This is a genomic window from Veillonellales bacterium, assembly GCA_039680175.1.
Lineage (GTDB): Bacteria > Bacillota > Negativicutes > JAAYSF01 > JAAYSF01 > JBDKTO01.
Genome location: JBDKTO010000016.1, coordinates 1 through 57,671, shown reverse-complemented (window position 1 = coordinate 57,671; position 57,671 = coordinate 1). Strand labels below are relative to the sequence as shown.

General features: G+C 46.8%; 57 protein-coding genes and 3 riboswitches (1 of these 60 running past the window's edge). Of the genes, 15 read left to right on the top strand and 42 right to left on the bottom strand.

Annotation, left to right across the window (positions count from 1 at the left end; genetic code table 11):
• Positions 1-350: the beginning of an ATP phosphoribosyltransferase regulatory subunit gene (gene hisZ, locus ABFC84_02750; GenBank protein ID MEN6411667.1), read on the bottom strand. 835 nt of this gene lie to the left of the window's left edge; only the first 350 of its 1,185 coding nucleotides appear in the window; the start codon lies at positions 348-350; the stop codon falls past the left edge of the window.
• A gap of 27 nt (positions 351-377) precedes the next feature.
• Complete coding sequence (locus tag ABFC84_02745; protein ID MEN6411666.1) at positions 378-704, bottom strand: YerC/YecD family TrpR-related protein; 327 nt, start codon at positions 702-704, stop codon at positions 378-380.
• Between the two features lie 193 nt (positions 705-897).
• Positions 898-1,004: riboswitch (SAM riboswitch) on the top strand.
• 81 nt (positions 1,005-1,085) lie between these two features.
• On the opposite strand from ABFC84_02745, the gene ABFC84_02740 reads away from it, so the two are divergent.
• The 4 genes from ABFC84_02740 to ABFC84_02725 are packed head-to-tail and all read left to right on the top strand — an operon-like array spanning position 1,086 to position 4,789.
• The gene (locus ABFC84_02740) at positions 1,086-2,144 is read left to right on the top strand and encodes a methionine ABC transporter ATP-binding protein (protein ID MEN6411665.1); all 1,059 of its coding nucleotides are present in this window, start codon (positions 1,086-1,088) and stop codon (positions 2,142-2,144) included.
• Positions 2,113-2,766 (top strand): methionine ABC transporter permease, encoded by a 654-nt coding sequence (locus tag ABFC84_02735; GenBank protein MEN6411664.1) that lies wholly within the window; start codon positions 2,113-2,115, stop codon positions 2,764-2,766. The genes ABFC84_02740 and ABFC84_02735 overlap by 32 nt, the downstream gene beginning before the upstream one ends.
• Before the next feature lie 23 nt (positions 2,767-2,789).
• The gene (locus ABFC84_02730; protein ID MEN6411663.1) at positions 2,790-3,953 is read left to right on the top strand and encodes an aminotransferase class I/II-fold pyridoxal phosphate-dependent enzyme; all 1,164 of its coding nucleotides are present in this window, start codon (positions 2,790-2,792) and stop codon (positions 3,951-3,953) included.
• 20 nt (positions 3,954-3,973) lie between these two features.
• Positions 3,974-4,789, top strand: a complete 816-nt coding sequence (locus ABFC84_02725) for a MetQ/NlpA family ABC transporter substrate-binding protein (GenBank protein MEN6411662.1) — start codon at positions 3,974-3,976, stop codon at positions 4,787-4,789.
• A gap of 148 nt (positions 4,790-4,937) precedes the next feature.
• Here ABFC84_02725 and ABFC84_02720 read toward each other — a convergent pair whose 3' ends face one another.
• The 3 genes from ABFC84_02720 to ABFC84_02710 form a co-directional block, all read right to left on the bottom strand.
• Positions 4,938-5,561 (bottom strand): TetR/AcrR family transcriptional regulator, encoded by a 624-nt coding sequence (locus ABFC84_02720; protein MEN6411661.1) that lies wholly within the window; start codon positions 5,559-5,561, stop codon positions 4,938-4,940.
• A 38-nt stretch (positions 5,562-5,599) separates the two neighbouring features.
• Positions 5,600-6,538, bottom strand: a complete 939-nt coding sequence (locus ABFC84_02715; GenBank protein ID MEN6411660.1) for a dipeptidase — start codon at positions 6,536-6,538, stop codon at positions 5,600-5,602.
• Positions 6,539-6,666: 128 nt separating this feature from the next.
• On the bottom strand, positions 6,667-7,848 hold the full coding sequence (locus ABFC84_02710; GenBank protein MEN6411659.1) for an anaerobic nitric oxide reductase flavorubredoxin: 1,182 nt from the start codon (positions 7,846-7,848) through the stop codon (positions 6,667-6,669).
• A 238-nt stretch (positions 7,849-8,086) separates the two neighbouring features.
• Here ABFC84_02710 and ABFC84_02705 point away from each other — a divergent pair, with 238 nt between their 5' ends.
• Positions 8,087-9,274, top strand: coding sequence for a pyridoxal phosphate-dependent aminotransferase (locus ABFC84_02705; protein ID MEN6411658.1), 1,188 nt, complete (start codon positions 8,087-8,089; stop codon positions 9,272-9,274).
• Between the two features lie 46 nt (positions 9,275-9,320).
• Here the strand turns inward: ABFC84_02705 and ABFC84_02700 are convergent, their stop codons facing one another.
• Both ABFC84_02700 and ABFC84_02695 read right to left on the bottom strand, forming a co-directional pair.
• Positions 9,321-12,413, bottom strand: coding sequence for an efflux RND transporter permease subunit (locus ABFC84_02700; GenBank protein MEN6411657.1), 3,093 nt, complete (start codon positions 12,411-12,413; stop codon positions 9,321-9,323).
• Entirely contained in the window at positions 12,413-13,537 is a 1,125-nt protein-coding gene (locus ABFC84_02695) for an efflux RND transporter periplasmic adaptor subunit (protein ID MEN6411656.1), read from the bottom strand. Before ABFC84_02695 ends, ABFC84_02700 begins: the two co-directional genes overlap by 1 nt.
• 252 nt (positions 13,538-13,789) lie before the next feature.
• On the opposite strand from ABFC84_02695, the gene lepB reads away from it, so the two are divergent.
• A complete protein-coding gene (lepB, locus tag ABFC84_02690) occupies positions 13,790-14,311 on the top strand; it encodes a signal peptidase I (GenBank protein ID MEN6411655.1) in 522 nt (173 codons plus the stop codon).
• A gap of 64 nt (positions 14,312-14,375) precedes the next feature.
• On the opposite strand, the gene purD is transcribed toward lepB, so the two are convergent.
• The 8 genes from purD to ABFC84_02650 form a co-directional block, all read right to left on the bottom strand.
• Positions 14,376-15,641: a phosphoribosylamine--glycine ligase gene (purD, locus tag ABFC84_02685; GenBank protein MEN6411654.1), complete on the bottom strand. Its 1,266-nt coding sequence runs from the start codon at positions 15,639-15,641 to the stop codon at positions 14,376-14,378.
• A 36-nt stretch (positions 15,642-15,677) separates the two neighbouring features.
• Positions 15,678-17,219, bottom strand: a complete 1,542-nt coding sequence (gene purH, locus ABFC84_02680) for a bifunctional phosphoribosylaminoimidazolecarboxamide formyltransferase/IMP cyclohydrolase (protein MEN6411653.1) — start codon at positions 17,217-17,219, stop codon at positions 15,678-15,680.
• Positions 17,216-17,854 (bottom strand): phosphoribosylglycinamide formyltransferase, encoded by a 639-nt coding sequence (purN, locus tag ABFC84_02675; protein MEN6411652.1) that lies wholly within the window; start codon positions 17,852-17,854, stop codon positions 17,216-17,218. Before purN ends, purH begins: the two co-directional genes overlap by 4 nt.
• Positions 17,835-18,905, bottom strand: coding sequence for a phosphoribosylformylglycinamidine cyclo-ligase (gene purM, locus ABFC84_02670; GenBank protein ID MEN6411651.1), 1,071 nt, complete (start codon positions 18,903-18,905; stop codon positions 17,835-17,837). Before purM ends, purN begins: the two co-directional genes overlap by 20 nt.
• Before the next feature lie 30 nt (positions 18,906-18,935).
• Positions 18,936-20,375, bottom strand: coding sequence for an amidophosphoribosyltransferase (purF, locus tag ABFC84_02665; GenBank protein MEN6411650.1), 1,440 nt, complete (start codon positions 20,373-20,375; stop codon positions 18,936-18,938).
• A complete protein-coding gene (gene purC, locus ABFC84_02660; GenBank protein ID MEN6411649.1) occupies positions 20,372-21,082 on the bottom strand; it encodes a phosphoribosylaminoimidazolesuccinocarboxamide synthase in 711 nt (236 codons plus the stop codon). The genes purF and purC overlap by 4 nt, the downstream gene beginning before the upstream one ends.
• A gap of 59 nt (positions 21,083-21,141) precedes the next feature.
• Complete coding sequence (gene purE, locus ABFC84_02655) at positions 21,142-21,627, bottom strand: 5-(carboxyamino)imidazole ribonucleotide mutase (protein MEN6411648.1); 486 nt, start codon at positions 21,625-21,627, stop codon at positions 21,142-21,144.
• 111 nt (positions 21,628-21,738) lie between these two features.
• Positions 21,739-23,112 carry an NCS2 family permease gene (locus ABFC84_02650; protein MEN6411647.1) on the bottom strand — a complete coding sequence of 458 codons (1,374 nt, stop codon included), beginning with the start codon at positions 23,110-23,112 and terminating at the stop codon, positions 21,739-21,741.
• Positions 23,113-23,342: 230 nt separating this feature from the next.
• Positions 23,343-23,444: riboswitch (purine riboswitch) on the bottom strand.
• A 204-nt stretch (positions 23,445-23,648) separates the two neighbouring features.
• Positions 23,649-23,736, top strand: a riboswitch (glycine riboswitch).
• 189 nt (positions 23,737-23,925) lie between these two features.
• On the opposite strand from ABFC84_02650, the gene ABFC84_02645 reads away from it, so the two are divergent.
• The 7 genes from ABFC84_02645 to grdC all read left to right on the top strand — a co-directional run bounded on the left by ABFC84_02645 (position 23,926) and on the right by grdC (position 31,479).
• Positions 23,926-24,330, top strand: a complete 405-nt coding sequence (locus ABFC84_02645; protein MEN6411646.1) for a GrdX family protein — start codon at positions 23,926-23,928, stop codon at positions 24,328-24,330.
• 18 nt (positions 24,331-24,348) lie between these two features.
• A complete protein-coding gene (gene trxB, locus ABFC84_02640; GenBank protein ID MEN6411645.1) occupies positions 24,349-25,275 on the top strand; it encodes a thioredoxin-disulfide reductase in 927 nt (308 codons plus the stop codon).
• 37 nt (positions 25,276-25,312) lie between these two features.
• The gene (locus tag ABFC84_02635) at positions 25,313-25,654 is read left to right on the top strand and encodes a thioredoxin family protein (protein MEN6411644.1); all 342 of its coding nucleotides are present in this window, start codon (positions 25,313-25,315) and stop codon (positions 25,652-25,654) included.
• A 12-nt stretch (positions 25,655-25,666) separates the two neighbouring features.
• Positions 25,667-26,953, top strand: a complete 1,287-nt coding sequence (locus ABFC84_02630) for a glycine/sarcosine/betaine reductase component B subunit (GenBank protein ID MEN6411643.1) — start codon at positions 25,667-25,669, stop codon at positions 26,951-26,953.
• A gap of 42 nt (positions 26,954-26,995) precedes the next feature.
• A complete protein-coding gene (grdA, locus tag ABFC84_02625; protein ID MEN6411642.1) occupies positions 26,996-27,466 on the top strand; it encodes a glycine/sarcosine/betaine reductase complex selenoprotein A in 471 nt (156 codons plus the stop codon).
• Between the two features lie 24 nt (positions 27,467-27,490).
• Positions 27,491-28,798 carry a glycine reductase complex selenoprotein B gene (grdB, locus tag ABFC84_02620; protein ID MEN6411641.1) on the top strand — a complete coding sequence of 436 codons (1,308 nt, stop codon included), beginning with the start codon at positions 27,491-27,493 and terminating at the stop codon, positions 28,796-28,798.
• A 122-nt stretch (positions 28,799-28,920) separates the two neighbouring features.
• Positions 28,921-31,479 (top strand): glycine/sarcosine/betaine reductase complex component C subunit beta, encoded by a 2,559-nt coding sequence (grdC, locus tag ABFC84_02615; protein MEN6411640.1) that lies wholly within the window; start codon positions 28,921-28,923, stop codon positions 31,477-31,479.
• 68 nt (positions 31,480-31,547) lie between these two features.
• Here the strand turns inward: grdC and ABFC84_02610 are convergent, their stop codons facing one another.
• From ABFC84_02610 to ABFC84_02570, 9 genes are all read right to left on the bottom strand, one after another.
• Positions 31,548-33,017, bottom strand: a complete 1,470-nt coding sequence (locus tag ABFC84_02610) for a long-chain-fatty-acid--CoA ligase (protein ID MEN6411639.1) — start codon at positions 33,015-33,017, stop codon at positions 31,548-31,550.
• Between the two features lie 133 nt (positions 33,018-33,150).
• Positions 33,151-34,671 carry a glutamine-hydrolyzing GMP synthase gene (gene guaA, locus ABFC84_02605; GenBank protein ID MEN6411638.1) on the bottom strand — a complete coding sequence of 507 codons (1,521 nt, stop codon included), beginning with the start codon at positions 34,669-34,671 and terminating at the stop codon, positions 33,151-33,153.
• A gap of 85 nt (positions 34,672-34,756) precedes the next feature.
• On the bottom strand, positions 34,757-35,581 hold the full coding sequence (locus tag ABFC84_02600) for an MTAP family purine nucleoside phosphorylase (GenBank protein ID MEN6411637.1): 825 nt from the start codon (positions 35,579-35,581) through the stop codon (positions 34,757-34,759).
• Between the two features lie 10 nt (positions 35,582-35,591).
• A complete protein-coding gene (gene mqnC, locus ABFC84_02595) occupies positions 35,592-36,626 on the bottom strand; it encodes a cyclic dehypoxanthinyl futalosine synthase (protein MEN6411636.1) in 1,035 nt (344 codons plus the stop codon).
• A complete protein-coding gene (locus tag ABFC84_02590; GenBank protein MEN6411635.1) occupies positions 36,623-37,462 on the bottom strand; it encodes a menaquinone biosynthesis protein in 840 nt (279 codons plus the stop codon). Before ABFC84_02590 ends, mqnC begins: the two co-directional genes overlap by 4 nt.
• A gap of 2 nt (positions 37,463-37,464) precedes the next feature.
• The gene (gene mqnE, locus ABFC84_02585) at positions 37,465-38,559 is read right to left on the bottom strand and encodes an aminofutalosine synthase MqnE (GenBank protein MEN6411634.1); all 1,095 of its coding nucleotides are present in this window, start codon (positions 38,557-38,559) and stop codon (positions 37,465-37,467) included.
• A 281-nt stretch (positions 38,560-38,840) separates the two neighbouring features.
• Positions 38,841-39,581 (bottom strand): polysaccharide deacetylase family sporulation protein PdaB, encoded by a 741-nt coding sequence (gene pdaB, locus ABFC84_02580; protein ID MEN6411633.1) that lies wholly within the window; start codon positions 39,579-39,581, stop codon positions 38,841-38,843.
• Positions 39,582-39,635: 54 nt separating this feature from the next.
• Positions 39,636-40,280 carry a hypothetical protein gene (locus ABFC84_02575; GenBank protein MEN6411632.1) on the bottom strand — a complete coding sequence of 215 codons (645 nt, stop codon included), beginning with the start codon at positions 40,278-40,280 and terminating at the stop codon, positions 39,636-39,638.
• A gap of 216 nt (positions 40,281-40,496) precedes the next feature.
• Entirely contained in the window at positions 40,497-40,757 is a 261-nt protein-coding gene (locus ABFC84_02570; GenBank protein MEN6411631.1) for a GlsB/YeaQ/YmgE family stress response membrane protein, read from the bottom strand.
• 215 nt (positions 40,758-40,972) lie between these two features.
• Between ABFC84_02570 and ABFC84_02565 the strand changes: the two genes are divergently transcribed.
• Positions 40,973-41,401: a hypothetical protein gene (locus tag ABFC84_02565; protein MEN6411630.1), complete on the top strand. Its 429-nt coding sequence runs from the start codon at positions 40,973-40,975 to the stop codon at positions 41,399-41,401.
• Between the two features lie 152 nt (positions 41,402-41,553).
• On the opposite strand, the gene ABFC84_02560 is transcribed toward ABFC84_02565, so the two are convergent.
• From ABFC84_02560 to ABFC84_02485, 16 genes are all read right to left on the bottom strand, one after another.
• A complete protein-coding gene (locus ABFC84_02560; protein ID MEN6411629.1) occupies positions 41,554-42,009 on the bottom strand; it encodes a hypothetical protein in 456 nt (151 codons plus the stop codon).
• Positions 42,010-42,042: 33 nt separating this feature from the next.
• Positions 42,043-42,348: a hypothetical protein gene (locus tag ABFC84_02555; protein MEN6411628.1), complete on the bottom strand. Its 306-nt coding sequence runs from the start codon at positions 42,346-42,348 to the stop codon at positions 42,043-42,045.
• Between the two features lie 85 nt (positions 42,349-42,433).
• Positions 42,434-42,979, bottom strand: a complete 546-nt coding sequence (locus tag ABFC84_02550) for an N-acetylmuramoyl-L-alanine amidase (protein ID MEN6411627.1) — start codon at positions 42,977-42,979, stop codon at positions 42,434-42,436.
• Positions 42,976-43,227 carry a hypothetical protein gene (locus ABFC84_02545; GenBank protein ID MEN6411626.1) on the bottom strand — a complete coding sequence of 84 codons (252 nt, stop codon included), beginning with the start codon at positions 43,225-43,227 and terminating at the stop codon, positions 42,976-42,978. The genes ABFC84_02550 and ABFC84_02545 overlap by 4 nt, the downstream gene beginning before the upstream one ends.
• Positions 43,227-43,571: a hypothetical protein gene (locus tag ABFC84_02540; GenBank protein ID MEN6411625.1), complete on the bottom strand. Its 345-nt coding sequence runs from the start codon at positions 43,569-43,571 to the stop codon at positions 43,227-43,229. Before ABFC84_02540 ends, ABFC84_02545 begins: the two co-directional genes overlap by 1 nt.
• 41 nt (positions 43,572-43,612) lie before the next feature.
• Positions 43,613-45,232 carry a hypothetical protein gene (locus tag ABFC84_02535; GenBank protein ID MEN6411624.1) on the bottom strand — a complete coding sequence of 540 codons (1,620 nt, stop codon included), beginning with the start codon at positions 45,230-45,232 and terminating at the stop codon, positions 43,613-43,615.
• Positions 45,233-45,634: 402 nt separating this feature from the next.
• A complete protein-coding gene (locus tag ABFC84_02530) occupies positions 45,635-45,886 on the bottom strand; it encodes a hypothetical protein (GenBank protein MEN6411623.1) in 252 nt (83 codons plus the stop codon).
• A gap of 16 nt (positions 45,887-45,902) precedes the next feature.
• Positions 45,903-46,640, bottom strand: coding sequence for a hypothetical protein (locus tag ABFC84_02525; protein MEN6411622.1), 738 nt, complete (start codon positions 46,638-46,640; stop codon positions 45,903-45,905).
• Positions 46,641-46,681: 41 nt separating this feature from the next.
• On the bottom strand, positions 46,682-47,125 hold the full coding sequence (locus ABFC84_02520) for a hypothetical protein (protein ID MEN6411621.1): 444 nt from the start codon (positions 47,123-47,125) through the stop codon (positions 46,682-46,684).
• A gap of 367 nt (positions 47,126-47,492) precedes the next feature.
• Positions 47,493-47,633, bottom strand: coding sequence for a hypothetical protein (locus ABFC84_02515; protein MEN6411620.1), 141 nt, complete (start codon positions 47,631-47,633; stop codon positions 47,493-47,495).
• Positions 47,633-48,169, bottom strand: a complete 537-nt coding sequence (locus ABFC84_02510; GenBank protein MEN6411619.1) for a hypothetical protein — start codon at positions 48,167-48,169, stop codon at positions 47,633-47,635. Before ABFC84_02510 ends, ABFC84_02515 begins: the two co-directional genes overlap by 1 nt.
• Before the next feature lie 2 nt (positions 48,170-48,171).
• On the bottom strand, positions 48,172-49,611 hold the full coding sequence (locus ABFC84_02505; GenBank protein MEN6411618.1) for a hypothetical protein: 1,440 nt from the start codon (positions 49,609-49,611) through the stop codon (positions 48,172-48,174).
• Positions 49,612-49,633: 22 nt separating this feature from the next.
• Positions 49,634-54,568 (bottom strand): host specificity factor TipJ family phage tail protein, encoded by a 4,935-nt coding sequence (locus ABFC84_02500; GenBank protein ID MEN6411617.1) that lies wholly within the window; start codon positions 54,566-54,568, stop codon positions 49,634-49,636.
• Positions 54,556-54,960, bottom strand: a complete 405-nt coding sequence (locus ABFC84_02495) for an NlpC/P60 family protein (GenBank protein MEN6411616.1) — start codon at positions 54,958-54,960, stop codon at positions 54,556-54,558. The genes ABFC84_02500 and ABFC84_02495 overlap by 13 nt, the downstream gene beginning before the upstream one ends.
• Positions 54,960-55,577 carry a hypothetical protein gene (locus tag ABFC84_02490; GenBank protein MEN6411615.1) on the bottom strand — a complete coding sequence of 206 codons (618 nt, stop codon included), beginning with the start codon at positions 55,575-55,577 and terminating at the stop codon, positions 54,960-54,962. The genes ABFC84_02495 and ABFC84_02490 overlap by 1 nt, the downstream gene beginning before the upstream one ends.
• Before the next feature lies 1 nt (position 55,578).
• On the bottom strand, positions 55,579-55,941 hold the full coding sequence (locus ABFC84_02485; protein MEN6411614.1) for a hypothetical protein: 363 nt from the start codon (positions 55,939-55,941) through the stop codon (positions 55,579-55,581).
• Between the two features lie 173 nt (positions 55,942-56,114).
• Here ABFC84_02485 and ABFC84_02480 point away from each other — a divergent pair, with 173 nt between their 5' ends.
• Complete coding sequence (locus ABFC84_02480; GenBank protein ID MEN6411613.1) at positions 56,115-56,315, top strand: hypothetical protein; 201 nt, start codon at positions 56,115-56,117, stop codon at positions 56,313-56,315.
• 89 nt (positions 56,316-56,404) lie between these two features.
• On the opposite strand, the gene ABFC84_02475 is transcribed toward ABFC84_02480, so the two are convergent.
• On the bottom strand, positions 56,405-56,743 hold the full coding sequence (locus ABFC84_02475) for a hypothetical protein (protein MEN6411612.1): 339 nt from the start codon (positions 56,741-56,743) through the stop codon (positions 56,405-56,407).
• Positions 56,733-57,671, bottom strand: a 939-nt coding sequence (locus ABFC84_02470; GenBank protein ID MEN6411611.1) for a hypothetical protein, incomplete at its 5' end; no start/stop codon positions are given. The genes ABFC84_02470 and ABFC84_02475, both read right to left, overlap by 11 nt.

Below are 57,671 nucleotides of genomic sequence, written 5' to 3'. Positions count from 1 at the left end.
TGGGCCTGTTCATAACGAAATACATTGGTTAAATAGAACAATTTAAGCGGCAAAGCGCTTTCCCTCAGCCGCGTCGCCGCAACCCGGGCAATGGGGGTAGTCATGTCCGGACGCAGGGCTAATATTCGATTGTTCTTATCAAAAAATTTGAACATACTGGCTTGGGCGTCCGGCCCGGCTCCTACTGTCAGCGTTTCCAAATATTCAATCGTCGGTGTAATGACCTCGTCATAGCCCCAGCGGGAAAAAAGGCTGCCTAAGGAGCCCTCAATCGCCCGCTTGCGGCTGGACTCGCGGGGCAAAAAATCTCTCATTCCATAGGGAATCTTGGGTACAAATACGTTACTCATAAATTATATCCTCGCTTTTCTTTTTCATTAAACAGGAGTGCCGGCTGGTGCAGCTTTTTCCTGGCTGTCGATTCGTTCCAGAATAATTTTATAGCCGTCGGCGCCATAATTCAAGCAGCGCTTCACCCGGCTGATTGTGGCTGTACTGGCTCCGGTTCTGTCGACAATATCATCATAGGTGTGACCGTGTTTCAGCATCCTGGCTACCTCCAGCCGCTGAGCCATTGCTTTCAGTTCGCTGATTGTGCAAATATCTTCAAAGAATTGATAGCATTCCTCCTGATTCCCGAGCAGCAGCATGGCTTCAAATAATTGATCCGTAAGAGGATCCTTCAATTTAGGGTTGACAGACATTGTCATCCGCTCCTTATCTACAATAATAACTGCTAATTTTTTATTCGTCTTTGCCACTAATTTTTCCTGCTTTATTTCTTTTATTCTTTACTTAGTGAAAATACAAAGGTATTCTATTTTTTTGCTGAGTTTACTATTTTTAACTTGACACGCTGCAAACAGCATGTTAAACTTTCTGATATCAACTGAATATATTTCATCAAGAGTTGGCTGAGGGACTGGCCCGATGACGCCGCGGCAACCATTCGTTTCGGCGAAACGGTGCCAATTCCTACAGGAGAATATCCTGGCAGATGAAGAATACCAGCCTGATGATGCGGTCTCTTCATTCTGTGAAGAGACTTTTTTATTATTATCAAACCGAAGAAAGGAGCATGGCTCATGATTAAGCTCAAAGAAATCAAAAAAGTTTATTCCGGTTCCAACGGACAAGTAAATGCCCTCAACGGCGTTACTTTAAATATTAACCAGGGTGAAATATTTGGCGTTATCGGTAAAAGCGGCGCCGGTAAAAGTACGCTGATTCGCTGCATTAACATGCTGGAATGCCCCACTGCCGGCAAAGTGTTTGTCGATGGTCAGGACTTGACTGCTATGCCGGAACGGGAATTACGGGAGGCACGCAAAAAAATCGGCATGATCTTCCAGCATTTTAATCTGCTGTCATCCCGCACTGTTTATGAAAACATTGCTTTTCCCCTGGAATTAGCGAAACGCCGCAAAGGGGAAATCGACCGGGAAGTAATGCATTTACTGGAGTTGGTCGAGCTCACTGACAAACGAGATCAATATCCGGCACAACTGAGCGGCGGTCAAAAGCAAAGAGTCGGCATTGCCCGGGCACTGGCCAATCAGCCTAAAGTACTGCTTTGCGACGAAGCCACCTCCGCCCTTGATCCTCAGACTACGAAAGCCATATTAAAGCTTTTAAAAGATATTAATCTCAAGCTTAAGCTGACTATTGTCATGATCACTCACGAAATGCAGGTCATCAAAGAAATCTGCGATCATGTGGCTGTCATTGAAAATGGCCGGATTATTGAACAGGGGCCGGTACTGGATATCTTCACCAAACCCCAGGCAGCGACGACCCGGGATTTTATCAGCGGTATCATCAATCATGATTTACCGGCAGTCCTGGCGGACATTGATTTTTCCCCGCTTCCTTTTGCCGGCAGCACCCTGGTGCTTCGTCTTTCCTTCATCGGCCATTCGGCCGAAGAACCGGTTATTGCCAATATGATACGGCACTTCAATGTGGATGCCAGCATTTTGTACGGCAATATTGACAACATCCAAAGTACACCTTTTGGTACTTTAATCATTGAGCTTGCCGGTGAGCAAAACAATATTCAAAACGCCTTAGAATATTTAAAAAGCCGCGAGTTAGGAATTGAGGTGATTGGTTATGTCGCCAGACGTACTAGCGCTGCTAGCTAACGGACTGTTGGAAACCACCTATATGGTTGCTGTTTCCGCCATTATATCCACCATAGTGGGAATCCCCCTGGGAGTCATTCTTGTTACCACGGCCAAAGATCACATCTTAGAACATCTTGTCCTTAACCGCATTTTAGGGGCAATCGTGAACGCTACCCGGTCTACTCCGTTCATCATTCTAATGGTAGCCATTATCCCTTTAACCAGACTGATCGTCGGCACTTCCATCGGCACCAATGCGGCCATCGTACCTTTAACCCTTGCCGCTATTCCTTTCATCGGCCGGGTCGTGGAATCCGCATTAAAAGAAGTGGACTACGGTCTAATTGAGGCTGCTCAGGCTATGGGAGCCTCCCCCCGGCAAATCATTACGAAAGTATTGATCCCCGAAGCGCTGCCTGCCATAATTATGGGGCTTACATTAGCAATCATCGGCCTCATCGGCTATTCCGCCATGGCCGGAGCGATCGGCGGCGGCGGGCTGGGCGACTTGGCCATCCGCTATGGGTATCAAAGATTTCGCGGCGATATCATGCTGCTTACCGTAATAATTTTGATTGCCCAAGTCCAGATTGTTCAAACCTGCGGCGACTATTTTGCCCGTCGGCTGAATAAAAGATAAAAGTTGAGGAGGATTATAACACAATGACTACTGCCTTAAAGTATGCTTCGGCAAAAGCCAGCCGGTTTACGGAGTCGGTTATCCGGGAAATGTCCCGGATTGCCGCCGCTCACAAAGCCGTTAATCTGGCTCAGGGTTTCCCGGATTTTCCTGCTCCGCAGAAAATTAAAGAAGCAGCCGTCCGGGCGGTAATGGCAGACCATAACCAGTATGCTATCACCTGGGGAACGAAAGAACTGAGAAATTCCATTGCCTGGAAAGTGCAGCGGGATTATGGTGTGGAATTGGACCCGGAGCGGCAAATTACTGTTTGCTGCGGCGCCACCGAATGTATGGTTTCTTCCCTGCTGGCTACCGTTAATCCCGGCGATGAAGTGATCATCTTTGAACCCTTTTATGAAAATTACGGACCGGATGTTATTCTTTGCGGCGCTTCCCCGAAATATATCAGTCTGCGTCCGCCGGAATTTAATTTTGACCCGGAAGAGTTAAAAGCCGCTTTCTCCGAGCGCACCCGGGCCATTATCATGAACTCCCCTAACAATCCCACCGGCAAAGTGTTTAGCCGGGATGAACTGAATCTAATTGCTCAGCTCTGCATTCAGTATGATGTCCTGGCCATCACGGATGAAATATACGAGCACATTCTGTATGACGGTATTGAGCACATTCCCCTCTGGACCCTGCCCGGTATGGCTGAACGAACTTTAGCAATCAACAGCGCCTCAAAGACCTACAGTGTAACCGGCTGGCGCATCGGCTATGTAATCGCCTCACCGGAAATTACCCAATCGGTACGAAAAGTTCACGATTTTCTCACTGTCGGCGCTGCTGCTCCCCTGCAAGCTGCTATTGCCGAAGCACTGCATTTTGGTCCGGAATACTACCGGGAACTATCTTCTTTTTACAAAAAGCGCCGCGACTTTATGCTGAAAGAATTAACGGCAGTCGGCTTTGACTGTATCCGTCCCGGCGGGGCCTACTATATTATGACTGACATTCTCGACTGGAACAGCGATGTGGATTTTGCCCGCTACCTGGCCGAAAAGATAGGCGTCGCCGTTGTCCCCGGATCCAGTTTTTATCGGGAAGATAATCCGGACCGGCATCGTTTTGTCCGCTTCTGCTTCTGTAAAGAATTAGCCACGCTGGAAACAGCAGTGGAACGCTTGCAAAAATTGAAATAATACTATTGGGAGGTATACCAATGAAAAAATGGACCAAACTCACCGCTGTCTTGCTGACACTGACCTTCATTGCCTTCTTAGCCGGCGGCTGCAGCAAACAAAACAGCACCCCGGCCGATAAGCCATTAAAAGTCGGCGTAACCGCCGGCCCGCATGCTGAAGTGATGGATGTAGTAAAAAAAGTTGCTGAAAAGAACGGTCTTAAAATTGAAGTCATTGAATTTAATGACTATATTCAACCGAATGTGGCTCTCTTCCAGGGCGATATTGATGTAAACAGTTTTCAGCATCAACCCTATTTGGACAACATCATCAAAGACCGCAATTATGATCTTGTTTCTGTTGCAAAAACCATTATTTTCCCCATGGGAATCTATTCGAAAAAACTTAAATCCATTGACGAACTTCCAGCCGGTGCTGTCATAGCCATCCCCAATGATCCTACCAACGGCGGGAGAGGTCTCTTATTACTGGAGAAGGCAGGCTTGATCAAACTTCGTCCTGATGCCGGAGTTAAAGCTGCCGTAACCGACATTATTGAAAATCCGAAAAACCTGAAGATTAAAGAATTGGAAGCCGCACAAATCCCCCGTTCACTGGATGATGTAGATCTTGCCGCCATTAACACCAATTATGCCATGACTGCCGGATTAACTCCGAATAAAGATGCTATTTTACTGGAAGATGCAAACTCGCCCTACGCCAACATACTCGCTGTAAAGGCAGGAAATAAGGATAATCCCAATATACAAAAATTGATCAAGGCTTACCAGTCCGATGAAGTAAAACAATTTGCCCAAGAGCATTTTAAAGGTTCCGTTACCGTTGCTTGGTAATTCAACCGTCTTGGGACAGCGAAAAGGGCAGATGCGGCATCTGCCCTTTTCGCTTGTCCCGTTTATTAATTGCCCCTGCTGCTAAATAAGCCTTCTGTTTATCGCCGGAGACGTGACTAAACAGTCAGGCATCCGGACAAAAAGATCACTAGCGTTTTGCTATTCCATACAAAAAATGGTCGGCGACGACATGTGCCGTCCCATCGATATCCTCATCGACCCATTTCTTAAAAGCCATCATGACAATTACACTGAAGAGAGCATGAGCCGCCTTTTTTTCATTGCATTGCCGGATTACTCCGGCTTCGACACCCTCAATAATGACTTTCTCAATCATGCCGATGGTTCCGTCCAGCAGCTGCCGATATTTTTCCCGCTGCTCCTGCGGAACCCGGGAATAGCTGTCACTTCCCAAACCGCGGATTTCATGCATCAAAACCCGGTAAATATCAGCATTAATAACATAAAATCCTAAAAATGATTTAATAATCCGCTCAACCTTGGCTAACGGATCCAAGGGAGATTCAATAATTTTAGCCAGTTCCACCTCAAACGGAGCCGTCCGTTCCTTCACTAATGTATAAAACAACTGCTCTTTATTGACAAAATAATTATATACAGTCCCTTTTCCTGTATCAGCTAAGGTAATAATTTCATCAACAGTTGCCTGGTGATATCCTTTATGTGAAAAAATTTCATACGCGGCATCCAGTATCTGCTGCCGTTTTGAGCGCGAATCAGTAAATTTTTCCGTTTCTCGCGAATAATTCATATTGCGCCTCCCTTAATTTCATACCAATAAACTAAATATCACAAGCAGTCCTGAATCAGCCGCCGGGCATTTTGATAGCAAATTTTTTCAATCTCGCCTTCACTAAAGCCGTTTTGCGACAGTCCCCGGATCAGTTTATCGATTTCGCCAATATGGTGGATTTCCAATTCCCGGCTGATGCCGTCAAAATCCGAACCTAACGCCAATACCTCAATACCGCCGACATTGCGGATATGACGAATGTGCCGGATCATATCCGCCACTCTGCTTATATCTGTACCGCCTAAAAAATCCTTCGCAAAATTAATTCCCATGATACCGCCTTTCTGCGCCAGCAAACGAATCATATCATCCGTTAGATTCCGGGGATGGTCGGTTATAGCACGAGAATTGGAATGGGATGCCACAAACGGTTTTTGGGACAACCGGGCGACATCATAAAAACCCTGATCCGATAAATGGGATACGTCAATCAGCATTCCCAGCCGGTTCATTTCACCAACAACGGCTCGGCCAAAGGCTGTCAGCCCTTTACTGCGAAACTGTTCCTGGCAGTTGGGAAAACCAATTTCATTGGGATAATTCCAGGTCAAGGTAATGAGCCGTACGCCCAGCCGGTAAAAATTGCGCAGATTGGCAAGTTCTCCTTTCAGCGCTCCCCCCTCTTCAATCGTTAAAAAAGCGGATATTTTCCCTTGGGCCATATTGCTGCATAAATCCCCATAACCGGCAGCCGGCCGGATATCCGTCTGATTAGCTTCCATCTCCTGATAAAATCGATCTGCCATTTTCAGGCCATGTTCCAGGGGATTTTCCACCTGGCCCAAATCAAGATACAGGGCAAAAAATTGAGCCAGAGAATTCGCCGCTTTCAATTTCCGAATATCAATACTCAAATCGTTTTCATACAAACCGGCCTGTGGACCAAGTTCAGTGAGACACATGATGGTGTCACAATGCAGATCAATAATTTTCATTTTCTACTCCTTTTAAGATTTCCGGCAAAATAATATTAAATATTCTTTCTAGCTTATATAAAGCTTTTCCTTCTGCCAAATAAAAAGAAACAGCATCAGCACTCTGGCTGACGCCGTTTCTTCATGAGTTAACCGGCAATTTGTTTTCCTAATTGAATGCAAGCTTCCATACCCTGAGCATCAGGATTCCACAGCTGCTTCAGTCCGTCGTTGATAACTTCAAAGCCGGATTCTTTCAATTTTTCATTGATTAATTTTACCGATTCACCGCTCCAGCCATAAGTACCGAAAGCTGCCGCCTTTTTATTAACAAAGCGCAATCCCTGGATTTCTTCCAGAATACCGGCAATGGAGAACAATATTCCTTTATTAATCGTCGGTGAACCGACAGCAATCGCCTTGGATTTGAACACCTCGGTAACAATATCATTTTTACTCCGCCGGGCGGTATTAAACAATTTCACATTGACCGAAGGATCCGCCAGCCGAATCCCTTGGGCAATACCCTCTGCCATCTTCCTGGTGCCGTCCCACATGGTATCATACAGAATCGTAATCTGATTTTCCTGATACTGGTTAGCCCATTCTAGATATTGCTTGACAATTTGCAGCGGATTGTCCCGCCAGATCACGCCGTGGCTGGGGCAGATCATATTCAGCGGCAGATTTAAGCCAACGAATTCCTTAATTTTTCTATCCACAAGCTTGCTGAAGGGGTTAAGAATATTAGCATAATACTTCATGCCTTCGGCATACAGTTCCGATTGATCTACCAGGTCATTAAACATATACTCAGAGGCCAAATGCTCACCAAAAGCATCATTGCTAAACAAAATATTATCTCCGGTCAGATAGCTGAACATAGTATCCGGCCAATGGAGCAGCGGCGCTTCAATAAAGATAAATTCTTGGGAACCGATACTGAGTTTATCGCCGGTTTTTACTACTTTAAAATTCCAGTCCTCATGATACTGTCCCTGCAGAGACTTAACAGCATTCGCCGTGCAATAAATCGGCGTATCGGGTATATGACGCATCAATTCCGGCAAAGCACCGCTATGATCCACTTCCCCATGATTGGCGATAATGTAATCAATCTGCTGCAAATCAACCTCCTGCTGCAGCTTTTCCACGAACTCTTTAGCATAAGGCATCCAGACCGTATCGATCAAGACTGTCTTTTCGTCCCGCACCAAATATGAATTATAGGTGGAACCCTTGTGGGTGGAATACTCTTCCCCATGAAATTTAACCAATTCCCAATCTACCTTGCCAACCCATGAAATACTGTCCTTAATTTTAAAACTCATTCTTATACCTCCCATCATTCGATGTGTTATTTAAACTAGAACAACTCTCCAGAAAAAGTTGTTATGATTAACTCGTTCGCCCTATAAAGAATAAATCCTTCCTTTATCACAAAAAAAAATAAATTTTCCTGCCGAAAAGAAAGATATATTGGAATAATCCAGTATGGGGAAGGAACTCGCCCTGCTTTCGTAAAATATATAATATGTACTTACCATTTTATACTCACAGGAGGAATTTATGAATCTGGCACATCGGTTAAGTCAATTAGGCTCAGAGAACGCCTTTGAAGTTCTGGCAGAGGTAAACAAATTAACAGCAGCCGGCCGCGACATCATTAGTTTTGCTATCGGCGAACCGGATTTTGACACTCCCTCCAATATTAAGCAGGCTTGTATCCGGGCTCTTGCGGAAAATCAAACTCATTATGGTCCCTCAGCCGGTATTATGCCGCTGCGGGAGACAATTGCCCGCCACATTAGCGAAACCAGAGGAATTCCCGTCAGCCCAAATGAAGTTGTCGTTACTCCCGGCGGAAAGCCGATCATCTATTATACGATTCATGCCCTGGTGAATCCCGGCGACGAAGTGATTTATCCCAACCCCGGTTTTTCCATTTATGAATCAGTCATCAAATTCGTCGGCGGCGTTCCTGTTCCTGCACCATTGCTGGAAGAAAAAGGATTTTCCTTTGATACGGAGCAGTTAAAGCAGTTGGTCACCCCAAAAACAAAATTGATCATCCTTAACAGTCCGCAGAATCCTACCGGCGGGATGCTAACCGATAAAGACCTGGCAGCGATTGCCCAGTTGGCCAGCGAACATGACTTATGGATACTTTCTGACGAGATTTACAGCCGCATCATCTACTCCGGAAAATTCTCCAGTATCAGTTCGCTGCCTGGTATGAAAGAACGCACTATTATTTTGGACGGATTTTCTAAAACCTATGCAATGACCGGTTGGCGGCTGGGGTATGGTGTGATGAATGAAGAACTGGCCACCCAGATTACCCGTCTGGAGACTAACTGCGAGTCCTGTACGAATACCTTTATTCAATATGCCGCAATCGAAGCATTAACCGGTCCCCAGGATTCGGTAACGAATATAGTCAATGAATTCAGAGCCAGAAGGGATTTAATTGTCGACGGATTAAATCAGATTGCCGGTTTTACCTGTAAAAAACCGAATGGAGCCTTTTATGTATTCCCCAATGTTACGGAAGCCTGCAAAAATCTCGGTCTCAAAACTTCTAAAGAGCTGCAGCACTATATCCTGTACCAGGGAAATGTTGCCGTTCTCCCCCGCACGGCCTTTGGCGCCCGAAACATCGGTGAGACTGATGAATACCTGCGTTTTTCCTATGCTGCCTCCCGGGAAAACATCATAAAAGGACTGCAGCAGATCAAAGCAGCTGTCGAAAAATAATTGTTGGCTGAATAATGCAAAGAGGCACCGTGGGTGCCTCTTTGCATTATTCAGCTATTTGATGCGCTCTTTTGTTATAACGGTTTTTTAATCGGTCGATCAACAGGTAAACCAGCGGAACGATAACCAGAGTCAGCACTGTAGAAGTGATTAAGCCGCCTACCAGTACCACCCCCATAGACTGCCGCAATTCGGCACCGGAGCCAATACCCAGCGCCACCGGCAGCATACCGAATATCATGGCGGCCGTAGTCATGAGAATTGGACGCAGACGGACTGTGCCTGCCTCGACCAAAGCCTCGGAAACACCCATTCCCTTTTTCCGTAGCTGATTCGTGTAATCAACCAGCAGGATCGCATTTTTCGTAACCAGCCCCATCAGCATAATAAAGCCGATGAGCGACATGATATTCAGCGTCTGCCCCGCAATCAGCAAGCCGAGAATCGCACCAATCAATGAGAATGGCAGCGACAGCATAATTGTCAACGGGTGGATAAAGCTTTCAAACTGGGCGGCAAGCACCATATAGATCAAAACAACAGCCAAAATCAGCGACCTTGCAAGTTCGGCAAAAGAATCCTGCATCGTTTGAGCCTGGCCGACAAATTGATAGGAGTAACCGAGCGGCAGGTTCATCGTCGTCACAATATTTTTCACCTGGGTAATCACATCCCCGGCCGAAACGCCGACTACGTTCGCATAGACAATGACTTCACGCTGACGCGATTCACGATCGATTTCGGTCGGACCGGAAGATAGGGAAACATTAGCAATATCACCCAAGCGGACAGCGCTTCCCGTTTTTGTAGTAATGAGGAGGTTAGCCACATCGTCGATATTCGTTCGGCTTTGGGACTGGAGCTGAAGCCGGATATTATAATCGTTATTACCGACATTGAATCTATTTCTGGTAGTAACCCCCAGGAAAGCTGTCTGTACCGTAGTAGAAGCCACAGCCGCGTCCAATCCGGCATCACTCATGCGTACTGGATCCAGTTTAACCTGAATCTCCGGAGCCGATTGTTCGCTGGAAATATCTACATCCGCCGTACCGGGGAGCTGTTTGATTTTTTCCGCTAAATCCAAGGCTGTATGGGTTAACGTAACCAGATCCGGTCCGCGAAGAGCAAGCTGCACCGGACGGGAATCACCGCGACCAACGCCTTGATTATTTTGGACCGCAATCTTTAAATTGCCGACATTATTGAAATTTTTCCGTAGTTCGTCCATAATCTGTGTCATCGATCGCTTGCGGCTGCTGGCTGGAACAAGGCGGACACCAATCGTAGCCTTATTCGTCAAACCGTTCGAACCTACTAAGGTGTAGGATGTATCTCTTTCGGGAATTGCCAGAACCGTTTGTTCAATGGGTGCTGCCAGTTGCTGCATTTTCTCCAGTGAAGTTCCTGCCGGTGCAGTCATCGCAATACTAAATTCACCGGAGTCATAGGTTGGCTGGAACTCAGTTCCCAGGAACGGCAGCAATAAACCATTAGCAAAAAGCGATAATACAGCAAAAGCAACCAATTTTTTCGGACGTTTTAGCGCCCAGCTTAAAATATTTTTATATGTTGCCTGCAGGCTCAAAAAGCCTTTTTCCCAGCGATCCAAAAAGTCTTGTAACCATTTGCGCGGTCCATGAGGTAATTCAGCCTTACCATGTTCTTGCTTGAGCCAGTATGCCGACAATGTCGGCGTTAAGGTAAAGGCTACGAATAAGGAGAAAGCCACGGCGAAAGCAACGGTCAAGCCAAACTGCTTAAAAAACTGACCGATAATTTGCCCCATGCTGCCAACCGGCACAAATACCGCCAGAATGGAAAAGGTTGTCGCCATGACCGCAAGAGCAATTTCGGCAGTGCCTTCCCGGGCTGCCGCAAAGGCCGATTTTCCCTGTTCCATATGCCGGTAAATATTCTCGATAATAACAATTGCATCATCAATCAGAATACCTACCGCCAGACTAAGCCCCATCAAAGACATATTATTTAGCGTAAAATTCATTGCCTTCATGAGAAAAAATGTTGCAATAACCGATGTCGGAATGGCGATAGCCCCGATCATCGTCGCCCGGGTATTCTGTAAGAACAAGAAGGTAATAATAATCGCCAGCAAGCCCCCAAATACCAGCGATGTCATTACATCATCCACACTGCTGCGAATATAGGTAGAGCTGTCGCGAGTATTGGCAACTTTTACGTCAGACGGTAAAACGTTTTGCAACTTACCCATGGCTGTTTTCACTTTATCGGCAACGTCAACCGTATTCGTCCCGGATTGTTTCTGAATCGAAATCAATACACTAGGCTGGCCGTTAGTGCGAGCTAGTGTAGTTGCTTCTTGCCAACTGTCATTTACCGTAGCCACATCACTCAATTTAATCAAATGACCATCCTGATTGGCAACAATGATCCCCTTGATATCATCCACACTTTGGTATTTACCGATGGTTCGCACCAGTAGATCAGTTCCTTTTTCGGTCACACGCCCTCCAGGGGCGTTAAGGTTCTGATTGTCTACAGTGTTAAGAATTTGCTGCATGGAAATTGTATAGGCATCTAATTTTTTCGAATCAAGTTGAATCTGAATCTCCCGGTCGGACGCGCCGTATACGTTAACACTGGCTACACCATCAATTCGCTGCAGTTCATCCTTTACAACATCGGTTGCCAGCTTTTGAATCTCGCCAGTGCTGCGGCTGTTCGACGATAAACTATAGGTTGCAATAGCCTGAGCGCTGATATCAAAACGCTGAACTACCGGTTCATCAATTTGATCAGGTAGCCGTTTCCGGGCTCCTGCCACCTTTTCTCTCACTTCATTCGCTGCTAACTTAGGATCGGTTCCGAACTCAAATTCAATGGTAGTCTGAGAACTTCCTGCTTTCGTAACGGAAGACAAATTCTTAATGCCGGATAGCGAGCTGACAGCATCCTCAATTGGTTTGGTAACTAAACTTTCCATCTCTTCCGGTGAGGTGCCGGCATAACTTACAGAAACGCTAACGATAGGAAAGTCTACGTCCGGATTTAAATCGATTCCCAACGTCGGGTAAGCTTTAAGTCCGAATACTACCAGCAGCATGACCAGCATAGTAGTAAAGACAGGACGCTTAATAAATGTTCCGATACCTCCCATTATGAAGCACCTTCCTTAGCAGGAGAAACCTCGATCCCATCCTTTACTTTATTCTGACCGGCAATAACGATGGTGTCCCCTTCAATTACGCCCTCTAAAACTTCGGCCCAGCCATCACCAACATAGCCTAGTTTTAAAATACGCTGTTGGATTTTATTATCAGCATCAACTACAAATACAGTTTTCTGATCCTCGCGCATAACCAAAGCACTTTCCGGAATGGCAAGAACATTTTGATGCACGCGAGTAGGAATTTCCACTTTCGCAAACATACCGGCTTTCAGTGCACCGCTACCGTTAGAAATAGTTACTTCAGCGGTAAAAGTCCGAGCCGGCAATTGGGCTGCCGGAGAAATATGGGTAATTATTCCGGTAAATTCCTGACCGCTTAAAGCGTCAAGCTTTACTTTAACAGTCGTACCCACCTGCAGTTCACCAATCTGTGCCTCACCGATAGTCGCCTTTGCCAATAGCGTAGAAACATCAGCCACGGTAACAATCGGCGAACCGGCTCTGGTAAAGGTGCCGGATTGTACATAGCGTTTAGTTACCACACCGTCCTGAGGGACGACAATCCTGGCATTATTTAATTTTTCCTCCATCAAAGCCAACCCGCCTTCGGCCGCTTTAACCTGACCCGCTGCCAAATCCCGCTTTGTTCGGGCGTTATCCAGCATTTGGGCTGATATCGCTCCTTGTCCGGCCAATACTGAATAGCGCTGATAATCCATTTCAGCCTGTTCCAAGTTTGATTGAGCCGCCATTAGATTACCCTGTCCCTGTATAACCTGAGCGGATAAATCGGCAGTATCCAAAGTGGCAATTACCGCCCCGGCCTTAACTGCGTCACCCTCCGTAACGGTTAAGGTATTAATCCGGCCGTCAACCTTGGCCGAAACATCTGCACTCCAAACCGGTTCAAGACCGGCAGAAAAGGTCATGTTCGGCTGGATATCATGCCGGCCGACCTGTGCCACCTGAACAACGACTTTATTTCCCTGAGACATTTGCCCGGCCCTCGCTTTGCTTGCGGCGACATTGGCATAAACACGATAGCCAATGATGCCGGTCAACACAAAGATTACCGCCGCAGCTATAGCAATCTTTTTATTTTTAAAAATCACTCATCTCATCCTTTCTATTGGCAGGTATATAAAATCAAAGTTGACTAGTCAGTCAGCCAGTCAGATATGATTATATCAAGATATCCGCAATAATGATATACGTTTAATAAAAAAACCGCTATACTTTGTAGCGGTTTTTTATGGAAATTTTCCAATTTCAGTTTTACTAAATAGACTTATCCTTAACCTTTCAGGCATAAGTTGTCTCTTTTGGAATATACTATTTTTATTGACTGCGGGAGGAGTACAAATTTGAATAAACACAGCGTAATGAATGAAGTTAAAGACTGGGTAAAATCCATCGCACTTGCAATCGCCCTTGCTTTTCTGATTCATTACTTTATAATTGAGCCCTATAAAGTAGAAGGTCCTTCGATGCTTCCCACTTTGGTGCAGGACGACCGGGTAATGGTGAATAAATTTGTCTATCGCCTTCATCCACCCCAGCGAGGGGACATTATTGTCTTTCAATATCCACTGGATCCCGACCGGGATTTTATTAAGCGCGTGATTGCGGTAGGCGGCGATACCATTCAAGTAAACAACGGACAGGTACTTGTAAACGGACAACAGTTAACGGAACCTTATATTTTAGAACCGACAAACGGGTCCTATCCCTTAAAAGCCGTGCCTGAAGGCCATTATTTCGTTATGGGAGATGACCGCAATAATTCTGAAGACAGCCGCTTCAGCGTTGGTTTTTTGCCCTCTCAATTTGTGAAGGGCAAAGCCATGGCTATTTTTTGGCCCCTGCAAAAAATAGCCAATTTATGACGTTTATTTAAGTCAAATTCATCTGAAAAAAAGGCAGCCAGGATTATTTCCTGACTGCCCTTTTTTATTTCATAGCGCGATAGGCAATATCGGTACGGTACTGCATACCTTCAAACTTTATTTCCTTAACCGCGGCATATGCCTTTTCTACGGCGCCGCGAATATCGGCTGCAGTAGCGGTAACACCCAATACCCGCCCGCCGTTGGTTATTACCTGATCATGCCGCACCGCCGTCCCGGCATGAAATACATAAGCCTGCTGCTTTTCAGCGCTATCAATACCATCAATCACATCTCCCTTATGGGAAGATGCCGGATAGCCTTTTGAAGCAAGAACAACGCACACGGCTGTTTCCTGACGCCACTCAATATCCACATTGGCAAGCTGACCATCAATGCAAGCTTCCATAATGACTGTCAAATCAGTCGCCAGCAGCGGCAGCACCACCTGCGTCTCCGGATCACCAAAGCGGGCATTAAACTCAATCACCTTCGGGCCCTCATCGGTAATAATCAAGCCGGCATATAAACAACCGCAATAAGGACAGCCTTCCTGCCGCATCGCGTCAATGGCAGGCTGTAAAATATCCCGTACAACCTGCTCACGAATTTCCGCAGTAACTACCGGAGCCGGAGCATACGCTCCCATTCCGCCGGTATTGGGACCCTGATCGCCATTAAAAATTCGTTTGTGATCCTGGGCCGCTATCATCGGCACAATCGTTGTTCCATCGGTAAATGCCAGCAAAGATGCTTCCTCACCGGTTAAAAAATCTTCAATAACCACCTGGCTCCCGGCGGCACCAAAGGCGTGATCGCACATGATCATATCCACAGCTGCCAGCGCTTCTGCCAGCGTCATAGCAACTACCACGCCTTTACCGGCCGCCAGCCCATCGGCTTTGACCACTACCGGCGCACCATGCTGCCTGACATACTTTTTTGCTTCTTCGGCAACGGTAAATACCCGAAATCCGGCAGTAGGAATCTGATATTTTTCCATCAGTTCTTTGGCAAAAGACTTGGATCCCTCAATCCGGGCTGCCTGCCGGTCGGGTCCGAAAATTCGCAGGTTATGAGCCGCAAATACATCCACTATACCATTAGCAAGGGGGAGCTCCGGACCCACAACAGTAAGATCTATCCGCTCGTTCTGCGCAAACCGGACAAGGGCGTCATTATCACCGATATCAAGATTCACGCATTCGGCAATCTGACCGATTCCCGGATTTCCCGGCACACAATATATTTTTTCCACCCGTGGGCTGTCCGCCAGTTTCCAAACCAGTGTATGTTCACGTCCGCCGCCGCCAATAACTAAAATTCGCACAATTACACCCCTTTAACTCTTCTGCGATGCGCTATTTTAATGTTTGAAATGCCGCATTCCGGTAAATACCATGGCAATACCATGTTCATTAGCTGCCTGAATCGATTCTTCATCTCTTATTGACCCGCCGGGTTGGATAATTGCTTTAATACCGGCTTTAGCAGCAGCATCTATCGTATCACGGAAAGGGAAGAAAGCATCGGATGACAAAACCGCTCCCTGAGCTTTTTCGCCTGCCTGAGTCAGGGCAATATCGGCAGATCCGACACGGTTCATCTGACCGGCGCCAACGCCAAATGTCTGATTATTCCCGGCGACCACAATTGCATTGGATTTGACATGTTTTACAACCTTCCAGGCAAAAAGCAGCTGTTCCCACTCTGCCGCCGTAGGCTGACGGTCAGTAACCACTTTCATAGCCGCCCGCGGAGCGTCCTTACTGTCGGTTTCCTGAATCAACAGCCCGCCGGAAACTTTTTTACAGTCCAGCTGCGCCGCTGAATGATCCGGCATTTCAGCCAACAATATGCGGACATTCTTTTTTTGCGTGAGAACATCAAGGGCTTGCTGGCTGTACGCCGGAGCGATCACCGCTTCAACGAAGATAGTCTTTATTTCTTCAGCAGTAGCCTGATCCACTTCCCGGTTCAGGGCGACAATACCGCCGTAAGCCGACAGCGGATCAGCCTGATAGGCCTTTTGGTAGGCAGCTGCCAGATTATCGCCAATGCCGGTACCGCAGGGATTGGTATGTTTGATAATGGCTGCCGCCGGCTTGTCAAATTCGGCAACAAGCTTATAAGCTGCTTCTACATCCACAATATTGTTAAAGGATAATTCCTTGCCATGGAGTTGACGGGCATTGGCAATCCCAGCGCCGGTATAATATTTTTCCCGATAAAAAGCCGCCTGCTGGTGTGGATTCTCGCCATAACGCAAAGCCTGCACCCGTTCCCAGACCATGTGGAGGTTAGGAGGGAATTTCCCTTCTCCCAGTTGTTTACTTAGATACTGAGCAATATATGCATCGTACTCAGCCGTATGTTCGAAAGCTTCATGGGCCAGCTGCATGCGGGTTTCTTCCGAAATACCGTTTTTGTCGCCAATTTGCTGCAGCACCGAATCATAGTGTTCCGGATTCACCACTACCGTAACATAACGATAATTTTTAGCGGCAGCACGAATCATGGACGGCCCGCCGATATCAATATTTTCAATAGCCTCTTCTAAGGTAACATCCGGCTTGGCCACAGTTTGCCGAAAGGGATATAAATTTACAACCACCAGATCAATCCCGCGAATGTTATGCTGTTTCATGGCTTTCACATGGTCGGGGTTGTCGCGAATGGCCAAAATACCGCCATGAATATAAGGATTCAAGGTCTTTACCCGTCCATCCATGATTTCAGGAAAGCCGGTTACATCGCTCACATACGTAACCGGAATGCCTGCTTTACGCAGCGCATTCATCGTACCGCCGGTGGAAATAATCTCTACGCCATAGCTATTAAGCTTACGGGCAAAATCAACAATTCCTGTTTTATCGGAAACACTAATTAATGCACGTGAAATATTCATAAACGCATCCCCTTTTCCACAATTCTCACTTTACGTCCTTCAACCCGCAGCCGTCCTTCGCAATATAAGGCAACAGCCTTAGGATAAAGCTTATGTTCTACCTGAAGAATCCGGTCCGCTAATGTTTCGGGGGTGTCGCCATCCAATACGGGAACTGCCTCTTGCAATATAATGGGGCCGGTATCCATTCCTTCGTCAACAAAATGAATGGTACACCCGGAAACTTTTACGCCATAATTAACCGCCTGTTCCTGGGCATTTAACCCGGGAAAGGAGGGTAACAGCGCCGGGTGAATATTCATGATATAGCCGGAAAATAAGCTAATAAAATCCGGACTTAAAATGCGCATAAATCCAGCTAATACCACCAATTCGACATGATGCAAATTAAGCTGTCTGGCAATTTCCCCTTCAAATTCCGCTCTGGTGGCAAAACGCTTACGATCAATTGGAATGGCCGGTATACCCGTACCCGCTACGCGTTTGAGTACATTGGCCTTCGGATTGTCGCTGATGACCACACCAATCTCGGCTGCAATACTGCCGGCAGAAATGGCATCCATAATAGCCTGCAGATTACTGCCCCGCCCGGAAGCCAATACGCCTAATACCGTTTTACCCACCAAAGACGCCACCTTTCAGGATGACTTCCTGTTTTCCGGCGTTTATTTTGCCGATCACATATGATTTTTCACCACGGGCCGCCAAATCCTGCTGAACAGCTTCTGCCTGAGAAGGTGGCAGTACCAGAATCATGCCGATTCCCATATTGAACGTCCGGTACATTTCCGGCCAGGGAACTTGCCCCCATTCCTGAAGCAATCCAAATACAGGCAGCATCGGCCAGGAGGACGTATCCACCTCAGCCCTGCAATGTTCAGGCAATATACGGGGTATATTGTCATAAAAGCCGCCGCCGGTAATATGTACCATCCCCCGAACTTCAAATTTCTCGAAGAGCGGCAAACAAACCTTGGGATACAGTCTGGTGGGCACCAGCAATTCCTCGCCGATTGTCCGTCCCAGTTCCGGCATAAAATCATCCGGCGACTGCTGCTGCAAATCAAAACAAATTTTTCGCACAAGAGAATATCCGTTAGAATGAACGCCGCTGGAAGGCAGTCCCAGCAAAACATCTCCCGGCTGAATAGTCTCCCCGGTAATTATTTTTGATTTTTCAACTACTCCGACGGCAAAGCCGCCGATGTCATACTCACCGGTCTTATAAAAACCGGCCATTTCCGCTGTTTCGCCGCCAATGAGGGCGCAGCCGGATTCTTTACAGGCACCGGCGACACCGCTGACAATGGCAGCGACTTTTTCCGGCTCCAGTTTCCCAACTGCTAAATAATCGAGGAAAAACAAGGGCTCCGCCCCTTGTACTAAAATATCGTTTACACACATGGCTACGGCGTCCTGTCCAATGGTATCATGGCGATCCAGCATAAATGCCAGGCAAAGCTTGGTGCCAACTCCATCCGTACCGGAAACCAGAACCGGCTGACGGTATTTGGCAATATCAAGGGCAAACAAGCCGCCAAACCCGCCGATATCGCCAAGCACTTCCGGACGGTAAGTAGCTTTGACGTCATTTTTCATCAACTGCACCGCCCGGTTGCCGGCGTCGATATCCACCCCGGCTTCGCGATATGTTAACGGGATTTTCTGATTTTTTTCCATGCTCATTTATTTCCTCCAATTCGACCAGTAACTTTGCTACCGTTTCCTGCGCTGCTCAAAGATAAATTTATTGCTGGCACAATTGCCTTCACAGGGCCTATTGGCCGGATAATCGCAATTAAAGCAAGCGTAGCACATTTGTCCCGATGGTATATTCGGCACGGCTTCCCTCAATCCTTCCAAAGAAAGATAATACAGAGAATCCGCATCAATATATTCCCTGATTTCTTCTACTTGCTTAGTGGCAGCAATCAGTTCTTTGCGTACAGAAATATCAATCCCATAGTAACAGGGAAACCCAATTGGCGGAGAACTTACACACATATGAATCGCCTTCGCACCGGCCTCTTTCAGTAAACGGACAATTTTACCGCTGGTCGTTCCCCGGACAATGGAGTCATCCACCATAACAACGGATTTCCCCTCCACTACCGAACGAACAGCGTTTAACTTGATCCGGACACTTAAATCCCGCTTCTTCTGTTCCGGCTGAATAAAAGTACGCCCGATATAACGATTTTTTATTAGCCCTTCGGCAAAGGGAATTCCCGACTCATAACTGAACCCGAGAGCTGCAGTAGTCCCCGAGTCAGGAACCGATATGACTAAATCCGCTTTAAACCCGCTCTCCCTGGCTAAAGCTCTTCCCATATCAAACCGGGCCTGATACACGCTTTGTCCGTCAATGACACTATCGGGACGGGCAAAGTAAATATATTCAAAAATGCACAGTGACCGACGGTCACTCTCGCCAAAATAGCTGGAATGAAGTCCGTTTTCATCAATAACCACCATTTCACCCGGCTCGACATCCCGGACAAAATCAGCCCCGACGGTATCTAAGGCGCAGGACTCCGAAGCAATGACCCAGCCGTCGTTTAATTTACCAATGCATAAAGGACGAAATCCGTGTGGATCCCGCACCCCAATCAATTTTGCTTCTGTCATAATCGCCAGGCAGTAAGCCCCCTGGATTTTTGACAAACTTTCCTGAATCCGTTCTTCGACAGTTGCTTTACGGGAACGGGCAATCAGATTCACAATTACCTCGCTGTCAATGGAAGTCTGAAAAACGCTGCCCTGCTCCTCTAATTTTTGCCGCAATTCCCGGGCATTTGTAAGATTGCCATTATGAGCCATACTAATGTGACCGCCGGAGAAAGTAACCATAAGCGGCTGCGTATTGGCCAATAAACTGGAACCGGTAGTCGAATAACGTACATGTCCGATAGCAATATACTGATTTTCCATATGCGGCAGCTGATGGCGAAATACCTCGTTTACCAGTCCCATTCCCCGGTGAATATCCATCCAGGCTCCATCGGTTACTGCGATACCGGCGCTTTCCTGACCACGATGCTGCAGGGCGTAGAGTCCCCAATATGTATTCAGTGCCACATCATCATCCCGGGAATAAATGCCGAAAACGCCGCACTCCTCATGGAGTTTGTCACTTTCCGCCAAGTCAATACTCATAAAGTTTCTCCCGTTAAACGCTGCAATACTTCTTTATAGGCTTCCTCCACATTGCCGAGATCCCGACGGAAACGGTCCTTATCCAGTTTTTCACCGGTTTCACTATCCCAGAAGCGGCAAGTATCGGGAGAAATCTCATCCCCCAGAAGCAATTCTCCTTTATGAATACCAAATTCCAATTTAAAATCAACCAGCTCGATTTTTTTAGTATTTAAATAGCTTGTCAAAACTTCATTAATTTTAAGAGCGTATTCCTCCATTTTACTTACTTGTTCAGCCGTAGCCAGACCCATGGCTTTAATATGATATTGATTAATCATTGGGTCGCCAAGCTCATCGTTCTTATAGTACATTTCCAAAACAGCGCTAGGCAGCTTTTTCCCTTCCTCACAGCCCATCCGTTTAGCCAGACTGCCAGCAGCAATATTGCGAACCACAACCTCTACTTTGACAATATCCAGTTTCTTCACAAGCATTTCCCGATCGCTGATCGTGCGAATGAAATGATGCGGGATTCCATTTTTGCTTAACAGATTGAAAAAGAAAGTGGAAATTTTATTATTTAATACTCCCTTGCTTTGAATCGTACCCTTTTTTTCACCATTAAACGCCGTAGCGTCATCCTTAAAGTAAACCAGTAATTCGTCGTCATTGTCAGTTGCATAAACCTGCTTTGCTTTGCCTTCATATAATGGCGTTTTCCCCATTGCAAAACCCTCCACTATTTCTATTTATATTGCAAATTTTATAAACTGGTTAATACATCTTACAGCTTTTCAGCAACTTTCGCTGCTTTACGTTCGACTTCTGCCGCCATGGTTTGACGATGGGCCAGCAATTTTTCCGCCAGAGCCGCATTCTGTACCGCTAAAATCTGAGCGGCAAAAATCGCGGCATTTTTAGCACCATTGACCGCCATCGTAGCTACGGGAATGCCGGAAGGCATCTGTACAATACTCAGCAGTGCATCCATCCCATTCAATGAGGTACTGTTAATAGGGACCCCAATAACCGGCAGCGTCGTATAACTAGCGACAACACCAGGTAAATGGGCTGCCGCTCCGGCTGCCGCAATAATAACCTGTACCCCCCGTTCACCGGCTGTAGCAGCAAATTGATGCACTTTTTCCGGTGTACGATGGGCGGAAGCGACCAGAACCTCCGTCGCAATATCAAAATCGTGAAGCGTCCTGACTGCCGGCTCCAATACCGGCCAATCGGAATCACTCCCCATTATTATGGCTACTTTCATGCAGATATCATCCTTTCTATTGAAAAATAATGATTGTCACCTGTCCGTTCAGCCTGCGGCAAAAGATTCTTTCAATAAGCCGTAACACCCTTGATCCTGATATGATATTTACTATTCCGCAAGAAAAACAAACCGTGCAAGAACTAATAATGCAAGCACATATACAATCCAATGAACCTCACGGCCGCGGCCGGTAATTAACTTAAGCAGCGGATAAAAAACCAATCCGGCAGAAATGCCATTGGCAATACTGTATGTAAAAGGCATTAAAGTAATCGTGAGAAAGGCCGGCAGCGCTTCGGTAAAATCGCTGAAATCAATATGACGGATGCCATCCATCATCAGCGCTCCCACAATGATAAGTGCCGGTGCAGTGGCCGCATCGGGAATCAGTCCCACCAACGGTGTGAAAAACAGGGATAACAGAAACAATACCCCGCATACTACCGCTGCCAACCCGGTACGCCCACCGGCACCAACACCGGCCGCGCTTTCCACAAAACAGGTAATCGTGCTGGTACCCAGAAGGGAACCCAGACTAACACCCGTTGCATCGACCAGCATTGCCTTGCCGATGCCGGGAAATTTTCCGGTTTTTTCATCCATTAGGCCGGCTTTTGTTGCCGTCCCGACAAGAGTTCCCATCGTATCAAACAGTTCCACAAAAGTAAAGGTAAAAATAATGGTTAGCAGTCCCATATTGATGGCACCGGGAATATCCAGAGCCAAAAAGGCATTTTTACTAAAATCGGGAACAGCCACCGGCGTAAATCCGGCAGGAACTTTTACCACGCCGATTACAATACCGATCACAGTGGTGACTAAAATACCAATAAGCATAGAGCCCTTAATCTTACGCGCCATTAAAACACCGATAAACAACAGGCCAAACACCGCCAGCAGAACATCTTTATCCACCAGCTTGCCCATTTCGATAATAGTTTCAAAATATAAAGGAGTGCCATTACCATGACCGGCAACAATTTTCTCTAACGTAGGCGGAATGAGTGATAAGCGAATACTCATCAAGCCGGAAATCTTGAGCCCGATAATAGTAATAAATAAACCAATACCTACCGTAATTGCATACTTGAGTGATGCAGGCATCCCTTCTACCAGCAGTTGGCGTATCCGCGTAATAGTCAGCAAGATAAAAATTATGCCGGAAATAAATACGGCACCCAAAGCAACCTGCCAGGAAACCCCCATACCGATAACTACGGTGAAAGCATAAAAGGCATTCAGACCCATTCCGGGAGCCAGCGCAATCGGATAATTAACAAACAGCCCCATCATAATCGTCACTAATCCGGCGCCAATTGCGGTTGCCAGCAATACGGCGTTCTTGTCCATACCTGCGGCGCCAAGTACGCTTGGATTTACAAACAAAATATAGGCCATTGTCATAAAAGTCGTAATACCTGCCATAAACTCGGTATTTACATCCGTTTTCCGTGCACTGAGATTAAAAATTTTTTCCAGCATGCTTGTCTCCCTTTCAAATAGTCTCGAGTCCCCGTGTTTTTCTCACCGTTTATTTTCTCCCTTCACCTCCAAAAAATAAGTAAACCCGGACAGGGAAATATCGCATTTTTCCGAGCGAAACTTCCCCGCCTGGGCTTTTATCCCAACGGTGTAGCGTTATCGGGAACACCTGTACCCCTTGGTCGCAGCCATACGCAGCAGATAAAACGGGATACGCCGGTATGCGGAACCCTAGGCACACTTTCACTCGTAGTCAGATAATTTACGGTCATCTGGTAGAAACTGTCGAGCCATATCCTCAAAATTATACGAGCTATATTCATTTACGTATATATTTTATCAGCAGGTATAAAAGCCTGTCAATAAAAATATGAACTTTTAAATACAAAATCAATTTAATGTTCGGATTTTTTACGTAAATTAAACTACGCACATATGCCCGTCCCAGTAATTTTCATAATTTTAAAAAAATTTCATTGTATTACGGCCTGCATATACTATATAATGAAATAAAAGGAATTTAATACCATGTCCGAATGACCGATGCGGGAGAGACCTAATCTCAGGCGCCGAAGGAGCAAGTTTTGGACTGAACCTCTCAGGCAAAAGGACCGCATCCCGACGGAACTCTGGAGAGTCCGCCTTGCGCGGCACCAAAGGGGTAATCCGCATCATTCCTCAGTGCAGCATGCGGGAATCTCTCAGGTTAACAGACAGAGGCCAAACACCTTGTGTTTAGGCTTCTGTTTTTTTATTTTTATTGAGCAAGCCTAACCGGCATATCATCGGATTATGTTATTAAGGGAGGCTGCTATGTTCGGCAACAGAATGATCGTAACCAACAACCCCCTTGTCCGGGATCTTATTAATACCAGAAACTTAAACCGGCAGTACAGTCTTTGCTGGATATCCGGCTGCACCGAAGATGTCCTGGCAAAGGCTTGCAGTCTCTGCCATAAATCTTACTTGCTCATCACCCACCCTTTAACCGGCAGTATTAAACCAAATCAAACCCCCTATAAAACCATTGTTTTAGAAAAATCGGCTGACGGCACCAGCGACTACCAATCGATATGGATTGCCGAATCCAGCTTTCATAAAGCCATGAGCCTATTAAAATCCCGCCCCCGTCCTCCCATAACCCAGTCAACGCTCGGCGATTTCGCCGTTATTGACTTATCCTTTTTTACCAGCTACTTAGAATCTGTAACAAATTAAAGTACAAGGAGGATGATTATGGATCGATATGATGTGATTATCATCGGCTCCGGTCCGGCAGGTCTTACCGCGGCACTATACAGCTCCCGCAGCAAATTAAAAACCATGTATATCGAGAAACTATCAACCGGCGGTCAGGCAGCTACAACCGATGAAATCGAAAATTATCCCGGTTTTTCCCAGGGAACAACCGGACCGGAATTGGTATCCCAGATGGAACAGCAAGTCAAACGCTTTGGCGCTGAATGTCTGGGCGCTAAAGTCCAAGGAATTGAACTGGCCGGACAACAGCGAATTGTCAAAACCAACAAAGGCGACTTTACTGCCAAGACAGTCATTATCGCCTCCGGCGCAGCCCCCAAGCTGCTGGGTTGTCCGGGAGAACTGAAGTTCCGGGCCCGGGGCGTATCTTACTGCGCAACCTGTGATGCCGCATTTTACGAAGGTTGTAACGTTATGGTCATCGGCGGCGGCGATTCAGCGGTAGAAGAAGCCTGTTACCTCACAAAATTTGCCGAAAAAGTATCCCTGGTTCATCGCCGCGACAGCTTGCGGGCAACTAAGATCGTTCAGGATAAAGCCTTTAATAACCCCAAACTAACTATCATTTGGGATACAATCGTTCAAGAAATCGAAGGGGACGATATCGTCGAAAAAGCAATACTGAAAAATGTAGTGACCGGCGAAATCAGCGTGATGCCGGTTGACGGCGTATTTGTCTATGTAGGGTTGGAGCCTAACACTGATTTTATTGCTGCCTTGGTGGAAACCGATGAACACGGTTACATTAAAACCGATGAAAATATGCGAACAAACGTGTCCGGCATCTATGCCGCAGGCGACGTTCGTGTTAAACTGCTGCGGCAAATCGTAACTGCCGCAGCCGACGGCGCAATTGCTGCCTTCCACGCTGAAAAATATATTGAAAGCAATTTTAAGGAGTGAAAATGTCCTGCCAAGCAGGTAAAAAGGAGGTGAAAATATGTCTAATAACCTAATCGCTATTACCAAGGAAAACTTTGACGAAGAAGTAAAACAAAGCAAGCAACCGGTACTCGTCGATTTTTGGGGTCCCCGCTGCGTACCCTGCATGGGACTTATGCCCACAGTGGAAGAGTTGGCGGAAACTTATGATGGCAAGGTCAAATTCTGCAAGGTGAATACGGCAGAAAATCGTCGTTTGGTAATTCAACTCAGAGTCATGAGTCTGCCAACCTTCCAATTCTACAAAAACGGCAAGCTTGTCAGCGAACTGCAAGGGTCCTTTGGTCAAGAAGAAATTGAAGAAAAAATTCAACTGCTTCTTGGCGAACCCCAATTGTAAAGGAGGGATAACATGCGTCTTGTGCTTGGTAAAATTAACATCAAAGACGTGGAATTTGCCCCAGTCACAAAAGTGGACAACGGAATCCTCATGGTCAACCAGGAAGAGTTGGCATCACTTATCAAAGAAGACAGCCGAATTACCAATGTTGATATCTTCCTGGCCAAACCCGGCGATAGTACCCGCATTATTCCGGTGAAAGACGTCATTGAGCCCAGGGTAAAAGTGGAAGGTCCCGGCAATGTGTTCCCTGGATTTCTCGGAAAAGTGGATATGGTCGGCAGCGGCCGTACCCATGTACTAAAAGGTGCAGCCGTAGTGACCACCGGTAAAATCGTCGGATTCCAGGAAGGAATCATCGACATGACCGGTCCTGGCGCCGAGTATACCCCATTTTCACAGACCTATAATGTTGTCATAAAGGCGGAGCCCGTACCTGGTTTATCCCAGCACGAACACGAAAGCATTCTGCGAATCGCCGGCTTTAAAGCAGCCGCCTACTTAGGCGAAGCCGGACGGAATATTTCTGCCGACGAAGAAGAAGTTTATGATGTCCCCAGCATTGCCGAAGCACTGCGGAAGTATCCCGGCCTGCCGAAAGTAGCCTATGTATATATGCTGCAAACTCAGGGCTTGCTCCATGACACCTATGTCTACGGAGTAGATGCCAAACGGATACTTCCCACTTTCATCTCTCCTACCGAAGTTATGGACGGAGCCATTGTCAGCGGCAACTGCGTATCAGCCTGCGATAAAAATCCCACCTATGTTCACCAGAACAATCCGGTAATCCGCGAGCTATTCCGCCGTCATGGCCAGGATTACAACTTTATTGCCACTATCATCACCAACGAAAATGTCACCTTGGCCGACAAAGAACGTTCTTCCAACTATACGGCGAAGCTTGCCGAAATGATCGGTATTGATGCCGCTATCATCACTGAGGAAGGGTTCGGCAACCCGGACGCCGATCTGGTTATGAACTGCCGGAAATTAGAACAAAAAGGGATCAAGACCGTTCTGATTACCGATGAATACGCCGGTCGGGACGGTAGTTCCCAGTCACTGGCCGACACCACTCCGGAAGCGACCGCGGTCGTAACCGGCGGCAACGCCAATGAAACGATTGTTTTGCCTAAACTAGCTACCGTTATCGGCCATCAAGAAGTAGCCGATACTATCGCCGGTGGATTTTCCGGATCATTGCGAAGTGACGGAAGTATTGAAGTGGAAATCCAAGCTCTAACCGGAGCAACCAGTGAAGTTGGCTTTACTAAATTGGGTGTTAACGGATTCTAACCACAAGTAAGTCCAATTAAATCAAATCAAGGAGGAAAAGTCATGGCAATTTTAGCTGGTAAAAAAATTATCATTATCGGCGACCGTGACGGTGTTCCCGGTCCCGCAATTGTTGAATGTGCTATCAGCGCCGGCGCAGAAATTATCTTTGCCACTACCGAATGTTTTGTCTGAACTGCCGCCGGCTCGATGGACCTGCAAAACCAAGCTCGCGTTAAAGAGTTAACCGAGGAAATCGGCGGAGAAAATATCGTTGTACTGCTGGGGACTGCTGAACCCGACAGTGCATCCATTACCGCCGAAACGGTTACGCTGGGCGATCCTACTTATGCAGGTGCTCTGGCCGGAGTCCCGTTGGGACTCAGTGTTTATCATATTCTTGAACCTGAAATCAAAGCGGAAATTGCTCCTGCCGTGTACGAAGAACAGGCAGCGATGATGGAAATGGTGGTGGACGTAGATGGTCTTGCCGCCGAAGTTTCCAAAATGCGTCAAGAAGGTAGCAAATTTTAATTCTGCCAAAAAGGGGGTAATACTGTGGCCAAACTGAAAGTCGTTCACTATCTGAACCAATTCTTCGGTCAGATAGGCGGCGAAGAAAAAGCAACTGTCGCCCCAATGAAGAAAGACGGCCCGGTTGGTCCCGGACTGGCGCTCAACGCAGCCTTCAATGGGCAGGCTGAAGTCGTCGGCACGGTGATTTGCGGGGATAGTTTCTTCGCTGAAAATATAGATGCAGCTTTGTGTCAAGTACTAAGCTTCATTAAAGAATATCAGCCTGATCTGGTCATTACCGGGCCGGCATTTAATGCCGGTCGTTATGGCACCGCCTGCGGCGCTGTTGCCGATGCGGTGCAGCAACAATTGGGCCTGCCGGCTGTCAGCGGAATGTATCCGGAAAATCCCGGAGCTGATCTGTATAAAAAGTCGATTTATATTATCGAAACAGCCAACTCCGCCATTGGCATGCGTAAAGCCGTTCCAAAAATGGCAGCCCTCGCCTTAAAGCTTGCCGACAAACAATCAATTGGTACTCCGGAAAAAGAAGGCTATATTGCCCGCGGCATTCGGAAAAACTTCTTCGCCAGTGATACCGGCGCCAAACGGGCGGTCGACATGCTGGTAAACAAACTAACCGGAGGGGAATTTGTCACTGAACTGCCCATGCCGGCTTTTGATCGTGTTTCGCCAAATCCTGCGATTAAAGATATAACCAAAGCAACCATTGCCTTAGTTACTTCCGGCGGCATCGTTCCTAAAGGAAATCCTGACCGCATCGAGTCATCCTCCGCCTCAAAATTCGGCAAATATTCGATTGCCGGCGTTTCCGACCTAACCCCGGAAACATTCCAGACGGCTCATGGCGGCTATGACCCGGTATATGCCAACCAGGATGCCGATCGGGTGCTGCCGATTGATGTATTGCGAGAGATGGAACAGCAAGGCATAATCGGCAAGCTTCATGATTTCTATTATGCCACAGTAGGTAATGGCACATCGGTAGCTAATGCTTCCCGTTTTGGCAAGGCCATCGCAGCCGAGCTCAGGAATGATGGTGTGGATGCCGTCATCCTGACATCAACCTGAGGGACCTGTACTCGCTGCGGCGCAGCGATTGTAAAAGAAATTGAGCGAGCCGGTCTGCCGGTAGTTCATATGTGCACCATTGTGCCAATCAGCAAAACAGTTGGCGCCAACCGCATTGTGCCTACCGTCGCCATTCCTCATCCCCTGGGCAATCCGGCTCTCACTGCGGAAGGTGAAAAAGTCATAAGACATAACTTAGTAGCAAAAGCATTAAAAGCCCTGTCAACCGAAATTGACGAACAGACGGTTTTTGAATAAGAATACCCCATAACAGATCAGATTGCTTCGTAACATTCGCCGCTGTGATATAAAATTTCACAGCGGCAACGGGGCAATCTTGTTTTCTAAAAAGCAAAAACTCTACAGAGGGAGGTATGAACATGCCTGTTATTCGCGGCGTTAGTTACTCACTGATCCACGCTCCTGATATTTTGTATCACGCCGGTGCTACCCAAGCTGCCGAGCGACTGAAAAACCCTGATTCCGACTACCTGAAAAACCTCAAACAGCACTTGCGCACATACGAAGACTGCTTACGCTACCTGCCGAACCAGGCCTATATCGGCAACATAGCTTTGGATCAATTACGGGCAATTTCCCGCCCCTGGTACAATCGTCAAAGCGACCATCACTGCCGTTGGGGGCCTTTTGGTGAAATTATGCCGGAAGAAGAATTTTACGGCATGCTGAAAATCGCCGATTCTTTTGATTTGGTTGTTTTAGAAGAAACTTTTTTAGACAATGTAAAAACAAAATTAGCAGCTCATAAATTAATCGACGAAAAGAATGCAGCCCGAATTGCCGCCGGCAAACCCCTGGCGGATATCGAAAAACTGGTAGCAGCTCATACCGCAGAAGGTTTGTATCTTGGTGAACGGCTTGTGGGGTGCGTTCGGCAAGCCCATGAAATCGACAACAACTTATCCGCCCACGTTATGCTGGAAAATCTGGTTGTCAAGGCTTCCGGCATCTTAGTACTGCTGCATCTTTTGCACAACAGCGGTATCAACCCCGCCGAAATCGATTATATCATCGAATGCTCCGAAGAAGCCTGCGGCGATATGAATCAGCGCGGCGGCGGTAATTTTGCCAAAGCCCTGGGGGAAATGGCCGGGCTTACCAGCGCCAGCGGCTGTGATGTCCGGGGATTCTGCGCCGGCCCCACCCACGCCCTGCTGCAAGCCGCTTCCCTGGTTAAAGTCGGGGTGTTCCAAAATGTTGCAGTAGTAGGCGGTGGATCGGCTGCCAAATTGGGAATGAACGGTAAAGATCATGTGGCAAAAGGCATGCCGGCATTAGAAGACGTTCTTGGCACCTTTGCCCTTTTGATTTCAAAAAACGATGGTATAAACCCAGTCATCCGCCTGGATGTCATCGGCAAACACAACATCGGTTCCGGCGCTTCCCCCCAGCAGGTAATGAAGGCTTTAGTCAGCGAGCCGCTAGGCCGCCTCAAGCGGAAAATTACCGATATCAATTACTACTCGGTAGAAATGCAAAATCCCGAACTGACCGAACCGGCCGGCGCCGGCAACGTACCGGAAGCCAACTATAAAATGATCGGCGCTCTGGCGGTAATGGCCGGTGAAATCCAGCGTCCCGAACTGATGCGATTCGTTGAAAAACATGGATTGCCCGGTTTCGCCCCCACCCAAGGGCACATTCCCTCCGGCGTTCCGGTCCTAGGCTATATTCGGGACAAAATGCTGTCCGGCCAAGTCGACAGTACAATGTTAATTGGCAAGGGCAGTTTGTTCCTGGGTAGAATGACCAATCTTTTTGACGGGCTGTCGCTGATTATTGAAAGAAACAGCGGAATAGCAGATGAACAAGCCAGCTTAGAAACCTGCAGCAAACGCTCCGGGCTCAAAGTCGGAATCACCCTGCTGGGCAGCGAACACGGCGTACAGGAAGTATTACAAGGAGCCGAAGCGGCACAGCAGCAACTAGCTGATGCTGAAGTCATAGTCATCGGCCCGCCTGATGTCCAAACAAAATTAACCAAGATTATCGTTTCCACCGTCGAAGCAGGCCAGTCGAAAATGGAGGAATTACTGGAATCGGGTCAACTTTCCGCCGCCGTGACTATGCATTACAACTTCCCTATCGGCACTTCCACCGTCGGGCTCGCCATCACCCCCGGCTGCGGTAAAAAAATGTTTATCGCCAATACTACCGGCACTTCCTCTACCGACCGGGTTACCGGCATGGTGAAAAATGCCTTATTGGGCATTGCCGCTGCCAAAGCCTACGGTATCGGCAGCCCGACAGTAGGCATCTTAAACGTTGACGGCTCCCGGCAGGTGGAACGAATCCTGCGGGAGCTGAAAAGCAACGGTTATATCATCGAATTGGCAGAAAGCCTGCGAGCCGACGGCGGCATTATTATGCGTGGCAATGATCTCCTGGCCGGAACCCCGGATATCATGGTAACTGACAGTCTGACCGGCAATTTGCTGATAAAAATGTTTTCCGCTTTTACCACCGGCGGCAATTACGAATGCCTCGGCTACGGCTATGGTCCTGGGATAGGCGAAGACTTTGACAAGATCATCAATATTATTTCCCGGTCATCCGGAGCGCCGGTAATCACCGGAGCCATCTGCTACGCGGCTGCAGTTGCCCGGGGCAAGCTATTGACAATGGTCAAGCGGGAATTTGCTGCTGCCAACACAGCCGACTTGGCTAATTTGCTTGCGCCGCAGATAAGGTCAGCTGTACCTAGCAAGCAAGCGTCCCCTCTCCCGAAAAAAGTGGTAAGTCAGCAAATTACCGGCATTGACGTATTGGAACTGGAGGCTGCTCAAAACCTGCTATGGCAGCATACTCTTTACGCTGAAACCGGAATGGGCTGCACCGGTCCCGTGATCTTAGTAGCAGCGGAGGACTTAGAATCATCTCTCAGCCTATTGAAGGAACACCGCTATCTTCTGCAATAAGTACTAACGGCCACAGTTTCCAAAGAAACTGTGGCCGTGTTTTCAATCCGATCTTATTGTCCGCAAGCCTAAGCCTGCTCCCGCAAAACTCTTTTTAGTATCTTTCCGGTTGCATTCTTAGGTAAAGAATTGCAGATCACAATTTCTTTGGGAATTTTGTAAGCAGCGAGATTTTCCTTCAAGTAGTTCCGCAGCTTCTTTGTATCAAGGGTTTGTCCTTCTTCCGGCACTACGCAAGCCCGGGCATAGTCGCCGCGCAGTTTATCGGGAACCCCAATAACTGCAGCTTCCAGCACACCAGGATAGGTATATATCAACTCTTCAATTTCCCGGGGATAAATGTTTTCACCGCCGGCAATAATCATATCTTTAAGGCGATCCACAATAAAAATATAGCCTGCTTCATCCCGGTAAGCCAGATCCCCGGTGTGCAGCCAGCCCTGCCGGACCGTCTGCGCCGATTCTGCCGGTAAATTGTAATATCCTTTCATCACCACCGGCCCCTGCACCAGCAATTCACCGATCTCGCCTTCGGGCAGGACCTGAGCGTTATCCACATCAATAATACAAACCCGGATTCCCGGCAAAGCTTTGCCTACCGAACCGGTTTTTGTTTTATCCACCGGATTTACCGTTACCACAGGAGATGCCTCTGAAAGGCCGTATCCTTCCACTATCGCTTTTCCCGTCTTAGCCTGAAACTGCCGTAAAATCTCCTGAGGCAAAGAAGAGCCGCCGGAAATAAACAGCCTCACCTTCGCAAAATCCTCCGGAGTGCCCCAGGTCGCGAATAACTTATACAAAGCGGGAATACCAAATACCACCGTCAGACCGCTGTTGCGAATCAAGCTGATGTTCTCCCGAATCGAAAAATTATCGGCAATCGTAATCGCCGCACCTTTCAGCAAAGGGGTCAATACTGCGCAAGTCCAGGCAAAACAGTGGAACATTGGCAATATGCACAAAACATTATCTTCCGCCTTTATCAGAACGGCTTCAGAAAAGGCTCTGGCATCGCTAATCAGATTATCATGAGTCAGCATAGCTCCTTTGGGATATCCGGTAGTACCCGAAGTATAAATGATCACAGCAACAGTATCCCCGGCAAACTCCCTGGCAACAGGTGCAGGTGAAAAGCATATTTTATCTATTTCGGCAGAAAATTTTGAAATAATCAATTGATGTACTTTCTGGGTATAACCAAACCGCGCAGAATCTAATTTTAAAGGCTGCATGGTTACAATATGCCTCATCCTGGCGTCTTGTACGATATACGATATTTCCCGGGAAACAAGCTGAAAGTTAAGCGGAACAACCACTGCACCCAAACTGACAATGGCTAAATAACTATAAACAAATTCAACGGAATTTTTAGAAACAATGCCTACATTTTCACCCGGCCGAATTCCCTGCTGATAAAAATAGCTCCGGTAACGTTCCACTTGCTGCTGCAATTGGCCATAAGTAACTGTTTGCTGTTTATCAAAAAGTGCCGGCTCTTCCCCTTTTCCCTGGCAGATCAACTGATGGACTAACATATATTGCCTCCTCTTATATGGCGATATTTTGGGTGAAGAAATCTTGACAAAAAATATCCGCACACAGCAGCCCTCCTGCGAATTTGCAGAAGGGCCGGACTCATGGCTCTACGGATTACTTATATGGCTATACTTATTCCCATTCAATTGTCGACGGCGGTTTGGATGTAATATCATAGACAACACGGTTCACACCCTTCACCTCGTTCACAATACGACGGGAGATCACATCAAGCACCTCGTAGGGCAACCGCACCCAATCGGCAGTCATACCATCTTCACTGGAAACAATGCGAAGGCCTACCGAATAAGCGTAAGTTCGTTCATCTCCCATAACACCAACACTCTTCATTGCCGGCAAAACGGCAAAGGACTGCCATACTTTCCGGTAAAGGCCGGCATTCTTAATTTCCTGATAAACAATAGCATCTGCTTCCCGCAGAATTTCTAACCGTTCTTCGGTGATTTCACCAATAATACGAATTGCCAAGCCCGGTCCCGGAAAAGGCTGACGCCAGACGATATCTTCCGGCAGATTCAGTTCTCTGGCCAAGACTCTTACTTCATCCTTAAACAAATCGCGCAATGGCTCTACTAATTGAAATTTCATATCTTCCGGCAAGCCGCCAACATTGTGATGGCTTTTAATCACCGCTGCCGTTGCCGTGCCACTTTCAATCACGTCAGGATATAATGTGCCTTGTACCAGAAAATCCATTTCACCAAGCTTAGCGGCTTCCGCTTCAAATACACGAATAAATTCTTCACCAATAATTTTTCGCTTTTTCTCCGGCTCGGTTACACCCCTCATGCGACTCAAAAACCGATCTGCCGCATTGGCATAGACTAAATTCATGTGAAAGCCGTCCCGGAAGGTCTTTACTACCTGTTCCGGTTCCCCTTGCCGCAAAAAGCCGTGGTTTACAAATACACAGGTAAGCTGGTCGCCAACCGCGCGATGCACCAGCACGGCAGCTACCGACGAATCAACTCCGCCGCTTAAGGCACACAGAACCTTTCTGTTGCCAACCTGAGCACGAATTTTTTCAATAGCGTGATCAACAAAAGACCCCATATCCCAATCGCCTTTGCAGCCGCAAATATCGAAAAGAAAATTTCGCAGCATTTTCATGCCTTCCGGTGTATGTACTACTTCCGGATGAAACTGCACGCCGAAAATTCGGCGGCTGCTGTCGGCCATAGCTGCTACCGGACTGCTTTTAGTATGAGCCGTTATTGAAAATTTTTGCGGCGGCTGTTCAATATAATCACCATGACTCATCCAAACCTGGGTTTCCTCAGTGATTTCATGAAATACTCCGGCTGCCGCATCCACATATAAATGAGTGTTCCCATATTCACGGGAATCAGCATGAACCACCTGTCCGCCCAGCAGCTTGGCAATAAGCTGCATCCCATAACAAATTCCCAGCACCGGAATTGAAAGTTCAAATATTTTTTCATCACATTTTGGCGCATTTTCACTGTAGACACTAGACGGACCGCCGGAAAATACAATACCTTTTGGCTGAAGTGAAGTTATTTTTTCAATTGAGGTGTTAAACGGCAAAATCTCGCAATATACGCCGCATTCGCGAATACGCCTGGCAATCAGCTGGCTGTACTGCCCGCCGAAATCCATTACCAACACCATTTCTTTTTGCTGTGCTATCACTACACTATACCCCTCCTTGGTAAAATGAGAGAAACAATATTAGACGATAATATACCATACTTTACTACTTGTTGTAAATACCCTTAAGCAGCGTTTCTTTCCGCAAACTCCGGCACTCGCATTTTCCCGTTGCAGCAAGCTGCCGGATAGAATCCAAAATAATACGGCTGATCATGGGTGCATCATCATAAAAAATATCCTGCAGCTGCTGATGCGACCAATTTTTCACCACACCTTCGCCATAATTGACCACAAAATACAGCCCGGCAAAGCAAGCGCCGATTTCCCTTGCCAGATACACCTCCGGACAAATGCTCTGCCCGACAATATCGGCATGCCCCCGGAGCATACCAATTTCCGCCGGACTTTCAAAATGGCGCCCATCGGTAACCGCATATACGCCCCGTTGAAAAATCCGGCCTGAATAATGCTGGCGGGTCATTTTCAATAAAACTTCCCGGATTTCCGGACATAGCGCATCCCGCATAACTAACAAATATTTTCCTTCTAAGCCAACATCCTTACGCAGCGATAAATCAAGATAATCGTCAGGAATTACAAAATCCCGGGGGTCCAGCAGCTGATTCACCGATCCTACGCCGCCTTCACCAATGATCCGCTTCACGCCGGCTTCCCTCAGAACCCAGAATACCTGCCGGGAAGCATCGGCACGGCTCACCCCCGTCCGCCAGCCATGCATGCGGCAGGTCAGTACCTGCCGGTCATCGACACTAAACAGACGAAAAGCCGGACTTAACCCATAGGGAGTTTCAAATTCCAGGTCATCCGCCAGTATTTTCACTCCCGTATCACCGGCGCCTAAAGGAAAATCGCTGGACAGTGTACCGGACCCGGCAATTACTGCAAAATCTGTCTGCAATAAATTCATTTTCCGAACCTCACTCGAATGTTTTTATAATATTATATTCTGTATCCCGCTGGGCAGGAATTTTACCGGCGGCCCGAATCAATCCCAGCATTTTTTCAATCGACATCTGATAAGAAGTTCCGGCAGCCCGGACAACATTTTCCTCCAGCATAATACTGCCTAAATCATCAGCACCAAAAGCCAATGTCAGTTGACCAATGTTTTGTCCCTGAGTCACCCAGGAACCCTGGATATGACTAAAATTATGCAAATATAGCCGCGCTACCGCCAGCGTTCTCAGATAATCCCAGGTAGATGTTTTCGTTCCGCCGAGAACAGTGTTTCCCGGTTGGTATGACCACATAATAAAAGCACGAAATCCGCCGGTTCTTTCTTGCAGCCGGCGAATCTTTTCCAGGTGTTCAACCCGGTCAGCATATGTTTCCCCCATGCCGATGACCATAGTCGCCGTACTTTCCAAGCCAATTGCATGCGCCGCCTCCATAACAGCCAGCCAATCCCCGGCACTGATTTTGCGGGGACTGACTCTTTGCCGTACGGCATCAACCAATATCTCAGCGCCGCCGCCCGGCAGAGAATCCAAACCGGCTGCTTTTAAACGCCGCAGTGTTTCGCCTAGCGTCAGACCGGCCTGACGCGCCATATGCATTACCTCGGCCGGTGAAAAAGAATGAATCGTGATCGTAAACCGTTTTTTTATTTTCTGCAGCAAATTCAAATAATAATCCAGCCCCAAGTCAGGATGCAAACCTCCCTGCAGCATAACCTGAGTGCCGCCTGCATGGATCGCTTCTTCTATTTTCTCCAGTATAACCGATTCAGGCAGAACATAGGCCTCCGGATGATCCGCCCGGCGAAAGAAGGCGCAGAACTTACATTCATTGGTACATATGTTAGTGTAATTAATGTTGCGATCAATCACAAAAGTAACAATATTCCCCGGATGAAGTTTTTTCCTCATCTGGTCGGCTGCCATCCCCAGCTCGAGAATATCCGCCTCAGCCAATAAGTTCAGAGCTTCCTGCGAACTAAGCACCGTACTCATGCTTGTACCTCCGCAAAATTTATGGTCGGTACGGATTGAATCAAACCGAGCTCATTGGCCAAAGTATAAAATTTCACCAGCGCCTGTTCATGCTCCGGCGAAAATTGGTAATTTAATAAACCGATATAATGACTGAGCTGGTTACTGCTAAACGGTACTTTGCCATTCATTGAGTCAACGGCATCCGCCAAATGTGACAGTCCGAAATTAAAACCGCTTGTAACCCGCTCATAAATCATTTGTACCGCTTCCGGCTGCCTATCAGCAAACTGGCGATTTACGACCCATACGGCATAAACCATTCGCATCCCAGTAAGTTTTTTCCATTCCGCACCCAAATCATAATAAAAGAGCTCCGGCTGCTGATTATGATACGCATATAACGCATCATCACCGATAAATAATACGGCGTCAGCTTCCTCCAATACCCCGCCGTCAATTGACAAGGAGGTAATATAATATTCCGGCTGGGCTTGATAGGAGTGATGCAGGATAATCTTCAACAAACAGTGGGAAGTCGCCGATTTGGCCGTTAAGGCAATTCGGGACTGTTTCAATTCGTTAATCGGATGCTTCGATACCAGCATGATACTTTCCAGCGCCCCGTTGGCGCTGATCGAAACATCCGGCAGCAAAACAAGCCGGTCACTATTCCGGGCATAGACAATTGACGATACCGGGCTGGCATCCAGTTCTCCCTCAAGCACTAAACGGTTTAGGCTGGAGGGAACAGCTGAATGTACGTTCATTCCCTCATCAAAACCGCCATAAACCAATCCGTAGTTTAACGGTAAACAGTTAATAAAATTAATATGTCCTAAACGGGGTTGTTTCATGTTTACAGCTCCTCGCTCAGGATTTTCAACGGATTGTAAAAAGTATCCCGTTCAACAGGAACATACCCTGTTTCACGAACAAGACTAATGATCTCCGCCTTAGTAATCCCTGTTTTTGTTTTTGCCCCGGCAGCATGAATAATTTTTTCTTCCACTACCGTACCGTCCAAATCATCCACACCGAAAGACAGTGATAGTTGCGCCACAGGCAGAGTCAGCATCATCCAAAAAGCCTTAACGTGATCAAAGTTGTCAAGAATCAGCCGCGACAGAGCAATCATCTTCAGATCTTCCCAGGAGGATACCCGGGAAAGCTGGGAAAATCCTGTATTGGCAGGGTGAAAGGGAAATGCCACAAAGGCCTGAAATCCCTTCGTTTGATCCTGTATGTTTCTCAGGGTGATTAAATGCTGAATACGCTGCTCAATACTTTCAATATGTCCGTAAAGCATAGTCGCATTCGTGGGAATACCCAGCCGGTGCGCTGTTGTAATAACCCCAATCCACTCGGCGGTACTGGCTTTATTGGGACAAATTATCTTTCGCACGCTGTCATCCAGTATCTCAGCCCCGCCGCCCGGCAGAGAGTCCAGCCCCGCCGCCTTAAGCTGCTCCAGAACCGCTTGAACCGACAATCCGGAGCTTTTGGCAAAATGGACAATTTCTACCGGCGTAAATGCTTTCAAATGTACAGCGGGCAATGTCTGCTTCACGGCAGCAACAATATCCAAATAATAGCGAAAAGGCTTATCCGGATGCAGCGCGCTTACCATATGAATTTCAGTAAGCTCAGGCGATCGTTCCGCCGCTTCCCTGACCATACGAACAACATCCGGCTTTTCCAGAACGTAAGCTCGCTCGCTGTCGGCATCACAGGCAAAAGCGCATAAAGGACAGCGGGATGCACATATATTGGTAAGATTTATATGCCGGTTCACATTAAAATACACATCACGTCCGGACTTCTGCTCCTTAATAGCCCGGGCCAGCCCCGCCAACGCCAGCAAATCGTTTTCCCGATAAAGCGCCAAAGCTTCGGCAAAATCAATACGCCCACCGCTGAGCAGCTTTTCCGATACTAGGTTTACAGTACACATTCCATTTATCAGCCACCTTATCTTACTGCTATAGCCCCAGGCAGCAAAATTCAGCTGTATTCCGTGCTTGCTGCCTGGGTGATTTTGTAAAAATAAATTATTTTATGCCAGCGGCATTTTTCAACATTTTTTGTAATTTTATATACTTCGTGCTCGTCTTTCATTTCCCTGCTTCGTGATATCCCCTATTAACGTAAAAAAAGATTGCTTCGCAGTCGCGAAACAATCTTTCTTAAAATGATCAAGCTCTGAGCAATAGGAACAGGACATCTTACCTGGAACTAATGGCGTTGAACTCCCCGCTCAGCATAATTGCTTAACAGTTCACTAACAGTTACAATCTGATACCCTTCGGCTTTTATTCGTTCCAAAAGCAGCGGCAGTGCATCCGCCGTCTGAACCGGCGTATCCGAAGCGTGCAGCAGAATAATGGCCCCCGGCTTGATTCGTTTCATTACCCGGCTAATAATCACATCCCGTCCGGGATTTTTCCAATCCAGAGAATCCACATTCCAAATGATTGTTTTATACCCTAATTCATCGGTTGCTTTCAGGGACTGCTGACTATAATGTCCATTCGGCGGACGAAGCAGCGTCGGCTCTATACCCGTAACTTCCCTGATTTGATTATGGGCTTTTTGAATATCCTCTCTTACCCATTCAGCCGGCATATCGCCATAATTCTCATGCCGATAACCATGGCTGGCAATCTCATGTCCATCGGCAACCATCCGTTTAGCCACCTCCGGATACTTCTGTGCCCATGGCCCCATAATAAAAAAGGTCACTTTTGTATTATTTTTTTGCAGCGTATCCAAAATAGACGGCGTAAACTTATTGCCCCAGGAGTGGTCGAAGGTCAACGCAACCACCTTCTGGTCAGTACGCGTACCGGCGATTGCCATTGGTCCGGTTGAAATCAGATCGGAAACCTGCACATAAAAGGCTCCAATCGTAAACAAGCCGATTATACTATAAAATATATGCCGATGATGAAAGATCTGCCGTAAATTCACAATCATGAATAATCCCCCCCGCCGCAATATACAATAGTATCTATGCAGCGCAGCGGAGAATTATGAAAGCCAGCGAAGATATGGATACTTTTTCATAAAATGAAGCATCAAGCGATCGGAAATCGTATACGCCAGACGCAGGGTAATCAGCAGGCAAATCGCCGTAATCCACCATACCCAGTCGCTATGGCGAATTTCCGACGGAATCAAGAGTCCTGCCAGCAGCATGACAATCACAAAAGCTGCAGATAAAGGAATCACGGTATGAATCATTCCAAACCCAATATAAGAATATAATCCGGCGGCAAAACTATCCTTACTGCTAACAAACAACTCTTCTATATCAGCAAATTTCGCGTTCACCCATTCGGCGGAATCCCCGCTGACTGCCAGCGCTCCCCTTGCCGGCGCATAACTTTTAATCATAATCGCCAGAGATCCTTGTCCGGGAATTTCAACGGTAATTTTTAGGCTGTCGATACGCGGCAGCGCTGCAAGCAGCGCCGTCAGTTCCGACCATTCCGTCACAATTTGCTCAGAACGATTCTGCTCTTCTTTTTCCCCCAGCAGATCATCATCAGTGCCTACTTTTGCCTCCCAGGTAAAATCGCCCTCACTGCCTAAAATATTCCATAGCTTATCCATGAAAGCCGAATTAATATTGCATGCCGGTAATCGTCCCTGTTGGATTACATCCTTTGACAACGAATTAGCCCCCCAAGCTGTGCGCAGATCAATAGAACCTTGCACCAAATCTGCCAAAATGAAATCGTCCTATATATTCTGCTTTACTTTACAAAACCCTGCTTATATAGAAGTTGTTTGGTAAAGTAATTTCGTAATCTTTTTATCCGCCGCTTTCAAACCACATACAACACACAGAAAAACCGCCCATCCCAGGATAGGCGGCAAAAGTAAATATCATTCTTTTTTCTGCGCGGCCGGCGCTGCATGGAAAAACATTCGTATAATCCATAAAAGCACAACAGCGCCTGCAGTACTTGAAACAATGGCCCCCAGTGTCCCATAAGCGGATATTCCCATAAAGTTAAATATAGTGCCGCCAATAAAAGAACCGATAACACCCGTTATCAGATCTCCCCAAAGGCCGAACCCTCCCCCGCGTGAAATCATGCCGGCTAGCCAGCCGGAAATCAGTCCGATTAATAGAAACCAAATCATTTGCATTATTAATATACCATCCTTTCCTGCAATGATGCTTGCATAATTCCATTCTTCCCGTTTTATTGGCATTATATACGAATAAGCCAATTTTACTTGCGAATACACGAATGCAAAAGCAGGAATATTCGGATCTGCTGCAGAAGACGAATTGTTGTAATTGGTAAATCACCTTCTCTTTTACTTATAACTGCAAATTCTGCCGGGAGGAAAACATGAGTATACTATTGGATTTTCTGATGATTTTATTTTTGATATTTGTCACTATCTCAATTATCGGTCTGCTTTTGTCTTTTATCAAAGAAAAACCACTGCGAAAATGGACGATCCGTTTAACAATTACCCTTTTATTATTTTTAACAACAGCCACATTGCAGAATAATTATTTATTATCACAAGAGCGCAAAGAAAACACTGTTCGCTATCAGGAGCAGCGGCAAGCAGCTGCTATTCAAAATGAAAAAAGCAACGCATTTCAAAGCGTTGTAACACAACAATTAAATCAATTAGAACAAAATATTCTAGCCGATAAACTTAATCAGCAACAGATAAAAACAACTGAAGCCAGCATCAAAACAGACATTGCTGTCCTGAATGCAAAACTTGATTATCTAATAAAATATATAACCAGTTTCAGCAAATAGCATACTAAATAAAAAAAAGAGGCCGCCCATAAGTTTGATAGACTCATGGACAACCTCTGCTTTTTTTATTTTCGCTGACAAAATGGCAACATTTCAGCCATTCAGATCAGTAAACCAACCAAACCATTAAGAACGCTCATAGCAGCCCCGGATTATTTGTGGAATATCGCAATGGCAGCGACTACCCAACCGATATCGCGTTCAATTTTGAGCTTTGTTTCCCGGGATTGGACCTCTTTCTCGTACTTGTTTAATGATTCGTTTGCCTTCTGCAATGAGGTCTGAACCGCTTGCAGCGATGTCTTGGCTTGTGTTGATTCGGCTTTGAGCGTCAGCAATTGTGCTTTGAGTTCCTCTAATTCCTTCTGAGACTGCATCAACTTCGTCTGATATTCTTCCAGCTGACGCTGTGCTGTCTCCAAGTCCTGATTCGACATCTGTAATTCCGTCAATAGCTGATTGTTGTTGATCGCCAATTGATCGAAGATTTGATCTAACCGTGTCAGCGCCGACTCCGTTATTGGATACGTGGCTTCGGCTGAACAGATACCCGCCGGCAGCACACAAAAAAAACACAGCGATAACAATAATAGCAACTTTTTTAACATTTTTTGATATATCCTCCTTGATATTGATTTGCATTAAAACCACCCCAGTGCCCGGCAGCACGCTGCGGCAACCTGCCAAATAATATAAATGCCAGCCGCCACGGCTACCGGGACGGAGATACCGTGTTCTTCACGAAATTTTTTGGTCCAAGTCCGGGCTTTGGTTTCGACCTGCGTTTCCGGGGCTGCTGCTTCATTCTCGATATTAGCAGCCAGTTTTTGCTTGAGATTCAAAATTTCTTCTGAAAATAAGTCAGCTCCCTCTGCCTGCAAGGAGGCAATTGCGGCCTTAATTTTTGTAACATCCGCTTGAATTTTTTGCTTTTCAGCGTTTTCCATAATAACATTCCTCCACCTTATTAAAATTTAGGGCGGCTCATTTTAATTAGAGCCGCCCTAATCCCGTATTATTAAAATATATCACTTAGCAGTTCTGCTGATACCAAACCGCTTTTCCCCTGATATCCTGCAGCAGACAATACAAGTTTTCCCCCGGACAGTCCGTGGACATTAAATCCCGATGTCCCACGATCGTTTGAGCATCCGGGCATAAGCAATATATCTCGCACAACTCTGCAATCAGCATAGCGGCGCTTTCAATTTGTGCCGGCTCCGGTGTGGCCTGCTCAAAATCGCCAACGATATTGATACCGATTGATCGACTATTGAAGCCCTCTGCATGAGCGCCAATCATTTCGCGGGGCCGGCCGCGTTCGATTGTTCCGTCTTTTCGTATCACATAATGATACCCGATTCCGGACCAGCCGTTTGCCAGGTGCCAGCCGTGGATTTCTTCTGCCGATACATCCCGGTCAGTACCGCCGACATGATGAACCACAATCAGGTTCGTTTCCTTCCGGTCTTCCAGCGGCCCGAATTCCAGATTTGTTTCCTTAATATTCACGCTCACCAATTGAATCACTCTCCGTAATATATTTATATTCTTGATATACATAATCTGTTCGTTCACTTTTGTTCCCCAGGCGGCTGGCCGGTTAGGCTGTTATATTTACTGTCTGCCCAAAACTTTCCATAGCCGGCAGCAGCCGCTGCCGCTATGGCCGTCACTCCTGCCCACATGGCGGTCATGTCCCATTTGTGCTCTGTAATGCCTTGTATCCAATAACCAGCGAGTGCGGACAGAAATAAAATAAGCGTCATCGTTAAGACGACGCCCGGCCAGTGGTCATGCAAAAAATTCATAAATTTTACTATCATCACCCATGCCCCCGAAAAATAAAATTCAGCACAGTGAAAATAGCGCCTATTACCGTACTGACAATCAGTGCAACTATACTGACTGTCGTCTTGATTCCGTTAAGTCTGCGATGGGCTGATTTTGCACTTTCCGCCGCTTTAACAATAGCCTTTCCCTGCTCCCTGATTTCCACCTGACAACCTGGGCATGACTGCAACAATGTTTCTACCCGGGCGGTTCTTTCCAGCAGTTCGCGTGTCAATCTGGCTTGTTCATCCCATTTCTGGGTCTGGTCCCGGATATGATTTTCCAGCATTTGCTTCAGTTCGAGTTCATCCACACTCCCACCCCTATAAATTGTCATAAAAAATAGACGCCTATGCGCCTTTTAAAACTTCCGCCAGCTTACCATTCAACCAAACACATTCCAGGCGCACCTGAGTATCCAGCATCATGGGTACTTTTCCCACCCGCGCCACCAGCGCCGTATCCTGCACCATTCGACTCTATTCCACCTACGCCAAACAGGCACCCTCCACCGGGAGGAGTATTTGTATTAATAGGCGTCTGAGTTGAGCCATCCACATTATACATACCAGATTCGCCGGGAACTCCTCCAGCTCCACCTGCAACGCCCCCTGTTCCAGGAAATGCGTAGCTACCGTTGCCACCAGTCCCTCCTCCCGCACAAGATATATAACTCCCAAACGATGTTGCCCCTCCTGGAACAGCCCCAATAGTTACAGCTATCTCAGCACCAGGAGTTAAGCCGGTTACATTGTATGCCATGTTAGCCGCCGCGCCACCACCGCCGCCACCACAGAATCCATTTGAACCATTGGAATGGCTTCCTCCATTTCCACCCGCTCCGCACAAGCTTATCCATACTTGCGTAACTCCAGCAGGCACTGTAAATGTGCCGGAAGCAGTGAATAGTTGTTTACCGTGCGCTGCCGGTATCTGGTCTATCGTAGCAAGTGTTTTACCGCTGCCGGAATAGTCTGCATGAATTGCATAATTAACGCTAAAGTTAGACGGGCTGTACACATACATATTAACGCCGTCATTCCCGCCCCAAAGCCACGACGGCTGTCCGCCTTGGCCAGACCAATAGAAATTCAGTTGGCCTCCATCAGAACGATAAGGATAAGCCCTGCCTGCTGTAACAGCATAATTTACGGATTGACAGCCGATGTTAGCCGTTGTAATTAGTTCGGCGCTTTCATTCCAAGCAGTTCTATTTGCATCACTGCGCATTATAAACGCTCTATTCGTCTGTCTGCCGAGTCCCAACGCAGTAGCTCCGCCTACATCAGCGCCGCTATAATTATCCATAATCAAGAAATTTTTATAATTGGAATCGCCGTTAATCGAAGTATTCATCATCAGGAAACCGGCTTTATTTGTTCCAAAATAATTAGGTGCTTGCTGACCACCATTACCCGTATAAGACCCCGTCACTGTAGTAGAGGTTCCTCCATTTGCAGGAGCAGACCCCGCACTTGCGGCATAACCTGCGCTATCTGCATAACCCGCACTCGCAACTTTCCCATTCACAGCAAATATCAACCGGTCGTTCGTCGCATCAGCAACAACGGAAATATTTGCACCGCCGACAATCTCCAGCGTATCGGTTTGAGAGTCTGCTTGTATGGTCGTAGAGCCTGCCAGTACATTACTAAACGCATTCTGATTGACTTGAGCACCGGCGGCAATACCCTCCAGCTTCGCTTTATCGACAGCGCTCATAAACCCTGGGGTTGACGTGGTAACCGCCGAATGAGCGTGGTTTGCCGCGGCGAAAGCACTCGCGTCATACCCGTCTAACCGATCGGCGTTTAAATTTGCATTGACCGTTCCATTCGATTCCGGGATATTACCACTGGCGTTACCTACCGACAAACCAGACAACGTTCCTGCATTAACGATTTGATCTTCCTTCAAGGCCCGGAAATTTTCGCGGATGTCCGCCGGCCCCGTTGCAATATACTCATCATCCGCTGGCAGCTTGCTATTGTATGACATACACATCACCCCATAATTATTTTAATATCCTTTAAGTCTGCTGTGCCCGGGTAAACCTGACCCGCGAAATCACCAATCTGTTCTCCATTTCGACTGCAGCGAGGGATCTTTGCTTTTAGTGGTAAAGGGGTATACCGGTTGTTGAATGTCTAGAAATTGCACCATTGTTTTCCTCCTCTGTTTTAATTGTTTTTTGATGTAGGGATGTAATAAAACTCTGTTTAATAGAAAATGACAACATCGCAAAAGATGCTGTCATTTTTATTTGATGTATAGTTAAAGCGGCTGGTCTTATTCAACAGGCCCTGGATGCGTCATTTTACGCGTAGTTAACATCGTCTATGGGATGGTGAAGCACCGGACGGCCTACGTGATGCCGGACCTACCAGAAAAAGAGGCCAATCACTGACCAAATGCCTTGTTAATTGCAGCTATGCAATCACCTACCTGTTGCTTTAGCTCTGAGTCTATGATTGCTAGAGATTCTACACGTTTCAATATTATTCTTAATTCACCTAGGAGCTCCGATGGTAAAAAGGCGGTTTCGTTCCATTCTCTCAAATCATGTGCTATCGATGAGTTCCCCAGATATTCCATTTTCTCCTCTACGTGTTTTGCGAACCTCCTCAAATCATCGTTGCTGTTGAATTCCATTTTATCACCTCTCTTCTTATGGCATATAGAAGAAATCTAGTTCAACCCCAAAGGGGTCTGTCACAACTTCAAGTGCTCCACCAGCATTTTCACCGAGCCCTGGTGCTGAACGGGTAATATAAGGTTTTTTTATTTTACCACCAATAATATAATCAACTTTACTGAAATCCACACCGTATTTATTTGCATACCCAGGAGTTGTTAAAGGATTTTCTGTTGCCCAGAATTGGGAGTCAGCAGCATTTGATCGTCCAAATGTTCCAGCCTTGTAAAGATTACCTCCACTATCTACATATTCTCGTAACTTTAATGCTTCACCTTCTGTAGACTGAACTGCTGGACCATAATCAGTTTTGACTACCTGTCCAAGTTTTTCAGCAACTTTACTCGACCCCTGAATTGAATTCGTTACTTTTCCGCTTTTTGCAAATTTAAATAAATTTTCCGTACCTATTGCGCCTATCGCAATTACTGGCAGTAAGGAAGTCCTCACCAATTGAGTAGAGGTATTCAATCCATCAAGTAAATCAGTAATGTCTTTGTATGGAATCTTAGAGAAGCTACTATTTATTGCGTCTTGGAATTCGCTCCAACGAGGTATGTCGTCAGGATGCATTCCGCCAAGAGCGTCATATCTTCGCGGTATATTATATTCATCATAATCCAGGACATAGCCATTATCCTGTTTCGTTAATTCGTCGACGCCGGTTGCCGCCGTACTGGTCGGTGAGAATTTGTACGTCAAGTTTTCCAATGCTTCGGCAAAGGGCTTTAATTTTTCTTCTACTATATCGGTCAGGCTTTTTCTGGTTTATACCAATCATAAAATTCTGGTGCGTCTTGTGCCATTATTGGCTCACCATTTTCATCTGCCATAATGGTATGGCCTTCTCTATCGGTATAAGTGCCATCGCTATTCCTAATGGTATTACCACTTATATCTGCTTTTAGTCCAGATGAATTGTAGTATGTTATTTCCGGTAATGGGTGTTCTGTTTGATTTTGATTTTCATTTGCAAAGTTACTTTCTCCATAGTTCGCATTACTTACCTGGTCATATGTTTCCGGTACATAAACCGCTACTTGCGGTACTTCTGGTTCGCTCCCTAAGTCTGCTATTTGGTCTTGCCCCAATTCCGTAGGGACGCGTTCACGAATAGAATCTACGATTGCTTGTCCGGTTTTTTCTATATTTCCCAAACCTTGATTAACTATATCCTTTATATCCTCAAATGACATTCAATCACTTCCCGCTCTTCCATGTCATTACTAATAAGCCGCTTGTTCAAACTTTGTACCATACAGCTCCTTCAGCCAAAACGCAACCAACCAGGCGGCTAGAGAATTAATAAACAGAACGCCGGGCCATGCCACCGTCATAAAAATAACAAGCGCAAGCCAATTAGCCTGCGCCCGTCAGCAAAAATGAGTATTTGTTTTTCACTAATACATCACCTTCTGAATAATCACAATGATGATGTAATCGTTTCTATACCGTTTTTTCACATTGCGTGAATCTAGCATCATATCCCCTATCCATACAAGCCCCATCTGGCTGTGTCACATCTTCTCCACCCAACCCATAAAAAATACGCCCTATAGGCGTTTATTTACTTGTTGTTGATGTGTCGGACGTTTTACTGGCAGCAGCAGTTGCCGGGGCTTCATACCTTGGACAAGCGCTATTCGTACATTTGCCAGCAGCCACATCAATCTTCGCCCCGCAAACGAAACAATATGTCGTCATTAAATCGCCCCCAATGCTGTCTTATAATTTGCCTTTAACGTTGCGTAATCAGCTTGCCTAGCTGCCGCTGTCGTAGCATCGCCTGCTGTCATTGCAGTCAAATAAGCCTGTGTTACAGCAGTAAACTGACGCTGATATTCCGCGTCCAAAGCTGTCAGTCTTTGCACGGCAGTCAATACAACCGGAGCAGGTGTATACTCTACCAGTTTCTTTGCTGTCACGTCAACTTTCCGGGTGGACTGATGTTGCATCCAGTCGTCATGCTCTGCCTCGGTCAGCTCGATATTGGGCGTAGGAATTGCTGATAAATCCAAAGTTGTACCCGTCTGCACTGTACCGGCAGCCTGGGTAACCGACTTCATGACTGGCTTTCCCTCTTTATCGGCAACTTGCCTGCCGTTTGCGTCGATTTCCGGTACTTGCTTAGTAATCTGTTCCGTATTGTAAACCGGCACCTGCTTGCCATGGACTAGGTCACAATATGGCGCGCCAATAATTAAGCCTGTAGTGGCATCATAATTCAAATAATATTTCATAGCTACCTCCCTACTGCATGATAAGCGTAATGAGTATTACCACCATCGGAGTAATGAGTGTAATCAAACCCAGACAATGACCAATTTCCCGCGCCATCTTCACCTTGCCCATCACCTCTAAAATTACTTGTTTGTATAACGCCTACATAAAATACTTGACTTTGAAACTGTACCGGAAATGCAACGTGTTGTGTACTGTCCTGGCCAATAGGCCCTAAATTCCATCCGTACTGTTCTATATCCCCGTTTGACCACTTCCGCCAGTAATAATTTGTACCGCTGCCAGAAGCTGTGATATAGGTTGTCTGCGGTATCTGATCAGTGGTGGCGACTTGCTTGCCGCTGATTGTCATATCCGGCATCTGTAAAGTACCGTTTACAGATGTTATTCGCGCCGCATAATCCAATCCGTCATTACTAGATTCGTGAAAGTCAATATACTTACCAATCTCTATCACACCAGAAGTTTGAACAAAAGGAATAAACGGCCAAGATGCTCCACTTCCAGTGTTTTGCGGCGCATAACCTCCTACCGTTGCCGCATTACCACCGTTAGCAGGCGCAGAACCGGCGGATGCCGCATAGTTAACTGCCTGACTACCGATAGTATCCGAAGTAATAATATCTTTCCACGCATTCCAAGAGCTTCCTATCCCATTTCTGATTCGTAGTTGCGGAGCCCCTCCGTTTTGAATTGTAGAGCCGAACGCTAATTGATAACTACAATCCCCACCAGTATACGCATCATATGTCCCGTCCCAGGGAGCATATGTCATTACTCCCGCATAATCTCCTCCAGTACCAGTCGAACTAGCCGCCACAAAATCAAACCTTACTGCTTTGGGAGTTGTTGTTGGCAATTTTGTTGATGCAAGTCTATCCCCATCAGGACAGTTAATTATATTTGCATAAGTTGCAGTTCCTGCAGTTGTAGCTGCATCCGCCGTACTCGCACTCGCAACTTTCCCATTCACAGCAAATGTCAGCCGGTCGTTCGTCGCATCGGCAACAACGGAAATATTTGCGCCGCCGACAATCTCCAGCGTATCGGTTTGCGAGTCTGCTTGTATGGTCGTAGAACCTGCCAGTACATTACTAAACGCATTCTGATTGACTTGAGCACCGGCTGCGATTCCGTCCAGCTTCGTTTTATCGACAGCGCTCATAAACCCTGGGGTTGACGTGGTAGCCGCCGAATGAGCGTGGTTTGCCATAGCGAAAGCACTCGCGTCATACCCGTCTAACCGATCGGCGTTTAAATTTGCATTGACCGTTCCATTCGATTCCGGGATATTACCACTGGCGTTACCTGCCGGCAGGCCAGACAGCGTTCCCGCATTAACGATTTGATCTTCCTTCAGGGCCCGGAGATTTTCGCGGATGTCCGCCGGTCCCGCTGCAATATACTCATCATCCGCTGGCAGCTTGCTATTGTATGACATACACATCACCCCATAATTATTTTTAATATCCTTTAACCCGTATATCGACTGTCCCACCTACATCATGACCGGATGCGTTTTTAACTTTAAGCGCTACACATTCAGTTGTTTTTGCAATGACCTGTGCGTATAAATCCTCACCGACGGCGGTAGGAGTAACCACCGGAACCGTATGAAATGTCCGCCCATACGCAATCGTAGTCCCGCCGGCGGCTACGGCAGCCGTTAAACTCATATCCGTATCCGGCACATCCACTGAAATTGTAAAATGATTAACCTCCGGCGTTTTGGCTGTATCCGTCGTAGCTAATACCGCTCTAAATTCCAAATAGCGGAAGCTTGCCTGTACCGCCTTAAAATCCTGCCAATCCGTGAATGTGCTGCCATCCTGGCTAGTCCTGTATTGCAGCCTGGCCGATGTCCCGGATAAAAGCTCCGTTGAAACAAAATAAACTGTTATATTCGCAGTAATTACCTGGCCGATGTCGATCTGTTGGCAAGTATATATACCGGAAGAATAATACTCCGAACCATTCATTGCTAACTTAAGCACGGTATTCCCGCCGATTTCACTAAACCGCATTGTCCTATAGTCACTAAACCTGCCGCCCAGGTTACTGAATTTGTACTGCGATGTGCCAAAAACCGTATTGGCGTGTGTTCCTGATTGCAGTATAATCTCATCAAAAGTTTCGATTACATTTTTCGCGGGAAGATCGCTCACTGCTGCGCTGCCGCTAGTGGCCGATAAACTATAGAAGCCGCTTTTATTAATTGCTTTAATGTGATACTGGTACTTCCGTTCCGTATCCACGACATACCGATAGCTGGTAGATGTCTGCCCCGTTACCACTAAAGAGCCTGTGTTAAAGCTAGCTCCTTCCCGAATCTCATAGCTTACTACATCGGGCTCACCCGCTTTATCCCAGAAGAGTTCCACATACACACCGTTTTGGTATACGCGGAAATTGGATACCGCCGCCGGCTCTACCGTACAATAGAGGGTTGCCGCCGTTTCATCGGAGTAGAACCCGGCAACGTTCATTGCTTTTATGAGTATCTTTATCGATCCACTGGCACTTAAAGTATAGTTACAATTCGTTTCTTGGGTAGTCACAATGGGTACTGCCCCATCCCAGGAAGGACCGACGCGTATGTCATAGTAAGCCAGATCGCTCTCCAGAATTCCCGTCCATGATATGTTAAGTACAGATTTATCGGCAAATGACTGTGACAAAACGATGTTTGTTACCGGTGCGGGATTTAGATCAAAGATCCCACTGACTTTCGCCGGATATTGACTCTCATTTCCGGCCAGAGTAACCGCTTTGATTAAAAATGATTGTTCTGTCTCCGTGGTTATCTGCGTTTCAAATTTTGTCCCGGTTACCCGGCTGCCTAAGATATCGGCAGTTTCCCATGCCGTTCCTTTCTTGATAATGTAGTAAGATACATCCAGTTCCGCCGGAGTGTCCCATGTCAAAATAATTTTCGTCCGGTCAGTGGATGATTGATTGACGGAAAATCCGGTTACGTCTGCTGCCGATATCGTCACGGGAATGCTGCAGCTTGTCTCTTTAGAATAAAATCCCGCCGTAGTCAGAGCTTGCAGCGTAAAAGTATAGGTTCTATTTTCACGCACCTCATAACTAAAAGTCAATTCCTTCGTGCTATAGGTGTAATCATCTACCGTGACTTTATACCCGGCGATATCATCTCCGCTTACCGCAGCCCACGTTAAAATAGCAATACTTTTATCCTTTATACTCTGGACGGCGCTAAGCCGAGTAACAGCATCCGGTTTTAACACCACCTGCAATGCGCCGCCGGCGGCCAAAGTACTATAGTATCCGCTGGAATTTACCGCCTTGATCAAGAAATACGTATAGGCTTCTTTCGTCAGCTGATAACTAAAACTCGTAGCTTTTAGCTGGCTGGCAATAACGGTTGCCGAAGCCCAATCGTCAGTTGTTCCCATTCGGATTTCGTAATGCGATAAACTCGTATCACCGTTTGCCTTCCATGACATGTCCACATAGTTTCGGTTCGACGCTCGCTGCTCCACCGCAAACTTTTGAACATTGGCAGGTTCCACCGTTACATTGACAGTTACTACGGCCGCGGTATCCGATTCATTGCCCGAGTTATCGACGGCAGTAACCGAAAAAGTATGGGTACGGCTTTCGGTTGCAACATAGGTATAAGTAGTAATTTGAGCCAGTTTTTCAATAACCGTTGTCCCTTCCCGGATTCGATACCCCGCCAGGTCAATATCATCTACCGCCGGCCAAGACAGCGTAATCTTAGTTGAATCTGTAGGGTCAAAGGAAGCTGCTACACTGGAAACACCGGATGGGGGAAAATCTTTGCCGGTAACGTATAACGAAGCTTGAATTCCGTTCGATACAGCACCAAATTCATTCATGGTACAAACCTTGACCAAATAGGTAGTTTCCGTTTTTACGCCCACTATGGAAGTGCTTAGTGCGGTTAACCCGCTGCACCATTGATTCCAGGTCGTTCCATTGTCGCTGCTGTACAGGACCTTATAGCCAGCGATTCTGGTAGCGCGCGGTATACTCCAGGAAATATCCAGATCAGAAACCATTGTGCCGTCTTTCTGGCGATAGGTATTTTCATTGACGTTTACATTGCTGACTTCGACGGTAGTCTCTAAGTCGCTATAATTTATTTCCGGTATATCCGTTGCCTCAGTATAAACAGCTTCGATATATTCAAGACAGGTGATTTTGCGCTTTAAATCCTGATCCCGGCTGATTTTAAGCACCCGGAACGGTTTGACGACTTTATTCGTTTCGCCAAAACTGTATAAATCCCATGCCTGCGGCACAATAGACAGCGGACTGACAAGAGTAACTGCCGCGGTGACCGTTTCCTCCGTCACACCCTGTACGGCTGCAGTCACAATACTTTGGACATTTTGATTCGTGGTCGCCGCCGTATTGGTAATCTGCAGGGCCACCGCATAGGATTTGCCCGGTTCCAGCGTTACCTCCCGGTCAAGCTGCAGCGTAGTGGCCGTTGCACTGCGCAGCCGTCCGGAAAATCCCCATTGCGGCACATCATGGGCCAGCAAAACAATATCATTGATTTGGCAGGCAATTGCATCAATATCGGCGCTGTGTTCCACAGTCCGCATTAAATATTGATTCAGCCGCAGCCGGTATTTAGCTTCCCGATAAGCTTGTTCAACCGTAGTCACCCCATCCATAGTAATCTGGGTGATATTGGGTTCGGTCGCTTTATTATAATCATCGGCATAAACCGTGATCACTTCTTTTTCATACGCCTTGTCTTTGTTGGGAAAAGAAATTTCTATGGCGTTAGCCCGGTCCTTCAGGCTAACAAAAGTTTCTTCAAACTTATCGGCCAGGATATTGCCGACCGTAAACAACTGCACCGGCTCACCGGGCGCATCGCAGACACAGCCGAATTTTGTTCCCCGCATGATTACCTTGCCCCGACCGACGCCTTCCGGTTTCTGCAGCAATGTCCACAGATCGTCCGCCGTATCGAAAATATAGTCAAAGGTCAGCTTTCGCTCCTCGCAAAATGCGGCCCATCCGACAAAATCCTGATACACTGCCCGCGATGCCGGAGCGCCTTGAACAACAAACTCATCGTTACCGCTATGGATATTTTTTAACTGCCGGCAGCGGTGAATCATGTCATAAGCTGCCCAGGCCGGATTCGCAGCGGATTTTTGTTCATACGCGCTTGCTTCGGCGTTCCACACCCAAACCTTGTCACGGGTCTGCAGCCAGGTGATTGACGGCATGCCTCCGCTCAACTGGCTGGTCGCCAGCGCTTTGATACCGATCAATACCTTGCCGGGACGGGTAAAATCATCATACATGATGCTGGACAACTGCGTCCAATACACCCGTGTCGAATGCCGGGTACTTGTGCCGCTTTTGGCCGTGCACTGCGCTCTTACCTCATACTGAGCGGCAGGAAGATGATCCAGCCGGTATGTGCGGAAAAACGCATTGTTTTTCGCTGCAGTAATTGTTGCTGTGGTGAAATCGCTCCAGCTTGTATCGCCAACTTTGCGATACTGCATTATTACCGTAACGGCTGCATTCGTAAGATTGCCTTTATCATTTATATAGTACAGACCGCCGGGAAAATCCAGCGTGACTTCCAACCCTTGTACACCATTTCCTTCCGTTTGCTGCGTTGTCCAGGTACTATCGGTGTTGAGCTCGTAGTCTAAAGGCTGATCGTCGTAAATGTCGCCAAAATTAGCGATTGCCGTTTGCTCATTAGTACCCAGCCGGGTCTCGACAGTTACGTCTTTATAGTAAGAAATAGGATTATCGTTGATGCGGATATCGCTGATCCTGTCAATCGGCCCTTCACCGCCGCACAGCAGGATATTCAGGTACTGGTTCTCATCATCGCTCGACACATGCTGAGCCAGCACCTGACCGGCAGTCCGCATGGTGCCATAGGTGACGGCCAGTGCATTGCCCTGACCGGTCTGCGACTGCGCATTGCTCCAGTTATAGGTCGATTTTGTTGCGATCGGCTCCGGCTTGGCTGCCGGAAACCAGTGGTTGATTAGACTGCCGCCTATCATACCAACGGCGCCTTTTGCCAGGGCACCCCAAACACCTTTAACTCCTATTTTGTCTAAATATTTCGCGAATCCTCCACCTGTCCAGGTTCCCAAAGCAATCGTAAAAGCAGACCGAAACCAGTCCGAGCCACTTTTGCCGACAACCGGACAGACTGCCAGCCAATCGTCACTGCCGGCCAGCTGTTCTTTGGCATTTTCTACGACATTGCCGTTAACGCTGACAATATACTCATCCAGCCCCATGATATAAGGCTGGATATACTCATAGACCGATTTGCCGGGACTATATTCACAGACGTAATTTTCTTTTTCACTGTGGTTAAACGGGTTTTTCAATACGGTTATTGTGAGCATGCCATCACCTCCGGTACATAGAATCCTTCAATACGTTTTGCCCAGGCAGGGCTGTCAACCCGGTCGATATTGACACCCACTCCCTTACGGGTGTGAATAAATCTTCCCTGGCCGATGTAGACCCCGGTATGGTCGCAATACACGGTAAACCGGATTACAACCAGCGCGGGAACGGGGATTGCTCCTTCGCACCTGCGCCAAAATTGTCGTTGCTTATTGACTTCACGGTTGATCATACTGGCAGCTTCACAGGAGATTGTATAATCGGGCAATTCCAAGCCGTAACGCCGGAATACTTCCGTAGACAGTCCCCAGCAATCAAGCCCCCTGGCAGGGTCGCGCCCGCCGTCGACAAAAGGAATCCCGATTAAGTCGCTAAATGTTGTACTCATTAATCATACAGCCCACCTTCCGGAATACTGGGTTCGCCGCCATAACGGGCCGCATTGCCCCGCAAGCGGCAGGCTTTCAGCGTACCGTCGCACTCCGCCAGGGGGCCGTTATAGCCGCACTCAATGCCCTGGTACTGATCGCGCCAGGCGCAAAAGTGCTTCAGCATCCGCCGGGGAGGAAAGCGCCGCTTAATGGACAATTCACAGCCAAGATAAAAGGTAATCCATTTGCTGTCACAGGTTGTGGACTCCACGGTAAAGATCTCTTCCAACTCGGGAGCGGAGTTGTCCAGATGCTGAGAATGAACTACCCGCAGGATGATTGTTACATCGGTCAAACCGCTGTATTGTTCTACGTAGGCCTGAACCGTCTGCGTAAGATTGGAAATCTGCAACGGTATAGACTGCGGCCTGCCTTTGTTGTCCTCCGTAACTTCTCCGAGCTTAAGGTTGAAAGCATTCCAGGTATGGCTGTTCCAGATAACGTTCTCGTTATTGCGCACCAGCCGCAACGGCTCATCGGAATGCGGAATGGCGATTTCTACCAGTAAAAGCCATACACCGTCACTGGAAAGCTGGCTTTTTTCCAGCATGCCCGCCACTGATAAATTAAGCATATTACACCTCCTGGATGTTTAGTGTACCGGAATAGTAGCCCGGTGCCGCTAACTCGAAACTAATGTCTCCCCCCGTGAAGCGGACAGAAAATAGTTTGCCGGAATACGGATCATTGGCTACGGTTGGATAATACCAATTGAACGCCAAGCTGCCGCCATAAACCGTATTGCAGTAAAAATTCCGCAAGGCCGCATAATCTGCGGCCGGTAGAGCCGTCCACTTCAAAGTAAAGGTCTGCGGCGCCCGGGTAAACCTAGCCCGCGAAATCACCAACCCGTTCTCCATTTCTGACTGCAGCGAGGGATCTTTGATCTTAGTGGTAAAGGGGTATACCGGTTGCTGAATGTCTGGAAATTGCACCATTGTTTTCCTCCTCTGATTTAATTGTTTTTTGATGTAGGAATGTAAGAAAACTCTATTCAATAAAAATGACAACATCGCAAAAGATGCTGTCGCTTTTACTTGATGTATAGTTACAAAAGGTGTGGCCGTTTATTCCACGGCGACTACAGGAATATCGCCGAGGGCAAGGCAAAATGCAGGCCCCGGGTTGCGTCATGCTTCTCTTGGTCAACATCTCTACCGGGATGATGAAGCACCGGACCGCCTATGTGATACCGCCGTGTGACGGCAGTAGCAGCATCCGTGAAGATGCTGCTACTGTTGTCTTTTGTGTTGTTGTCCGCCTAAAGCGACAATTGCGTCAAATGCGACGCTACCGCTCTAGACGGTACTGACGCTTCGCTAGGATTGCGGGTGACTGACTGCAGAATCTGAATTCTGCGGTCAATTTCTATGCTCTGTGTTTAAAACTCAATAGACAAAGTCATTTCCATCCGTAAAATTCCAAAAATTTATCTGGTATTCGCAACTCTATCTGCTGTTCTAGCTCTTTAAAAAAAATGTTCATATCCGCTTTGTCATACCAGTTTTGGTTACTTTTTAAAGCAATTCCTTCTCCACCATTAGAAATACTGCAACCAAAGCTCCCTCTGTCATAATTAAGAATAATTGAAAAATAATTATACGCCGTGAATTTAATACTAAACATCTTATAAGGTTCATCAGTAATGGAACATACTGAGAACCCTTCGAATCTGCTGCCAAAATAATTTTTCAATTTGTTAATAATGTCAATCGCTATGTCTTCTGCATTATTTTGCATACCAAATTCCCCCTTCGCCTTCAATAAGTATTGAATATCCGTATTCATTCTTCAAGTAATTCCACTCCTCAGCTAGATAGCTACCTTTATATATTTCTAAGTCAGGCTTATGTGAAAATTGGATAGTTTTACCATTGCGGACAGCATCGTCAAGTGCAGGCTTATTAAAGTAATTAAACATTTCTTCGCCAGTTAAATTATACCTGCTCTGAATATTTTCCCATTCACTTCCTAAATCAAAATATGTAGATTTGTCTCCAGCCTTAGCAATATATGAATCCGGCCCAGGTTTTGCCCAATTTTCAACCCCGTTTTCTACTGTAGGTGTATATTTACCGAGAGTCATCGAACTTGCTTCTGCATTTGCATTGTGTATTGATTGACTTCTGATTTTTGTAAATTCCTCTATAGGTATTTTCCCACCGACTTTACCCTCAACTACGTTTATACCATCTACCACCTTCGTGGCATTACTCGACCCCATCGACAGTCCCAATGGATTTGCTGAATTTTGAAGCTCTATCCCTGTAGAAATAGCCGTGCCAGCTAAAATTAATGGCAGATTTTCTATAATAGGGCTGCTGAAAAAATCACTAAACTCTTGCCCGATACCGTTAAACACCTTATTTCGATCTTCACTCTGTTGTATTGCCTCATCACTTGATACTCCGTCAGGGTTTATTTCCGTAACGGTTCCATCCGCAGCATACTCTACGTTATCAAACGCAGTATTGCTCGGAGATAAAATAGACGGGGCTTCTACTCTATCATATGAGTAACTGCTTATCAGCGACGCTACTTTATTAAATAAGCTGACGGTTTCCATCCCTTGATTATCTCTTAGATACTGGATATCATTAGCGACATTGATTCCCGAAGCTTTATAATTGTCTAACTCTAGCTGATGCTCGCTAATCTTCTGCTCCCG

Coding starts and splice junctions, on each gene's coding strand:
- ABFC84_02745 (MEN6411666.1), bottom strand. CDS start 704: ATGTCTGTCAACCCTAAATTGAAGGATCCTCTTACGGATCAATTATTT.
- ABFC84_02740 (MEN6411665.1), top strand. CDS start 1,086: ATGATTAAGCTCAAAGAAATCAAAAAAGTTTATTCCGGTTCCAACGGA.
- ABFC84_02735 (MEN6411664.1), top strand. CDS start 2,113: ATGTCGCCAGACGTACTAGCGCTGCTAGCTAACGGACTGTTGGAAACC.
- ABFC84_02730 (MEN6411663.1), top strand. CDS start 2,790: ATGACTACTGCCTTAAAGTATGCTTCGGCAAAAGCCAGCCGGTTTACG.
- ABFC84_02725 (MEN6411662.1), top strand. CDS start 3,974: ATGAAAAAATGGACCAAACTCACCGCTGTCTTGCTGACACTGACCTTC.
- ABFC84_02720 (MEN6411661.1), bottom strand. CDS start 5,561: ATGAATTATTCGCGAGAAACGGAAAAATTTACTGATTCGCGCTCAAAA.
- ABFC84_02715 (MEN6411660.1), bottom strand. CDS start 6,538: ATGAAAATTATTGATCTGCATTGTGACACCATCATGTGTCTCACTGAA.
- ABFC84_02710 (MEN6411659.1), bottom strand. CDS start 7,848: ATGAGTTTTAAAATTAAGGACAGTATTTCATGGGTTGGCAAGGTAGAT.
- ABFC84_02705 (MEN6411658.1), top strand. CDS start 8,087: ATGAATCTGGCACATCGGTTAAGTCAATTAGGCTCAGAGAACGCCTTT.
- ABFC84_02700 (MEN6411657.1), bottom strand. CDS start 12,413: ATGGGAGGTATCGGAACATTTATTAAGCGTCCTGTCTTTACTACTATG.
- purH (MEN6411653.1), bottom strand. CDS start 17,219: ATGAATATTTCACGTGCATTAATTAGTGTTTCCGATAAAACAGGAATT.
- purM (MEN6411651.1), bottom strand. CDS start 18,905: ATGAGCATGGAAAAAAATCAGAAAATCCCGTTAACATATCGCGAAGCC.
- purF (MEN6411650.1), bottom strand. CDS start 20,375: ATGAGTATTGACTTGGCGGAAAGTGACAAACTCCATGAGGAGTGCGGC.
- purC (MEN6411649.1), bottom strand. CDS start 21,082: ATGGGGAAAACGCCATTATATGAAGGCAAAGCAAAGCAGGTTTATGCA.
- purE (MEN6411648.1), bottom strand. CDS start 21,627: ATGAAAGTAGCCATAATAATGGGGAGTGATTCCGATTGGCCGGTATTG.
- ABFC84_02650 (MEN6411647.1), bottom strand. CDS start 23,112: ATGCTGGAAAAAATTTTTAATCTCAGTGCACGGAAAACGGATGTAAAT.
- ABFC84_02645 (MEN6411646.1), top strand. CDS start 23,926: ATGTTCGGCAACAGAATGATCGTAACCAACAACCCCCTTGTCCGGGAT.
- trxB (MEN6411645.1), top strand. CDS start 24,349: ATGGATCGATATGATGTGATTATCATCGGCTCCGGTCCGGCAGGTCTT.
- ABFC84_02635 (MEN6411644.1), top strand. CDS start 25,313: ATGTCTAATAACCTAATCGCTATTACCAAGGAAAACTTTGACGAAGAA.
- ABFC84_02630 (MEN6411643.1), top strand. CDS start 25,667: ATGCGTCTTGTGCTTGGTAAAATTAACATCAAAGACGTGGAATTTGCC.
- grdC (MEN6411640.1), top strand. CDS start 28,921: ATGCCTGTTATTCGCGGCGTTAGTTACTCACTGATCCACGCTCCTGAT.
- ABFC84_02610 (MEN6411639.1), bottom strand. CDS start 33,017: ATGTTAGTCCATCAGTTGATCTGCCAGGGAAAAGGGGAAGAGCCGGCA.
- guaA (MEN6411638.1), bottom strand. CDS start 34,671: ATGGTGTTGGTAATGGATTTCGGCGGGCAGTACAGCCAGCTGATTGCC.
- ABFC84_02600 (MEN6411637.1), bottom strand. CDS start 35,581: ATGAATTTATTGCAGACAGATTTTGCAGTAATTGCCGGGTCCGGTACA.
- mqnC (MEN6411636.1), bottom strand. CDS start 36,626: ATGAGTACGGTGCTTAGTTCGCAGGAAGCTCTGAACTTATTGGCTGAG.
- ABFC84_02590 (MEN6411635.1), bottom strand. CDS start 37,462: ATGAAACAACCCCGTTTAGGACATATTAATTTTATTAACTGTTTACCG.
- mqnE (MEN6411634.1), bottom strand. CDS start 38,559: ATGTGTACTGTAAACCTAGTATCGGAAAAGCTGCTCAGCGGTGGGCGT.
- pdaB (MEN6411633.1), bottom strand. CDS start 39,581: ATGATTGTGAATTTACGGCAGATCTTTCATCATCGGCATATATTTTAT.
- ABFC84_02570 (MEN6411631.1), bottom strand. CDS start 40,757: ATGATTTGGTTTCTATTAATCGGACTGATTTCCGGCTGGCTAGCCGGC.
- ABFC84_02565 (MEN6411630.1), top strand. CDS start 40,973: ATGAGTATACTATTGGATTTTCTGATGATTTTATTTTTGATATTTGTC.
- ABFC84_02560 (MEN6411629.1), bottom strand. CDS start 42,009: ATGTTAAAAAAGTTGCTATTATTGTTATCGCTGTGTTTTTTTTGTGTG.
- ABFC84_02555 (MEN6411628.1), bottom strand. CDS start 42,348: ATGGAAAACGCTGAAAAGCAAAAAATTCAAGCGGATGTTACAAAAATT.
- ABFC84_02545 (MEN6411626.1), bottom strand. CDS start 43,227: ATGATAGTAAAATTTATGAATTTTTTGCATGACCACTGGCCGGGCGTC.
- ABFC84_02540 (MEN6411625.1), bottom strand. CDS start 43,571: ATGACAATTTATAGGGGTGGGAGTGTGGATGAACTCGAACTGAAGCAA.
- ABFC84_02535 (MEN6411624.1), bottom strand. CDS start 45,232: ATGTCATACAATAGCAAGCTGCCAGCGGATGATGAGTATATTGCAACG.
- ABFC84_02530 (MEN6411623.1), bottom strand. CDS start 45,886: ATGGAATTCAACAGCAACGATGATTTGAGGAGGTTCGCAAAACACGTA.
- ABFC84_02520 (MEN6411621.1), bottom strand. CDS start 47,125: ATGTCATTTGAGGATATAAAGGATATAGTTAATCAAGGTTTGGGAAAT.
- ABFC84_02515 (MEN6411620.1), bottom strand. CDS start 47,633: ATGACGACATATTGTTTCGTTTGCGGGGCGAAGATTGATGTGGCTGCT.
- ABFC84_02510 (MEN6411619.1), bottom strand. CDS start 48,169: ATGAAATATTATTTGAATTATGATGCCACTACAGGCTTAATTATTGGC.
- ABFC84_02505 (MEN6411618.1), bottom strand. CDS start 49,611: ATGTCATACAATAGCAAGCTGCCAGCGGATGATGAGTATATTGCAGCG.
- ABFC84_02500 (MEN6411617.1), bottom strand. CDS start 54,568: ATGCTCACAATAACCGTATTGAAAAACCCGTTTAACCACAGTGAAAAA.
- ABFC84_02495 (MEN6411616.1), bottom strand. CDS start 54,960: ATGAGTACAACATTTAGCGACTTAATCGGGATTCCTTTTGTCGACGGC.
- ABFC84_02490 (MEN6411615.1), bottom strand. CDS start 55,577: ATGCTTAATTTATCAGTGGCGGGCATGCTGGAAAAAAGCCAGCTTTCC.
- ABFC84_02485 (MEN6411614.1), bottom strand. CDS start 55,941: ATGGTGCAATTTCCAGACATTCAGCAACCGGTATACCCCTTTACCACT.
- ABFC84_02480 (MEN6411613.1), top strand. CDS start 56,115: ATGCAGGCCCCGGGTTGCGTCATGCTTCTCTTGGTCAACATCTCTACC.
- ABFC84_02475 (MEN6411612.1), bottom strand. CDS start 56,743: ATGCAAAATAATGCAGAAGACATAGCGATTGACATTATTAACAAATTG.